General features: G+C 52.2%; 45 protein-coding genes (2 of these 45 cut by a window edge). 18 read left to right on the top strand and 27 right to left on the bottom strand.

What is annotated here, in order from left to right; translation table 11 throughout:
- Both IE073_RS04755 and IE073_RS04750 read left to right on the top strand, forming a co-directional pair.
- Positions 1 to 148, top strand: the 3' end of a protein-coding gene (locus tag IE073_RS04755; protein ID WP_189581962.1) for an NADH:ubiquinone oxidoreductase subunit NDUFA12. Its footprint begins 278 nt before the window's first position; 148 of the gene's 426 nt are visible here — the last part of the coding sequence; its start codon lies off the left edge, out of view; it ends in the stop codon at positions 146 to 148.
- Entirely contained in the window at positions 148 to 555 is a 408-nt protein-coding gene (locus tag IE073_RS04750; RefSeq protein WP_189581959.1) for a DUF2155 domain-containing protein, read from the top strand. The genes IE073_RS04755 and IE073_RS04750 overlap by 1 nt, the downstream gene beginning before the upstream one ends.
- 3 nt (positions 556 to 558) lie before the next feature.
- On the opposite strand, the gene IE073_RS04745 is transcribed toward IE073_RS04750, so the two are convergent.
- From IE073_RS04745 to IE073_RS04725, 5 genes are all read right to left on the bottom strand, one after another.
- Positions 559 to 1398: a purine-nucleoside phosphorylase gene (locus IE073_RS04745; RefSeq protein ID WP_189581956.1), complete on the bottom strand. Its 840-nt coding sequence runs from the start codon at positions 1396 to 1398 to the stop codon at positions 559 to 561.
- The gene (gene parE, locus IE073_RS04740) at positions 1398 to 3401 is read right to left on the bottom strand and encodes a DNA topoisomerase IV subunit B (protein WP_189581953.1); all 2004 of its coding nucleotides are present in this window, start codon (positions 3399 to 3401) and stop codon (positions 1398 to 1400) included. Before parE ends, IE073_RS04745 begins: the two co-directional genes overlap by 1 nt.
- Positions 3402 to 3579: 178 nt before the next feature.
- Entirely contained in the window at positions 3580 to 5574 is a 1995-nt protein-coding gene (locus IE073_RS04735; RefSeq protein ID WP_189581950.1) for an alpha/beta hydrolase family protein, read from the bottom strand.
- A gap of 87 nt (positions 5575 to 5661) precedes the next feature.
- A complete protein-coding gene (locus IE073_RS04730) occupies positions 5662 to 8217 on the bottom strand; it encodes a [protein-PII] uridylyltransferase family protein (protein WP_189581947.1) in 2556 nt (851 codons plus the stop codon).
- A gap of 7 nt (positions 8218 to 8224) precedes the next feature.
- A complete protein-coding gene (locus tag IE073_RS04725; RefSeq protein ID WP_189581944.1) occupies positions 8225 to 11593 on the bottom strand; it encodes an autotransporter family protein in 3369 nt (1122 codons plus the stop codon).
- A gap of 196 nt (positions 11594 to 11789) precedes the next feature.
- Between IE073_RS04725 and lspA the strand changes: the two genes are divergently transcribed.
- From lspA to mutL, 3 genes are all read left to right on the top strand, one after another.
- On the top strand, positions 11790 to 12371 hold the full coding sequence (gene lspA, locus IE073_RS04720; protein WP_189581941.1) for a signal peptidase II: 582 nt from the start codon (positions 11790 to 11792) through the stop codon (positions 12369 to 12371).
- A 119-nt stretch (positions 12372 to 12490) separates the two neighbouring features.
- Positions 12491 to 13030, top strand: coding sequence for a DUF3035 domain-containing protein (locus IE073_RS04715; protein ID WP_189581938.1), 540 nt, complete (start codon positions 12491 to 12493; stop codon positions 13028 to 13030).
- Positions 13031 to 13123: 93 nt separating this feature from the next.
- Positions 13124 to 15013 (top strand): DNA mismatch repair endonuclease MutL, encoded by a 1890-nt coding sequence (gene mutL, locus IE073_RS04710; protein WP_233349821.1) that lies wholly within the window; start codon positions 13124 to 13126, stop codon positions 15011 to 15013.
- 367 nt (positions 15014 to 15380) lie between these two features.
- Here the strand turns inward: mutL and rsmD are convergent, their stop codons facing one another.
- Positions 15381 to 15944, bottom strand: a complete 564-nt coding sequence (rsmD, locus tag IE073_RS04705) for a 16S rRNA (guanine(966)-N(2))-methyltransferase RsmD (protein ID WP_189581935.1) — start codon at positions 15942 to 15944, stop codon at positions 15381 to 15383.
- Positions 15941 to 16963 (bottom strand): pseudouridine synthase, encoded by a 1023-nt coding sequence (locus IE073_RS04700; protein ID WP_189581932.1) that lies wholly within the window; start codon positions 16961 to 16963, stop codon positions 15941 to 15943. The genes rsmD and IE073_RS04700 overlap by 4 nt, the downstream gene beginning before the upstream one ends.
- A gap of 49 nt (positions 16964 to 17012) precedes the next feature.
- Between IE073_RS04700 and tadA the strand changes: the two genes are divergently transcribed.
- Both tadA and IE073_RS04690 read left to right on the top strand, forming a co-directional pair.
- The gene (tadA, locus tag IE073_RS04695; protein WP_189581929.1) at positions 17013 to 17468 is read left to right on the top strand and encodes a tRNA adenosine(34) deaminase TadA; all 456 of its coding nucleotides are present in this window, start codon (positions 17013 to 17015) and stop codon (positions 17466 to 17468) included.
- Entirely contained in the window at positions 17465 to 18460 is a 996-nt protein-coding gene (locus IE073_RS04690; protein ID WP_189581926.1) for a DMT family transporter, read from the top strand. The genes tadA and IE073_RS04690 overlap by 4 nt, the downstream gene beginning before the upstream one ends.
- On the opposite strand, the gene IE073_RS04685 is transcribed toward IE073_RS04690, so the two are convergent.
- Positions 18421 to 19170: a TSUP family transporter gene (locus IE073_RS04685; RefSeq protein ID WP_189581923.1), complete on the bottom strand. Its 750-nt coding sequence runs from the start codon at positions 19168 to 19170 to the stop codon at positions 18421 to 18423. The two genes, IE073_RS04690 and IE073_RS04685, sit on opposite strands and share 40 nt — an antisense overlap.
- A gap of 94 nt (positions 19171 to 19264) precedes the next feature.
- Between IE073_RS04685 and IE073_RS04680 the strand changes: the two genes are divergently transcribed.
- Positions 19265 to 20419: a coiled-coil domain-containing protein gene (locus IE073_RS04680; RefSeq protein ID WP_189581920.1), complete on the top strand. Its 1155-nt coding sequence runs from the start codon at positions 19265 to 19267 to the stop codon at positions 20417 to 20419.
- A 77-nt stretch (positions 20420 to 20496) separates the two neighbouring features.
- Here IE073_RS04680 and IE073_RS04675 read toward each other — a convergent pair whose 3' ends face one another.
- Positions 20497 to 21060 (bottom strand): LysM peptidoglycan-binding domain-containing protein, encoded by a 564-nt coding sequence (locus IE073_RS04675; protein WP_233349820.1) that lies wholly within the window; start codon positions 21058 to 21060, stop codon positions 20497 to 20499.
- 127 nt (positions 21061 to 21187) lie between these two features.
- Here IE073_RS04675 and IE073_RS04670 point away from each other — a divergent pair, with 127 nt between their 5' ends.
- Positions 21188 to 21901, top strand: coding sequence for a PepSY domain-containing protein (locus tag IE073_RS04670; RefSeq protein ID WP_189581913.1), 714 nt, complete (start codon positions 21188 to 21190; stop codon positions 21899 to 21901).
- 9 nt (positions 21902 to 21910) lie between these two features.
- Here the strand turns inward: IE073_RS04670 and fsa are convergent, their stop codons facing one another.
- Complete coding sequence (fsa, locus tag IE073_RS04665) at positions 21911 to 22564, bottom strand: fructose-6-phosphate aldolase (RefSeq protein WP_189581910.1); 654 nt, start codon at positions 22562 to 22564, stop codon at positions 21911 to 21913.
- A gap of 59 nt (positions 22565 to 22623) precedes the next feature.
- Between fsa and IE073_RS04660 the strand changes: the two genes are divergently transcribed.
- The 9 genes from IE073_RS04660 to IE073_RS04620 all read left to right on the top strand — a co-directional run bounded on the left by IE073_RS04660 (position 22624) and on the right by IE073_RS04620 (position 35239).
- A complete protein-coding gene (locus tag IE073_RS04660; protein WP_189581907.1) occupies positions 22624 to 24780 on the top strand; it encodes a primosomal protein N' in 2157 nt (718 codons plus the stop codon).
- A 217-nt stretch (positions 24781 to 24997) separates the two neighbouring features.
- On the top strand, positions 24998 to 28021 hold the full coding sequence (locus IE073_RS04655) for a TonB-dependent receptor domain-containing protein (protein ID WP_189581904.1): 3024 nt from the start codon (positions 24998 to 25000) through the stop codon (positions 28019 to 28021).
- Positions 28022 to 28709: 688 nt separating this feature from the next.
- Positions 28710 to 29267 carry a F0F1 ATP synthase subunit delta gene (locus IE073_RS04650; RefSeq protein WP_189581901.1) on the top strand — a complete coding sequence of 186 codons (558 nt, stop codon included), beginning with the start codon at positions 28710 to 28712 and terminating at the stop codon, positions 29265 to 29267.
- A 15-nt stretch (positions 29268 to 29282) separates the two neighbouring features.
- Complete coding sequence (gene atpA / locus IE073_RS04645; protein ID WP_189581898.1) at positions 29283 to 30815, top strand: F0F1 ATP synthase subunit alpha; 1533 nt, start codon at positions 29283 to 29285, stop codon at positions 30813 to 30815.
- 11 nt (positions 30816 to 30826) lie between these two features.
- Complete coding sequence (locus IE073_RS04640) at positions 30827 to 31747, top strand: F0F1 ATP synthase subunit gamma (protein WP_189581896.1); 921 nt, start codon at positions 30827 to 30829, stop codon at positions 31745 to 31747.
- Between the two features lie 53 nt (positions 31748 to 31800).
- Positions 31801 to 33339 carry a F0F1 ATP synthase subunit beta gene (gene atpD / locus IE073_RS04635; protein ID WP_189581892.1) on the top strand — a complete coding sequence of 513 codons (1539 nt, stop codon included), beginning with the start codon at positions 31801 to 31803 and terminating at the stop codon, positions 33337 to 33339.
- 39 nt (positions 33340 to 33378) lie between these two features.
- Positions 33379 to 33768 carry an ATP synthase F1 subunit epsilon gene (locus tag IE073_RS04630; protein ID WP_189581889.1) on the top strand — a complete coding sequence of 130 codons (390 nt, stop codon included), beginning with the start codon at positions 33379 to 33381 and terminating at the stop codon, positions 33766 to 33768.
- A 92-nt stretch (positions 33769 to 33860) separates the two neighbouring features.
- Positions 33861 to 34403 carry an MOSC domain-containing protein gene (locus tag IE073_RS04625; protein ID WP_189581886.1) on the top strand — a complete coding sequence of 181 codons (543 nt, stop codon included), beginning with the start codon at positions 33861 to 33863 and terminating at the stop codon, positions 34401 to 34403.
- A 119-nt stretch (positions 34404 to 34522) separates the two neighbouring features.
- The gene (locus tag IE073_RS04620) at positions 34523 to 35239 is read left to right on the top strand and encodes a metallophosphoesterase (protein ID WP_189581883.1); all 717 of its coding nucleotides are present in this window, start codon (positions 34523 to 34525) and stop codon (positions 35237 to 35239) included.
- Here IE073_RS04620 and IE073_RS04615 read toward each other — a convergent pair.
- From IE073_RS04615 to IE073_RS04535, 17 genes are all read right to left on the bottom strand, one after another.
- Positions 35236 to 35814: a sulfotransferase family 2 domain-containing protein gene (locus IE073_RS04615; RefSeq protein WP_189581880.1), complete on the bottom strand. Its 579-nt coding sequence runs from the start codon at positions 35812 to 35814 to the stop codon at positions 35236 to 35238. The genes IE073_RS04620 and IE073_RS04615 overlap by 4 nt on opposite strands.
- On the bottom strand, positions 35811 to 37157 hold the full coding sequence (locus tag IE073_RS04610; protein WP_189581877.1) for a TCR/Tet family MFS transporter: 1347 nt from the start codon (positions 37155 to 37157) through the stop codon (positions 35811 to 35813). The genes IE073_RS04615 and IE073_RS04610 overlap by 4 nt, the downstream gene beginning before the upstream one ends.
- A gap of 14 nt (positions 37158 to 37171) precedes the next feature.
- Complete coding sequence (locus IE073_RS04605) at positions 37172 to 37666, bottom strand: RNA pyrophosphohydrolase (RefSeq protein WP_189581874.1); 495 nt, start codon at positions 37664 to 37666, stop codon at positions 37172 to 37174.
- Positions 37667 to 37670: 4 nt separating this feature from the next.
- Positions 37671 to 38831 carry a divergent polysaccharide deacetylase family protein gene (locus tag IE073_RS04600; protein ID WP_189581872.1) on the bottom strand — a complete coding sequence of 387 codons (1161 nt, stop codon included), beginning with the start codon at positions 38829 to 38831 and terminating at the stop codon, positions 37671 to 37673.
- Between the two features lie 86 nt (positions 38832 to 38917).
- Positions 38918 to 40225, bottom strand: coding sequence for a S41 family peptidase (locus IE073_RS04595; protein WP_189581870.1), 1308 nt, complete (start codon positions 40223 to 40225; stop codon positions 38918 to 38920).
- Between the two features lie 3 nt (positions 40226 to 40228).
- Positions 40229 to 41557: a S41 family peptidase gene (locus IE073_RS04590; protein ID WP_189581867.1), complete on the bottom strand. Its 1329-nt coding sequence runs from the start codon at positions 41555 to 41557 to the stop codon at positions 40229 to 40231.
- Between the two features lie 80 nt (positions 41558 to 41637).
- On the bottom strand, positions 41638 to 42786 hold the full coding sequence (locus IE073_RS04585) for a murein hydrolase activator EnvC family protein (RefSeq protein ID WP_189581864.1): 1149 nt from the start codon (positions 42784 to 42786) through the stop codon (positions 41638 to 41640).
- A 97-nt stretch (positions 42787 to 42883) separates the two neighbouring features.
- A complete protein-coding gene (locus tag IE073_RS04580; RefSeq protein ID WP_189581861.1) occupies positions 42884 to 43366 on the bottom strand; it encodes a 23S rRNA (pseudouridine(1915)-N(3))-methyltransferase RlmH in 483 nt (160 codons plus the stop codon).
- A gap of 9 nt (positions 43367 to 43375) precedes the next feature.
- On the bottom strand, positions 43376 to 43825 hold the full coding sequence (rsfS, locus tag IE073_RS04575) for a ribosome silencing factor (RefSeq protein WP_189581858.1): 450 nt from the start codon (positions 43823 to 43825) through the stop codon (positions 43376 to 43378).
- 52 nt (positions 43826 to 43877) lie between these two features.
- Positions 43878 to 44456, bottom strand: a complete 579-nt coding sequence (locus IE073_RS04570; RefSeq protein WP_189581855.1) for a nicotinate-nucleotide adenylyltransferase — start codon at positions 44454 to 44456, stop codon at positions 43878 to 43880.
- Positions 44453 to 45712: a glutamate-5-semialdehyde dehydrogenase gene (locus tag IE073_RS04565; RefSeq protein WP_233349816.1), complete on the bottom strand. Its 1260-nt coding sequence runs from the start codon at positions 45710 to 45712 to the stop codon at positions 44453 to 44455. Before IE073_RS04565 ends, IE073_RS04570 begins: the two co-directional genes overlap by 4 nt.
- Entirely contained in the window at positions 45709 to 46812 is a 1104-nt protein-coding gene (gene proB / locus IE073_RS04560) for a glutamate 5-kinase (protein ID WP_189581852.1), read from the bottom strand. Before proB ends, IE073_RS04565 begins: the two co-directional genes overlap by 4 nt.
- Before the next feature lie 3 nt (positions 46813 to 46815).
- Positions 46816 to 47898, bottom strand: coding sequence for a GTPase ObgE (gene obgE / locus IE073_RS04555; RefSeq protein ID WP_189581849.1), 1083 nt, complete (start codon positions 47896 to 47898; stop codon positions 46816 to 46818).
- A 74-nt stretch (positions 47899 to 47972) separates the two neighbouring features.
- Positions 47973 to 48506 carry a GNAT family N-acetyltransferase gene (locus IE073_RS04550; RefSeq protein ID WP_189581846.1) on the bottom strand — a complete coding sequence of 178 codons (534 nt, stop codon included), beginning with the start codon at positions 48504 to 48506 and terminating at the stop codon, positions 47973 to 47975.
- A gap of 129 nt (positions 48507 to 48635) precedes the next feature.
- A complete protein-coding gene (rpmA, locus tag IE073_RS04545) occupies positions 48636 to 48902 on the bottom strand; it encodes a 50S ribosomal protein L27 (protein WP_189581844.1) in 267 nt (88 codons plus the stop codon).
- A 55-nt stretch (positions 48903 to 48957) separates the two neighbouring features.
- Positions 48958 to 49269, bottom strand: coding sequence for a 50S ribosomal protein L21 (rplU, locus tag IE073_RS04540; protein ID WP_189581841.1), 312 nt, complete (start codon positions 49267 to 49269; stop codon positions 48958 to 48960).
- 287 nt (positions 49270 to 49556) lie between these two features.
- Positions 49557 to 57671: the 3' portion of a peptidoglycan-binding protein gene (locus IE073_RS04535; protein WP_189581838.1), read on the bottom strand. The gene runs 888 nt beyond the window's last position; the window shows 8115 of its 9003 coding nt (coding positions 889-9003); its start codon lies off the right edge, out of view; its stop codon occupies positions 49557 to 49559.

The raw sequence follows: 57671 nt of genomic DNA, 5'->3' as shown, positions 1-57671 counted from the left end.
CGACATTAAAGTCCACGGTTGGCAGGGAAGCCACGTACCAAACATGACGGGCACGCCTTTCGCTTATAAGCCGAAGGGTAGCTTGGATCGTGGTGGTGTCCGTGATGCCGTTGCATCAGATTACGAAGCGTGGTCACCGGGCGAATAATGCGAATTTTTGCTGCAACCGCTCTCGTCCTGCTTTCTGGGATGTCCGCTCATGCGGCCAATATTTCAGGATCAGCGGTTATTCTCCGCGCCTTGGATAAGGTGACGGCGACAACTCAGGATTATACCGTCGAAATTGGCGACATTTTACAATATGGCAGTCTCTCTATTGAAGCTGTTCATTGCGAAAAACGTCCGCCCGAAGAATTGCCAGAGACGTTCGCATTCTTGAAGATCAAAGATGCGAAGTTAGATGGCAAAGGCGGTCGTGCCGAAGAAGAGACTGTATTCTCAGGTTGGATGTTCGCGTCTCGCCCTGCGCTTTCGGCATTGGATCACGGCGTTTATGATATCTGGGTGATTGGTTGCCAAACCCCAGAACCTGTCCTGCCAGACTTCACACAATAGAGACTAGGCTACCGGCGCGTGCCGAATGACGTGATCGAGGACTGACGTCATCTTTCGTTGCGATGTCTCAACGGTCTTCCAAATCTCCGCTTCATCGACGGCTGGCTGATTTTCAGGATCCGTGATTACGGGATTGACGATTAAGCTCAGGCCTAGGACCTTCATGTCGAGATAACGCGCCATGATCGACTCATGTACGGTCGACATTCCGACCATGTCAGCCCCCAATAAGCGCAGCATTCGGCCTTCCGCGGGCGTTTCAAAATGCGGCCCCGCCAAGCAAGCATAGATGCCGCGCTGCAGGGTCCCAATCGTGCTTTGATCTGCAATCTGAAGCCAGTCGTGATCATAGGTTCGTGTTAAGTTCACGAAGGGAGATTTGTTCACATCCCGACGACCAACCAATGGGCTCTGACCCGACAGGCCGGGAAGATTGATATGATCAGAAATTCCGATGATATCACCATCCGCAAAGTTGGGGTTTAAGCTGCCGGACACGTTGGTTAAGACCGCAGCTTTTGCGCCTAAAGCGTGAGCGACCTCTATCGGAAACGCTGCATCCTGCGAGGTGTGCCCCTCATAGAGGTGCAAGCGACCCTGCATCGCGACGACGCGGCGGCCGTGCAGCGTGCCAATATGGAGGACGCCCTTGTGATTGGGCGCAGTCGAACACGGGAAACCGTCAATATCTCCATAGGGGATGCGTAGCCCCTCAATTTGATCTGCGTAATCACCGAGACCTGATCCAAGCACGATAGCGAGGTCTGCTGTCAGGTCAGTGTATGCGCGGATTGAGGTGAGGGCGCGGACTGCCCGACTTGAAGCATGCGGTACAGGCGTCATCAAATATCGACGTCTTCAACAAATTTCGCATGTTCTTGGATATATTCGTAACGCAGCTCGGATCGTTTCCCCATCAGGGTTTCAACGAGGCTTTCGGTCGTGGCCATCTCATCCGCGTCAAGCGTGATGCGGGCCAAGGTTCGCGTCTTTGGATCCATTGTCGTGACCTTCAATTGGGCCGGGTTCATCTCACCCAGGCCCTTGAAGCGCCCAATATCAATCTTACCTTTGCCCGAGAATTCTGTGCGTGTGAGCTCCTCGCGATGCTCATCATCCACAGCGTAAATTGTCTTATTGCCTTGGGTCATTTTGTAGAGCGGTGGCATCGCCATGTAGAGACGCCCCGCTTCAATCAGGCCAGGTGTGTAGCGATAGAAGAATGTGATCAGAAGGGCCGCGATATGCGCACCATCGACGTCCGCATCGGTCATGATGACCACGCGTTCGTAGCGTAGATCGTCGACGTCAAATTTTTTACCAAGCCCAACGCCGAGAGCGACGGAGAGGTCGTTAATTTCATTATTGCGCTGGATTTTTTCCATCGTCGCGCTCTCGACGTTGAGGATTTTACCCTTCAACGGCAGGATCGCTTGTGTTTCACGACTGCGCGCTTGCTTGGCGGAGCCTCCCGCGGAGTCCCCTTCGACGATGAAAATTTCAGTGTCGTCGCTGCCCTTGCGGGAACAGTCGGCGAGTTTTCCGGGGAGGCGTAATCGCTTGGTCGCCGACTTCCGTTTGACGTCGCGCGCTTTGCGCCGCTTGACCCGCTCATCGGCGCGTTCAATCGCCCACTCAAGCAGGAGGGTTGCATCCTTTGGGCTGCTAACAAGCCAATGATCGAATTGGTCCCGCATCGCAGTTTCAACCAAACGCGTGGCTTCTGAATTCGATAGTCTGTCTTTGGTTTGACCTTGAAATTCCGGGCTTTTGATAAAGACAGAAATCAGGGCGCCAGCGCCAAACATAACATCATCGGGTGTGACGTGACTGACCTTTTTGCCCATTCCCGTTAGGTCAGCATAGGCGCGTAAGCCTTTGGTGATTGCCGCGCGCAGGCCCGCTTCATGCGTGCCGCCACCGGGAGTGGGAACTGTGTTACAATATGAGCGCACGAAGCTGTCAGCTTCGCCAAAGCCCTCTGGTGACCAACTGACGGCCCATTCGACCCGTCCGTGACCCGTGTCTTTCTTGGACTTTCCGGCGAAAAGGGTTTCAGTAATTGTGGCTTTGGTCCCCAGCGTTTCGGCGAGATAATCCGCCAATCCACCGGGGAAATGGAAGACCGCTTGTTCAGGGACTTCGGGTGAGTTTTTGAGTCTTTCCGGCGCGCATTTCCAGCGAATTTCGACACCGGGCTGCAAGTAAGCTTTGGCGCGCGACATGTTGAAAAGTTTGATCGCGCGGAATTGTAGGGACTTGCCAAAAATCTCAGCGTCGGGGTGAAATCGAAATTTAGTGCCGCGACGATTGTTAATCGGGCCCATATTCCTGATTTTGCCAATCGGTTTGCCGCGTTCAAATCGCATGGCGTGCAAAGTTTTATTCCGCGCGACTTCGACTTCCAGTACGTCGGAGAGCGCGTTTACAACGGAGACGCCAACCCCATGAAGGCCGCCCGAAGTTTCATACGCTTTGTTTGAGAATTTACCGCCTGAATGAAGTTCTGTGAGAATGACTTCGAGCGCTGATTTCTCTGGGAACTTCGGGTGAGGACCGATTGGAATGCCGCGTCCATTATCCGTCACAGAGATGTAGCCCTCGGCATCCAATTCAATTTCGATCCGTGTCGCGTGGCCTGCGACCGCTTCGTCCATTGAGTTATCAATCACCTCTGCGAAGAGATGGTGCAGGGCGCGATCATCCGTGCCACCGATATACATACCTGGGCGCAGACGAACGGGCTCTAAGCCCTCCAGAACTTCGATGGAGCTAGCGTTATAATTGTCTTGGGCTTCATCGCCGCTTTTACCAGCGAAGAGGTCTTTTTTCTTGGCAGTGGCCATAAAGTTCGAGTTTCGTTCCTCTGAGATTGAAACCTAATATGAGGTGATTTGCGTGGCTCGCAAGGCGTTTTCCATAGCTAAACTTGGGTTTTACACATGAGTTATAGAATCCCAGGGCCGCGGGCATAAAAAAACCGGCCTTTCGGCCGGTTTGGATACTCATTTCTAGAGCACGCTCTTACTTCGCTGGCAAATGTTCATCGAAGAAAGCGAGGAGGGCGTCGAAGAACTCATTGCGAACTTCATCTTTTTCAGTTGGCCAAGAATGCCCGATGTCATTCATCTTAATGAACGTGACGTCCTTGCCGGCTTCTTCCATCGCTTCGACCATGATCTCACCTTGTTCGAAAGGCACGATAAAGTCTCTGTCGCCGTGATGAATTAACATCGGATCGTCAATATTGGCCGCAAGCTGAGCGGGTGAGACTTGGATGATGTCTTGGGCGTCATCCGTCATGTGACCGATGTGACGTGTCCAATAATTATAACCAAATTCGCCTTTGCTCTTTTCAGAGCGAAGCATTTGGAAAAGATCAGCAGGAGCGGCCCCTGCGACCACACATTGATACTGGTTAGGTGTCAGCGTCGCCGCGGCTAATGCCGCATAACCGCCGTAAGAGAAGCCCATGATACAAGCTTTATCTTTGTCAGCGATACCTTGGGCGACGAGATGAGCAAACCCATCATCGACGTCATTTTGCATCGCTTTACCCCACTGACGACGACCTTTGTCGGCGAACTCAAGTCCACGACCCGTTGACCCGCGGAAGTTTGGTTCAAAGACAGAATAGCCTTTCCAGTTCAGCATTTGGACAATGAAGCTGTACCTAAAATCGGATCTGGATTCAGGTCCACCATGCGGGAACATGATCAAGGGCGCTTTTTCGCCCGGTTTGAGGTTCTTCGGTTGGGAGAGGTAACCGTAAAGCTCCAAGCCATCGCGGGCTTTATACGTTACGATTTCCCCCACGCCGTAAGACTCAAGCTCTGGCATTTGTTTGCCGACTTCTCGGGCGTAAACCTCAGATTTGTCATAGACGTGATAGGTCGGCGCCTGACCGGGACCACTGGCCGAAAACAACATTTCGTTCTTATCCGTACTCACGCCGAGAATGCGCGGCACAACGCCGTCTCCGAAATATTGTTCGAGCGCTTTGATATGGGCTTGATCTCGTTTGCTCGCCATCTTGTAGCGGACGCGGCCTTTCTCAAGATATGTTGCGCCCTCGAATGTACCGGTTCTTTCGTCAATAAGAGCGGAAACGATATCGGAGTTTGGTGGTGTGAAGACTTCTTTGATAAATTTGTTCTGCTCGAAATCATACAAATGGACGCCGGCAAAGTTTGCATCACCAGGGCGCGCAATAACGTAATATTGCGTAGGGCTTGCAGCCGGGCCTACTGGGGCGAAATCTAAGTTTGTCGAGTTTGAGGTCGTATCGCGTCGCACAGTCTTCGCGAGTTGGAACTTGGCATTTTTGCCGTTCGTGCCTGGAATGCGTGAGTAATAGTTCAGGGTCGAACCATTGTCAGTCACTGTGATGTAGAAAGCCGCGTTGCCATTAATATCGGCAAGCCAGCCGCGGGTGCCAGATGACCCCTTGGCCGCGAGGCTCGACTTTCCTGTTTTGACGTTGACTTTTAGGACATCAAGATCGTCGCCAATTTGCACTGGGACCATCACATGGTCTGGGTCGTTAGGTATAAATGATACGGGAGATTGAATAACCTGAGAACGGCTGATTTGTTTGTTATTTTTAAAGAACAGAAGATTGTTTTTACCGTCTTTATCCATGCCGAACATCCGAATGATCGGGCGGCTGTTCAGCGTGCCTCTCCATGGTTTGAAAACCGAATAGAGAACGCGGTTGTCATTGGCCCAATCAACCCATTGGACTTCTAGCTCATCGCCCAAGTTAATACCTGTGGGTTGCGCATTCGGGTTTTTTAAGTCTTGGATAATGATGAAGTTATTATCGTCTTTGTCACGGCGCGCCATGGCAAGATGGGTTCCATCTGGCGAGAGAGACGCAGACCACATCATTGGCCGCTCAAAAAATTTGTCATACGGACGATCGTATTTTGAATCGTCCTTCTTTTTTGCGAATGCGGTGGTTGGTGTCAGAACCAAGGCAATTGCGGCTAAGCAAGATCCAAGAAACCTCGTTTTCATATCATACTCCAAAATAACTAGGAAAAGTGTTACGGCTGTTGAAGGGCGTGTCAATCATCTGGGGCAGATTAGCAGAAGGACATTTTGTCAAGGTTTCCGCCAAATCACGGGCCCGGGTGCTGGAGATTTAGACATTTTTTGATCGGCAAAGAACTTGGCAGTAAGTTCTTTAATCATCTTGTCCTGCTCTGCCCAAAGCTGGGGCAATGTTTCGATCGAAATTTTTTGCGCAAAACGGGCGGGCGTTTCTGAGACGGGTTTTCCCGTCAGTCCCAGCAGTCGTTCCCAGATAATAGATTCGTTCCAATTCTCCATGATTGGAGCCAATTCGGTCGGAGGTTTGACGGCCAAAACGTCGAAACATGCATGTATGTAGTCGGCTTCCATTAAGCCGCCACGGCGTAGCTTGGTTCGCCAGATGTCGGGCGGCGTTTCCTTAAGGCGTTCTTCGGCTAAGCGTTGAAACATAACGTAAGCGTCAGCTTTAAAGGCAGCCGTGTCTCTAGGGCGTGTCAAAATTTCTTTCTTGATGGCCATGACTTTCGACCCGAGAACTTCGTCGCCTCCAACAATACGCGCAGGGGCCAACGCGATGTGCTCCCAACTATGGGCGCGGTTCATGTGATGGTCATGAAAGGCAGAAAGTTTTACAGCCGGGGGGCCTGAGCGCCCAGACGGGCGAAGCCGCGTATCTAGCTCATATGCGATTCCTTCTCGCAATTTGGTGGTCAAGGTCGTGCGCATTCGGCGAACAGCTTTGGCGGCCAAATCAGGGTCACAGTCGTCGGCAAATAGGAAAATCAGGTCCAGGTCGCTTTTCGGCCCCATTGCGCGGGTGCCCATTTTCCCGAGTCCCAAAATGGTCATCGGGATGGACTCCACCTCTAAGTCATCAGCGACAATTCGGAGCGATAGCGTTAAAGTTTCTTCGGCGATGTCGGTTAGTTTTTGTTGCAGCCCTCTCGCCGTCGTTTTTCCGTCAAGAAAATGCGTGTAATTTAGAAAAAGTTGCTCGTTCACAAAACGACGCAACGCCTCCAATCGATGTTCGTAGTCGGGCGACGTCAACACAAATTCGGATTGCTCTCGCAATTCGGAGTCTTCGGGCGATAAGAAAATATCGATGATATGGGGAGATTGCGCCAAAATCTCGCTCATATGTGGACTGTGGAGGAGGGGGCTCACCAATTTGTCCAATAGGTCTGGATGTCGAGACAGCAACGCGAAATATTGCTCGGAACGACCCAGTTGTTTGAGGAAGCTGTCGATCCGTTCAAAAGCGTCAGGGCGATCTAAACGCTGGACACGAGCCACCAAATTGTGACCCAGCTCCTGATATTTATGCCGCGACGTCGCAGGGACGCCATGGTCCTGGAATCCGCGAGTCCAACTGCGCGCAATCAGTGTCGCGTGCTCGTCTAGAGTCGAGAGGTTGGTCGTTTTTTCCGTTTGGGCATTGTCTCTAAACAGTGTTGAGAACCGAGCGTGAACTTCTTGCCGCCGCGTCGAAATTTCTTTGTCGAAATTTTCGGGATCCCCGATTAACGCGCGCATTGCGACGTTTGCATCACCGTCTGGAATAATGTGTGTCTGCTCATTTCTAAACATTTGGACCGCATTTTCCACCTTGCGGAAATAGGCGTAGTGCGCCCGCAGTTCATCCGCATCCTGTTGTGTGATTAGTTCAGTTTGGGCCAAGTTTGACAGGGCCGCGCGAGTGTTCGTGACCCGCAAATCCGGGCGTTTACCGCCATGGATAAGCTGTTGTGCATTTGCGATAAATTCTATCTCGCGAATCCCACCGCGACCTAGTTTTAAATTGAAGCCCACTGCGGCGTCTGTAATCGGGTCGGGCGCCGCGCGTTCTGTTTCCAGACCGGGGTGCTCATTGTTGATCCGCGTCTTCAGCGCAGCAAGTTCATCCAAAGTCGTGAAATCCAAATTTCGACGCCAGATAAACGGTTCCAAACGATTTAAGAGCGCTTGACCCGCCTCCACATCTCCCGCGACGACCCGCGCCTTCATAAGCGCCAGACGATGCCAGGGCAGTGAGCGGAAAAAGTAGAAAGTCTCTGCTTTGGCAGAACTTATAGCTAAGCCTGTCCCTGAACTTTCGGGCCGTAACCTCCAGTCCACACGCCAAACAAAATCGGGCGCATTTCGCGGTTGGAGAATTTGCGTCAGGCGTTTGCAAACTTCCGATGCAATGTAAGCCTGCCCCTTATGCGCTGGTACGGGCAGGGTTTCGGCATCATAAAACGCAATCAGGTCAATGTCGGACGAGAAGTTGAGATCAAAGCCTCCGAGCTTCCCAAGTCCTAAAATAAATAATCCGGGCACACTCGTTTCGGGTAACACCAACTTGTGGCGTTTGCCCACGATTTGCCAAGCTAACTGCAACGCGCGATCAATAGTGGCATCGGCGAAAACCGTCCACGTTCGCCCCATATCGTCAAAATCTTGAAAGTGGGTGCGGGCAAATCCTAAAGAAAATTGCCCTTTGATCTGGGGCAGGTCCTCTGCCTCAGCGGTTGCTAAGCGGGAATGCAGGCCCTCTAAGGTTTCGGAATTAGGGAAGCGCTCTGCAAGGTCACTCAAATAGGGGTTTTGCCGCAGCGCTTCATTGGAAAAAGCTGCGGGCATTAATGTCCTAGAAGAGCAAACGAATGACGACACGGCCCGTATGTCGGATAAAGCCATCTCGGATGTCACTATCAAAGTCAAAGCCGATAGATGAGTATTGCGAGCCTGCGGCCATTGTAAAGCCGAGGATAATGCCTTGATCTGGCATTGCGAAAGCTCTCAAACGCGCCAATTCTGAGTCAAATAACTCTCCGTCAGCATTTTGCAGTCCCGTAAACCGGAAGGATGTCTCCGTCGGATCAGAGATAAATTCATTCCGATAGCCCACCCGAACAGAAGGTCGGAGCCAAGTACGTTTACCTTGGAACTTTGCGCCAACGTTCAGCATCGCTGTTGCAGCAGCCGTCTCGGTCCGGCGACCGTCAACACGAAGGCGAATGCCCTGTGTTCCGCTGTCGGTGTGACCATATTCATTCAAATAAAGGTAGTCTACGGACAGGCTTGGACGGGCCCAGAATTTTTCGCTTATGGGTAGCGTATATCCTGCGCGGACCGCGCCATTTGCGTGCAGCCCGCTCCAATCTGCATTCGCAACGCCGCCGAAGTCGCCGACGATGACACGACGGTTTTGCTCGAATTCATTGTGGCCGACGCCACCAAAGACATCGAAATTAAACCCGTTGCTTTCATATCCAGCATAGGCGCCAAGTTGGTAAGTTTTGACGTCCAATGGATCATCGATTCCGACCACATCTTCAACCTCTGTGCTCGCAAATCCTGCATTAACGCCGACGGCGTGGAACGGGCCGAACGATGTGTCGATCCCGCCTGCGAAGCCGAAACCCGTCCCGCGATATTGTTCTGAATTTCCAGCGCGTTCGCGGTCTGCAAAGTAGAAAAATTCTTGAATCCATGCCCCGCCTGGTTTGTCAGGGGATCGTCGTGTGGCGTCTAAGTGGTTACCAACTGCGCCGACGGCCCCGTCCACATTAGCGAGAACAAATTGATGCGCTGCGCCTGAGAATTCAGGCAAAATTTGATTATACGCCGCGTAAAAATCATTTGCATCCGTGATGTTCGAAAATGCGTTACCCAGCGTCGCAGTGCTGGCAAGGGCTTCCATTACAGCGCCGTTTTGGAATACGCCATCAACAACTTGACCAAAGGCCGCGGCTTGGACTTGATCCAAGCCCAATCCTCCGGCCTCAATAGACTCAGTCGGATTCCGCAGATCCAAGGTCACGACCAGTGTGTTGTCGTCTGCCAAACCTAAACTCGTTCGATAAAGGAACGGTGAGTCGCCTGCGCCCAACGATGTTAGGTCGCCAATCGTGAGATTGCCCGCATTCGCCAAGGTGTAGGATAAAGTATTTGTCCCGACGATCGAATTTAGGATCGGATTGATGGTCGATCCTGCTTCGAAAGTGATGTCGCCCGTAGATGTCAGTGTCGAGGCCGTGCCTGTCGCGCCATTGATCACCGGACGGAAAACGGAGGTGCTATCGATAAGGGCGCTGCTGACTTGTATCTCATCTGCACTTCCCAGCGCTAGCGTCGATCCGCCTGTGACGGATAATGCGAGACTATCCGTGTTTTGAATAGCACCTGTAAATACCGTGCCACCAGACAGTGTTAGCGTATCAGCACCACCACCAAAATCGACGTCGCCTGTTATGGAGCCCGCGCTCGCGATCAAGCTATCGTCGCCCGATCCGAAACGCAGGTCGCCGCGAATAAGAGGGGCCGATGTCACATCGGGGTTTTGGGATTGTGTGAGAGTTGCACCAACGGTAGCTGCACTCAGGTCGATAGCAATGAGATCAAAACTTGTTTCTTCTACACCCAAGGTGTCAGATGATGTTCCAAGAGCTGCGATCGCACCTGTATTGGACAGCGTACGAAGTGTCCCAGACGCATCTCGAATAGCGACGGCTGTACCGTCGCGGCCCGTGATAAGCGCTGTGATCGCGCCCGTGTTAATGAGGTCTGTGACAGACGCGCCTTCGCCAATATCAATGCCAATGGCCAAAAGCGATTGAGGGGCGACAATATTGGCTCTGTCAAAATAGATTTCGTCTATCGCTTCTGATGCACTCGCGATCATCACGCCGGCATTATTGATCCGATCTGCGATTGCCTGATCACCAAGAACCAAAACGCGCGCAACACCATCGCCATCTGTCAAATCAGTCGCATTCGGTGCGCGGAATGTCGTCGCTGATAAATTGCCCGAGTTTCGGATGCCGCCCTCAAAGGTGACGTTGGCAACGGAAATGGCGGTCGCGTCAAAATCATCATAGATGCCAGAGGCACTGACTGACCCTTGATTGATAAAGCCATATTGCAGGTTTTCGTCAAAGTCAGCGTCATTGGGGTCGGTAATCTCAGCTACGATTCCCACAGCAATGGGGTCGCCATTCCCATTTATCAGAACAGCAGGGGCCGATCCGAATTGCGAAATTGTGCTTGTGCTAGCCAGTGTGAAGAGCTGCTCGCCCTCATCATTTGTGACCAGGTTACCATCAGCATCTACGGTTTCGACAAAACGTTGGCTGAGCAGAATCCCGCCTGACACATCGCCCGAAATCGAGAGGGCTGATCCAGCATTGCCGAGATCTTCTGCGGTCAAATCATCTCGACCGAAGGAATTATCGCTACCGCTGAAATTAGGGCGTTGAGCAAATCTGAACCCTGATGAGCTGAGCGTGCCGCTCGTTGCAAACCCGCCTTGGATATCACCGCTGACGGCGTAAGCTTGGGAGTCTGTACCGCGGGCTGTAATGCTGCCGTTGTTTGTGACGTCACCAATGACGTTAGACGCCAAATTCGCACCAATGGACCGATCGCCCACCACGCTGATTTGACCTTCAGTTAGGAGATTGCCGGTCAGCCCTTCAGTCATCATGGGTGTGTTTGCCAAATTGATACCGAAGCTATCATTGCCTTCAACGGTGATTGAAGAGGTGCTGGCGAGCTCAACATTCCCACGAAACGGGGAGGCCCCTGAGATCAAAATACCTGTGCGGCCTTCACCTTCCGCGAAACCGCCGTCGGTGAAGGGATCATCGTCAGTATCTGTTGGTTCGAAATCTTCGATGAGCCTAATCGACCCGGTTTGGGTATATGAACGGTTGTCACCGCCTTGCAGCTCCACACCCGTCGATCCGTTCACACCATCTGATGTGACGATGCCGTCTAGAATTAGCGCATTGTCGGAATCGACAACAACACCTGCGCGACTACTATCGACTGTGACGGTGGCGCTCGCGTCAACGGTGACGTCAGACGGTGCGCCATTCGCACCTGCGGTCGAGGTTAGAATCTGCTCGGACGTATCGTCAGTGACGGAGACTTGAGCCGCAGCGCTAAAGGAAAGCGCGCCAAGCAGGGCGGCGGTTGCCGTACTGCGGAGAGCGAGGGTCTTAAAATGGCGCATTGTTATCTATTCCCGGCGACTATCTTGTGACGCAAAGCGCATTGCGAGCGTCTGTCATATTGTGGGTTTAGCGAAAAGGCAGGTGAGGGCCAATGAAAACATGGTTATTTTACAGTCAGGGTAGGGTTCATCATATCTGATAGTATATTGGCGCCAAGAATTGCTTTCACGAGTCTCCTCTGGCATGGGCGCAAATATGACAAACCTTGCAGAAAATCCTCAATCGACCGCAACCGATAAACCACTTGGGTGGGCGGGATTTGCTCTCTTGGGAGGAGCGATTCCTGCCGTTTTGGTGGCCTTGGATCAGCTCTCAAAATGGGCGACAACCCGCTTCTTTGATCTTCCGATGAGCATTTGTTCAACAGCGGATCCACGGCTCACGCATGAAGTTTCGCCGATCGCGGACCTTTCATTGCTCTGCAATCGCGGAATTAGCTGGGGGCTTTTGCAGGGCGATTCGTCAGTAAAACGCTGGGCTTTGACGGTCTTTGCGTTCCTGATGACCCTTGCCTTGCTTTATGTCCTGCGGAAAACAAAAGATCGATTAGGACAATTTTCGCTTTGTCTTGTGATCGCGGGCGCTGTTGGAAACGCGATTGATCGCCTTTTCTTTGGAGCGGTGACCGATATGATCGACTTTTCCGATATCGGGTTCAAATTTGTTTTCAATGTGGCTGACAGCTACATCACTATTGGGGTGATCGGGCTATTCGTCTCCTCATTCATCAACGATAGGCGCGAGAAAGCCGCGAACTCGCCGAAATCCGAAGACTAGTTGTCATGTTTAGAATGCGCCAGTTCTAGGGGCATCGCTGTAGAATAAAATTTTGGTCACTTGGCGCGGGGCACGACCCGCGCTAAGCCGTGACCAGTTCAATTCAGAGGTTTTGCCACATGCGCACCACACTTCTTCTTTCCGCTCTTGCTTCAGCTGCGCTGGTTGCAACGGGCTGCACGTCGACATCTCGGGCCTTAGGTCTGGAAAAATCAGCGCCAAATGAGTTCAATATTCTCACAAAAGCGCCATTGATCATTCCGCCGGAGTATAACTTACGTCCTCCAGCTCTTGGTGCGTCTTCCGCTGACAATAATTACACACAGCGTACTGCCCGCGAAGCGCTTCTTGGTGATATTGATGACGCAGAGCCGAGCCGCGGCGAACTTGCGTTGATGGCAAAAGCTGGCGTGAACCGTGCCAACCCTGAAATTCGTCTCGAAATAGACGGCGCCAATTCAGTCGAGCGAAAATCTGCAGGCTTCACGAGCCGGGTCTTGTTCTGGAAAAATGGTCAAGTGGTTGATGCTCAAGGTAATCCTGCGCCGATTGACCCCGATGTAGAAGCCCGTCGCGTCGAATCCGTGAATTCCGCCACGGGTGGTGGGGATGTAGAAATTTCCAAACGTCCGGGTGGCCCAAAGCTTCCAGGTCTTTAAATTTTCGGCCACAGCATGGCCCAAACGCCTTAATGCGTAAATCAGCCCGTCCACCCTATTAATCGGGGAGGCGGGCTTTTACGTTTAGGACGTATGACCGACACTTCTCACATGATTCGCCGCCTGCCGGCGCAAACCGTCAATCGTATTGCGGCGGGTGAAGTCATTGAGCGCCCCGCAAGCGTGATTAAAGAGATTGTCGAAAACGCCCTCGATGCGGGCGCAACACAGATTGATATTCGCTACGAAGATGGCGGCCGAACGGTCATCACAGTCACCGACGATGGAAGCGGTATGGACCAGGCCAATTTGTTTTTGGCGGTCGAACGTCACGCGACCTCCAAGCTCCCCGATGATTCGGACTTGCTGAATATCGAGACGATGGGCTTTCGAGGCGAAGCCTTGCCTTCAATCGGCTCTGTTGCGCGTTTGTCGCTGACATCTCAAACTGAAACAGATGACAGCGCATGGGAGTTGCGCGTCGATGGCGGCGCGAAACAAGAGCTGCGTCCTGCGCCACGTTTTGGATTACATGGCACGCGGGTCGATGTGCGCGACTTATTCTTCGCGACGCCCGCGCGTTTGAAATTCCTCAAATCCGAGCGATCTGAATCTATGGCGATCAGCGATGTCGTCAAACGCCTCGCGATGGCCAACCCACATGTCGGATTTACGCTGACGAATGGCGCGCGAACCTCGCTGCGCATGAAGGGGATACCGCTTTCAGAAGACGGGCGTTTGGTTCGTCTGTCGAAGATTTTGGGCGATGATTTCGGAGCAAATGCCGTGGCCGTGGATGCTGACCGCGATGGCATCGTGCTGACCGGTTTCGCGGGACTGCCGACGTTTTCACGCGGTAACAGCGCCCATCAATATCTTTTCGTGAATGGGCGGCCTGTTCGCGACAAGCTTTTGCACGGCGCTGTGCGCGGGGCCTATCAAGACTTTCTCGCGCGGGATCGTCATCCTGTTGTCGCTTTGTATGTCGATCTCCCGCATGAGCATGTTGACGTAAATGTGCATCCCGCCAAAACCGAAGTCCGCTTTCGCAATCCGGGCCTTGTACGCGGCTTGATCGTGAGTGCGTTGCGTCATGCGCTGGCTGATGCAGGGCATCGCGCCAGCACAACGGTTAGCGATTATGCGTTGGGGCGCATTCAAACCGAACAACCGAATTATGCGCTTCAAGGACGCTACTACAGTCAAGAACGTGGCGGTCCGCCGCCCGGATTTGCGCCCTATCGCAACGACCCTGCGATGCAGCCGCTCATTGACGGTATGTCTGGCATGTCCGCGCGGGTTGAGGAGACGCCTGAAGGGTACGACACGGGAGCTTACGCGCCGCATCCATTCTCGCCGTCCAATATTCCGCCGGTGCCGACACCAGACTTTCCACTCGGGACAGCCCGTGCCCAATTGCATGAAACCTACATCGTTGCGCAGACGCGGGATGGTATTGTTATCGTCGATCAACACGCCGCGCATGAACGGCTGGTCTATGAGCAGATGAAGGCCAAAATGGCGCGCGCCAAAGAAGGGGGGCAGGGCGTGGCCCGTCAAACGCTGCTGATCCCTGATATTGTTGATTTGGGCGAAACTGATGCGGCTCGCGTGTTATCGCGTGCGGAAGAGCTGGCCGAAATGGGACTAATCCTTGAGCCATTTGGCGTCGGCGCGATCTGTGTACGCGAAACGCCAGCGTTGCTTGGCGAAATGGATGTGCAGGGTTTGCTACGCGATTTGGCTGATGATTTGGCGGAATATGACGAAGCGCTCAGCCTGAAAGAACGATTTGAACATGTCTGCGGGACGATGGCCTGTCACGGTTCGGTCCGCGCAGGACGCCGTCTCAATGCTGACGAAATGAATGCAATTTTGAGGCAGATGGAAGACACGCCGCACAGCGGCCAATGTAATCACGGACGCCCGACATATGTGGAATTGAAACTGGCGGATATTGAGCGGTTATTTGGACGGCGGTGATGCCTTGCTTCTGGCTACGGTCCATGCAGCGAAGCGATACATAAGATAGATTGATATCGACCCAAGCAAAAATGTGAAAGCGGAAGATAAAAAACCCATTGAATTGGGAAGAAGTTCTCCAACGCCTTCGCCAATAATTCCGAAAGGGGCGCTGATCAAAAACGTACCCCACCAGATAAGGCCTTCGTTTCTGCCTGCATCATATTGTAAATTGAAATATGAGACCGAAAAAATTCCAGAAATTGCTAAGAACCACCAGCTAAAAAATAGTGTCCGAAGGATGTTTTTCATACCGTCATTTTGATGGTTGCGAGGTGAGGGGTCAACATTGGTCAAAAATGAGGTATTTGTCTGAAGCTTAGATTTTTCAAGCACTCGGTTTCAAAAACAAAACCCTAGCCGCGCCCCACGTCTTATCCGCCAATACCTCAAACCCGCGGGGTTCGACTTCGGCTTCGATACTTTCTTCTAAAATGATGACGCCGTTTTCCGCCAAAAGGTTCTGGTCAACAAGACGTCTCAGGACAGGTTTCCAGAGGTCTTTATTGTAGGGTGGGTCCATGAAAATATGGGTGAAGGGGCCGCGTAAGTTTCCCGGTGCAATTTTCAATTTACGCGCATCATAGCGGTGGAGGCGCGCGACATCATTTAGCCCCATCTTGTTGATATTGTTGCGAATTGAAGCGCGCGCTTTGGGTTCCATTTCCGCGAAAAGGCAGAACGCCGCGCCGCGTGAAATGCCTTCAAGTCCGAGTGCGCCCGAGCCCGCGAAAATATCCGCAATGATCGCGCCTTCTAGGGGCGGAGACCATGTAGCGTGAGAGAGAATATTGAAAATAGACTCACGCGTTTGGTCACTGGTCGGGCGGGTCGTTTTGCCCGTTGGCGTGTCAATATTTCGACCGCGAAGAGAGCCTGAGACAATTCTCATTTTTTACCGCGTCCTTGACCTTTAGGGGCGAATTTTCCTTGGAATTTACCGCCCGGCTTACCTGTCGATTTGACGCCAGACTTGCGGTTCGGCTTTTTCGCGAATTTTCCTCGCCCTTTTGGTTCGGCCTTTTTCTCTTCAGCCGTTTTCGACTCGGCAGGTTTGTTTTGGAAGCGCTTGGCGCTGGCGAAACTACCGCGTTTGGGTCCGCGTGTTTTCGGGACGGGCAGGTCCGGGAAGTCCATCAAATGACCCAGCTGCGTTTGAATGACGGAGTATTTTACTTCTTCCGTCAGGCCTTTGCGCAGATCGCCCAGCATGAACGGACCATAGCTGACACGGATCAATCGGTTCACTTTGAGGTCCAAATGTTCCATCGCGCGGCGGACTTCACGGTTTTTCCCTTCGCGCAACGTCACAGTGATCCAAGAGTTGTCCCCATTCGTGCTGTCTAAGACCGCTTCGATCGGTGAGGTCATAATGCCGTCGATCTTGATACCGTTTTTGAGCGTGTCGAGTTCTGTCTGCGTGATGTGGCCATAACAGCGCGCACGGTAGCGGCGGGATAGACCTGTCGACGGATGCTCGAGGTGCCGCGCCAGTTCCCCGTCATTCGTCAGCAAAAGCAAGCCTTCGGAGGTAATATCCAAGCGTCCAACAGAAATCACGCGACCCAAATCTTTGGGTAAAAGATCAAAGACAGTCGTCCGTCCTTTTTCATCCTTATGCGACGTCACAAAGCCATCGGGCTTATGATAACGCCACAGACGAGTGTGGACTTTTTTGCCAACAATGGCGTCATCATATTCGACTTTGTCTTTGGGTCCGACTTTAGTAGCGGGTGTGTCGATGACCTTGCCATTGACCTTAATTCGGCCCTCGGCAACCAGCTTTTCCGAATCTCGGCGTGACGCGATGCCAGCGCGCGCTAAGAATTTCGCGATGCGCTCTAGATTGGGTGCGTCAGGCTTTTTATCGTCTTTTGCGGACGGTTTAGCCGATTTTTTTGAGTCGCTCATATCAGGCTTTTCTTGACGGTTGAGGCACAACAGGTGAAAGCCCGCGACCATGGATGATAACCACTATATGCGGCTAGCGTTAGCAGAAGCCAAGGCCGCAGCCGCGCGCGGCGAAGTGCCCGTGGGCGCAGTGCTTGTCAACGCTGCAGGTGAGGTGGTTGCTCGAACGGGAAATGCGCCGATTTCCATTTGTGACCCAACGGCGCACGCCGAAATGCTCGCATTGCGTGATGGCGCCTATAAGTCTGGCAACTACCGATTAGGCGGCATGAGCCTGTATGTGACGCTGGAGCCTTGCACCATGTGCGCGGGGGCGATCTCTAATGCTCGAATTGCGCGGGTTATTTACGGGGCAACTGACCACAAAGGCGGCGCTGTCGAAAGTGGCGTCCAGTTCTTTGACCAAGCTAGCTGTCATCACCGCCCACGCGTCACAGGGGGTGTATTGGCCGATCAGTCGTCTGAAATGCTCAAGGCCTTCTTCCGCGCGAGACGAAAGAAATGAAGTCGAACCTACGTGAAACCCTAGCCGCGCCCGCTTTGTCCGAAGATGGCGCCGTTCACGGCGCGGCATGGGTCGGAATAATTTTGGGCGTAATCGCTGCAGTTTTATATTCGCTGAAGGCAGTCTTCGTGAAATTGGCATATCTCCCAACTGAGGGCGTAACTGAACAGGTTCCGCCGATCACGCTGATGATGCTGCGTCTGGGGTTCTCCTTTCCCATCTATCTCGTCATTCTGTTTTGGGTTTGGCGGCGCACAACGGTGAAACCAAAGGCCAAACACATCGGGTTGGCAATGCTGGCGGGGATCTTGGCTTACTATGTCTGCACGCTCTTGGACTTCACGGGACTGCAATACATCACGGCGCAGTTGGAACGGCTATTGCTGTTTACCTACCCTGCCTTTGTGATTTTGTTTGGAGCCATGTTTTTTGGTGGACGGCTCACTGCATGGGGTATTGCAGCTGTTGCGTTGGCCTATGCAGGGCTCGCGATCGTCTTTCTGGGTGGAGATATCACCGAAAGTGAGAACCTCTGGCTTGGTAGTGGCTTAGTATTGGGGTGCGCGATGTTATTCGCTCTGTTCCAATTGATCGCAAAAGAATTTATTGACCGCATGGGCCCACCGCTTTTCACCTGTTTGGCCATGTTAGGGGCGGCGACAGCAATTTTCCTACATTTTGTTGTCAGCGCACTTGCGACAGATGGACTAGTTGATGCCTTTGACCTGCCAGCACGCGTCTATTGGATCGGTCTAATTATTGCTGTGTTTTCGACCCTCTTGCCGAGCTTCTTTATGAATATTGCGATGGGTCATATTGGTGCCCAACGGGTGGCGATATTGGGGATGTTTGGTCCTTTGGCGACGATTATTGCAGCCATCGTGGTGCTTGGCGAACCTTTCGGACTATGGGACGCCGTTGGAACGCTGGTGACCTTTGTCGGTATCGCGCTCTATATGAAATCGAGTAGGACCAAGCCGCGCCAGACATAAATAGCGCCGATAATCGTCACGAGTATTCGCGTATACTTCCGAAAGCCGATATCAGAGAACCGCTCCAGAAGCAGGGTTCCTAGTTTCGTGCCTAAAACGACCACAGGCATTGCGATTATCAAAACCCAGATTGGGGGCAGGTCGTTGACGCCCGATAGTTTCAAAAGCGGGATCCCGAAATATGCGATCTTCACCAGGTGACTGGCAAACATTGTTACTGCTTTGGTCGCTACAATGGCTTTGCGCGTGAGCGTCGTTTTTACATAGAAGAAATCCAGCGCAGGCCCCGCCACACCCGCGCTTAAGTTTAGTCCCATGACCATTGCGCCGCATAGAACCGCGTGGGCAGGTTTTTCAGCGTCGCCCGCTAACAATTTGCGGGGCAACCAGAGTAAAAGGGGAATGAGGCCAAGCGCGAGAAATAGCTGCGCCTTATCTGGCGTAAAAGCGGCCCAAATCATTAGGGCGATTGCCGGCAAGGCGCCCAATAGCTGCCATCCCAAGATATCCCACCGAATATACTCCCGAAGGATAGTTGACCTTGACCCGTTGGAAACGGACTGCACGACCCCATGAACGACCATAGCTGCGCTGACGGACATCAAACTTGCGATGATGCCCATGAAGACAAGTCCGCCCGCCATACCGAAGAGCCCAGAGATGACGGCACAAAGACCTGCGGCCAAAATGATTAACAATCCTGTCTGCATTTAAGACATGGTTAACCACGACATGGTTACCAAAACATTATGTGGAGTCGTTCGGGATGGGCGATTCGGGAGATTGTAAAATAGGGTGGGTACAATGCGTTTGTTCAAAAAGGATGCGCCGCAATTTGATGCGGATGATGTAAAGGCAACGCAGGATGTCGTTGAAGCCATAACGGCGGCTCTGAAGACAGGAGCGGAACAGCAAGATATTGCGGCAAAACGCCTAAATTCATTGACGAAGGCGATGGGTAAGATGGACGCCAATGTGCGTCAGGCGACACGCTTGCAAGCTGAGACTGAACGCTTAGAAGCTGACGTGAAAACTCTCCGCGGGGATCTGGATAAAAAACGCGCTTGGGCGGAAGAACAATCGGCCAAGTTGGCGAACGTCCAAAAGGAACGCGACAAGTTGCGTAATGAATTGGAAAGCGCCAAATCAGAAATTTCTGCGCGAACTGAACGTGAAACTGGTTTGCGTGAAACTGAAATAAAACTGCGTCGGGACTCAGAAGTTCTGACGCGTGAACTCGGTCAGAGAACAGACCGTTTGGAAGACTTGGCTCTTACACAGCAGCGTTTGCAAGAAGAACTCGCACAAGCCAAAGGCGCAGTTTCCTCTTACGCTCACAAAGCGCGTGAACTTGAAAATGCTGTCGAAGAGTTGACGGCGCGTTTGGATGAGAAAACGAAAGCCGCTGACGCCTCCCTTTCGGCTCTGCGCGATTTGCGCCTGGATCATCATGCTGTAAAAGAGCAATTCGTCGCGACAAGCACGCGTCTGCAATCTACGGAATATGAGCAATCGAGCCAAAAAACACTGTTTGAAGATACACTAAAGCGACGTGCCGACGAAATTCTAGCTTTGAAAACACAGATCGAGCAGCTGACGACGCAGCTCCGTATTAAAGATACCATGGGCAGCCATTTTGACGAAGAGACAGCTGGGCTTCGCCAGGCGCTCGAGACCGAACGCGAACGCAATGCGGTCAATGAGCAAAGATTGCGTAATCAAGCGGAAGCTGAGGCCCGCCAATCACGGGCGCTAGGGCAAGCGAAGTCAGAGTTCGAAAGCCTCCACGCGAAATTTGTCGACGCGATGAAAGACTTAGACACGCTTCGTCAGGTCAATCGCGTGCAATCGCAAAAACTCGAAAATTATGCGCAACTCAATTCCGCGCCAGCGCCAAAGCGTGATTATGCACCCGTTGCCAGAAATGAAGATGCTGGACTTCTCAAGGTCGTGAAATAGCCATTCTCAAAACCAAAGTTCCAAAGAAAAACCCGGCTTAATCGCCGGGTTTTTTGTTTTTGAGCTTTCGGGTAACTCTAGTCGCAATCTGCATCGGGCAATTTCAATCTTTGTCCCACATCGATGACATTCGCGCGTCCTAAGCCATTTAGCCGAGATATATCTTTTACGGTGGTGCAGTGTTCGCGCGCAATATCCCAGACGGTGTCGCCGCGCTGAACGATATAAGTGTAACGGCTATCTCTTTTCACCGATCGTGTTGGCGCGGGCGTATCTTCGCGTCTGACGCGCGGGGACGCTGTACGAACAACCTTCGGGGTCGACGGGGTGAGGGATTTGCGAAGGTAATAGTCTCTACAATCAACTTCTACCTCTGATAATACACGAGTTTCATTATCGCCGTCTTGAACGACCATGACGCGGACCTCATCATTGGTGGAATCTTGATCAATGACGTTGGCGCGCATGTCGTCCGTTTCACAGATCATGGCGGCTTCGTTAGGCGCCGAATTCACCATGTAACTCGCGTTTTGTACATTTGATTTCGATTGCCGTTTCTCGATTTTTACCGTCGGAATGCTCTCGGAAACAGAGGAGCAGCCCGTCAGAAGAATGGCGGCGGTTAGGAAGTGTAATTTCATTTTCATATCTGTCAGCCCGGACAAGAATAGGTTTGGCCCTCAAAATGGCACGATTAGGGTTAGGAAAGCTTTAAACTGTTCAGCCTTGTCGTCTTGACCGTTAATTTTCATGGGCTAATTCATCGATATGTCACGTGTCTTGAACAAATATCTCACTCGCATTCATAAATGGGCTGGATTGGTCCTCTCGCTTCAAATTATTTTTTGGTTCGGATCTGGGTTTTTCATGACCCTTTTTCCGATTGATCAAGTCCGTGGGCAGCATTTGGTTGAAAAGCAGGTCTTTTCGTTAACAGACACCGACCTCATTCCGATTGAAATTGCGATGACGGCCTATGATGGGGCGTTAACAGGCGCACGATTGGCCAATATTGCTGGACGGCCCGCTTATATTTTATTGGGCGATAACGGCACGATTATGTTGGACGCGCGAACGGGACTCAACTGGGATGGTGTGGGCCATTCGGATGTTCGACAGGTGGCTTTAAGTACCTATAGAGGTGAGGGCAAATTACTGGACATTCGACAGCTCGATATTGCGCCAAAAGACTATCGTGGCCCATTACCTGTTTGGCAGGCCAAATTTGATGATGCGGCCAAAACTCGCCTGTATTTGGATCCAGATACCGCCGAAGTTCGCAGCGTAAGGACGCGTCTCTGGCGGGTCTTCGATCTGGCTTGGAAATTTCACATAATGGATGTGACGGGGGACGACAATTTCAACAGTTGGTGGCTGCGCCTTGCGAGTGGCGCCGCCTTACTGTTCGCCTTGAGCGGCGTAGGGTTGCTTTGGTTCCGGATTGTGGCGCGGCCGCGCAGACGGCGACCGCGTTTAGTATAGAAAAGCCGTTTACAGAATCGATTGGCCTGTCGCGTTCCAGTCTTTCATGAAACCTTCCAAGCCTTTATCTGTCAGGATGTGGTTCGCTAAGGATTTTACAACAGCAGGTGGGGCCGTAATCACATCCGCGCCGACTAAAGCGCAGTCTTTCACGTGGTTTACATTGCGAATCGATGCGGCGAGAATTTCAGTCTCGAAGCCATAATTATCATAAATTGTACGGATGTCTTCGATCAGCTCAAGACCGTCCAAAGTGATGTCGTCCAAGCGCCCGATAAAGGGCGAAATATAAGTCGCCCCAACTTTGGCGGCCAACAGCGCTTGATTTGGAGAGAAGCAAAGCGTGACATTCGTCGGAATTTCTTCTTTCGTCATTTGGTTGCAGGCTTTGAGGCCTTCCATGGTGAGTGGTAGCTTCACGCAGACATTGTCAGCAATTTTCCTCAACTCACGGCCCTCGGCCAACATGTCTTCAGCTTTTGTTGCGATAACTTCTGCAGACACATGACCTGGTGTGAGTTTACAGATTTCGGCGATGACTTCTTTGAAGTCGCGGCCTGATTTTGCGATAATTGACGGATTAGTGGTGACGCCGTCGACAAGGCCGATGTCTGCAAGTTCGGCAATGGCGTCGAGGTCTGCGCTATCGATAAAGAATTTCATGAGAATATGTCCTGAAGGTCTGTTCGTTGAGTTCAATCGCCTGCTATCACGCAACCAACGTGAATCAAACTGCCCAAATTCTCTTTCCCGTGAATGTACCCACGGCTTTTGACTATGCTGTTCCAGCAGGGTTGGACCTCGCGCGTGGGGATTTCGTCTTCGCGCCTATCGGTAAGCAAATGAAGCTAGGTGTCGTTTGGGGCTTTGGGACGGCTGAGCCCGGTCGAGAGCTTAAATCCATTGTCGATCGTAAGGCGACGCGTCCCCTGTCTCCCGATATGTTAGACTTCATTGATTGGACTGCACGTTACAATGGCGCATCGCTTGGAAATGTCCTGCGGATGGTCATACGAAATTATAAAGCGCTGGACCCGTCAGCGATCGTGACGCTGTATCGCCCGAGTGGAAATTCGCCGAAAAATCTTACCCCGTCACGTGCGGCTGTGTTGCGCGAAGGTGGGCCGTGGCCGGCTAGAGCTTCTGAGGCGGCGGCGCGGGCTGGGGTTTCAACAGGGGTTGTTAAAGGTTTGGTGAAGGCGGGAGGGCTAGTCGCCGAGAGCGGGCCTGTTGATCCACCTTTCCCTGAACCGGACGCGGACCTTTTGGGTCGGGAGCTGACAATCGGGCAAAAAGAAGCGGGGGAGGATTTAGCTGCACAGATCCGAACAGGTCGCTTCAATGTGTCACTTCTAGATGGAGTGACTGGGTCTGGCAAAACAGAAGTCTATTTCGAAGCTGTGGCAGAAGCTCTCCGACGTGGGAAACAATGCCTCATCCTTGTACCAGAAATTGCGTTGACCCAAGCAGGGTTACGTCGGTTTGCTGAACGGTTCGGCGCTGAACCCGCGAGTTGGCATTCCCAAATGGGCGAAGCCGCTCGTCGCCGCGTTTGGCGTGAGGTCGCCCAAGGGCGATGCAAATTGGTCGTAGGGGCTCGGTCTGCCTTATACCTTCCGTTTCCTAAACTAGGCCTGATCGTCGTCGATGAAGAGCATGACACGTCCTACAAACAAGAAGAGGGTGTTATATATAATGCCCGAGATATGGCCGTTGTGCGCGCCCATCTCAGCGGACATAGCGTCATCTTGGCATCCGCCACGCCAAGTCTGGAGTCACTGCATAATGCGCGAAACGGTAAATTCGCCCATATCATATTACCAGAAAGACCAGGCGCCGCGGTGCTGCCGGAAATTGGTCTGGTGGATCTCAAAGAACATGTCCCTGAGAAGGGTAAGTTCCTCTCGCAGCCTTTGCTCGACGCAATAGATGTTGTGACGGCCCGCGGGGAGCAAGCATTATTGTACCTTAACCGCAGAGGGTACGCGCCGCTTATTATTTGCCGGTCCTGCGGGGAAAAGTTGAAAAGTCCTGATACGGATAGTTGGCTTGTTCAGCACAAACGCACGGGGCGCGCGATGTGCCATCTCACAGGGTTCTCTATGCCCATGCCGCGCGAATGCCCCAAGTGTCACACAGAGGATAGCCTGACATCGGTCGGGCCAGGTGTCGAACGGGTGGCTGAGGAGGCGCAAGAGGCGTTTCCTAATGCGCGTGTGGAAATACTGTCTTCTGATACCGCTGGGAATCCAGCTGAACTTGCAGAGCGCATGCGTCGTATGGAGCAGGGCGAAATCGACATTCTGGTTGGGACCCAGATGGTGGTGAAAGGGCATAACTTTCCGAAACTTACATTTGTCGGTGTCGTAGATGGGGATTTGGGTCTGGCGGGCGGAGATCCAAGGGCTGGTGAACGCACTTATCAAACCCTGGTCCAAGTCGCAGGCCGCGCAGGGCGAGCGGACAAGCCGGGGCATGCGCTCATTCAGACCCATCAACCCGAACACGAGGCGCTCGTTGCATTGGCGGCGGGGGATCGTGAAATGTTTATCGGTGTAGAACTGGCTATGCGAGAAATGTTGGGGTTGCCGCCTTATGGCAAGTTGGCCGCAGTTATCTTCTGGGGGCCAGAAGCGGCCAAAGTTGATGCATTGGCGAAGAAATTTTTAGCCGCGGCCCCACGCGCCGATGGTATTGAAATATTGGGGCCAAGTGAGGCGCCCATTGGGCGATTGCGCGGAATGTTCAGGCGCAGACTATTTGTTCAGGCTGAGGCAAGCGTAAACTTATCCAAATATATGGCGACTTGGCGTTCAAAGATTCGCACAGCGTCGAAATATAAAATTCAAATTGATATCGACCCTCAAAGTTTCATGTAGCTTTCGCGGAAAAGTCCATATTTGTGACATTTTCGATGTTGGTGGTGCAGATTTGACACAGTCGATGAAAAAAATCCGCAATTCCGTAATTTGAATGCGGTTTCAAATTGAAGACATTAAGTTTCTGTCATAGCGACACCCCCAACTGCGTCGTGGGAGAGGCTCGCGCCGCTAACACCTGGGTTTTCCAGGAAACACAAAGGGAAGTTTTGCACACATGAAAATGTCAACAAAATCCAAACTGTTATTATCAGCTGTTTCATTCAGCTTGATGATGGCAACAGCCGCGCCAACATACGCACAAGATAGTGATGAAGATGTTGTCGTAACAACAGGTACACGTTTGAACGTGAACCCAAACTTGACAGCGGCTCAGCCTGTTCTGTCAATTGATGCTGGTGAAATCAGCGCTCGCGGTATCGTGAACATTGAAGACCTTACAAACTCTTTGCCGCAGATTTCTGCTGCTCAGACATCCGAGCAGTCAAACGGCGCTTCGGGTACAGCACAACTTGACCTTCGCGGTTTGGGCGCACAGCGTACGTTGACATTGATCGACGGTCGCCGTCTTCCATACGGTGATTCCTCTTCTATCGCGGTTAACTTGGACCTCGTTCCAACAAACCTTGTAGAGCGTATCGACGTTCTTACCGGTGGTGCATCGGCTGTTTACGGTTCTGACGCGGTTTCTGGTGTTGTTAACTTCATCCTTAAAGACGATTTCGAGGGCGTTGAGCTCGACGTTCAGTACGGTTTTGCTCAAAGCAGCAACAGCGGTCAGTCAATCTTTAAAGATGTTCTAAGAGCAGCTGAAGTGCCTGTTCCTGGTAGCGTCACAGATGGCGAAGAAATTACAGGCTCTGTAACTTTCGGTACAAATGTTGACGGCGGACGCGGTAACATTGTTGGTTTCGCTTCCTATCAAAACCGTAACGACATCATCGGTGCTGACCGCGTAGGTTCAGCATGTACATTGGGTAGTGGCTCAGTGAACGGTTTTGGTTGTGTCGGTTCGTCAAACTTCCGTCGTTTCAACAACATCTCTGATTTTGGCGGTACAGACTTCTTCCAGCAGGAAGACGGAACATTCACACCGTTTGCTGGTGGACCAGCTGAAACATATAACTTTGGTGCGTCAAACTACTTCCAACGCCCTTCCGAACGTTTCCAGCTTTACACAAAAGCAAACTACGAAATCGTCGATGGTCATGAACTCTTCTTGGACATGGGCTTCACTGAGTCGACATCTGACGCACAAATCGCGCCATCTGCTTCATTCGGTTTCTTCCAGCGCAGCATCAACTGTGACAACCCGCTTCTCGGAACGCCAGTTACTGAAGATGGTCGTACAGCAGCAGAAGCTGTCCTACTTTGTACACCTGATCAAATCGCAACTGGTTTGAACCCAGATGGTTCACGTGCATTGATCGGCGGAATTACCGCAACTCACCGTAACGTAGAAGGTGGTTCACGTAATTCCCGCCTTGAAAACCAAGCCATGCGTTTGGTTGGTGGTGCACGCGGTTCGTTCGCTGAATTCTGGGACTACGAAGTCTTTGGTCAGTATTCCAAAACAAAAGACCAGGATACATCCACGAATGACTTCTTGATCGACAACTTGGCTCAAGCCATCGACGTTGTGACAGATGCAAACGGCAACGCTGTTTGTTTCGATCAATCTAACGGTTGTGTACCTTACAACATCTTCCAGCGTGGCCCGAATGGTGAAAGCCTTGTTTCGCAAGACGCGCTTAACTTCATCCAAGGCGTCGGCATTACAACTGGTCAAACAGATCAGCTTGTCTTTGGTGCAAACGCTCAGGCTGACTTGTCTAACTACGGTTTTGTATCTCCGTATGCGGAAGGTACAGGCGTTGGTTTCTTGATCGGTGCAGAGTATCGTAACGACGGTCTAGAAGCACGTCCTGACCAAATCAGCCAGCGCGCTGATGGTGGTTTCACAGGCGTTGGTGGCCCGACACTTCCAGTGGCTGGTGAACTTGACGTTCTCGAAATCTTTGGCGAGATCGAAATTCCACTCGTCACAGGAATGCCATTCGTCGAAGAGCTCGTATTTAACGGTCAATATCGTTATTCCGACTACGACGTGAGCGGCAACGGCGTTTCCAACAGCTTCAGCACAGACACATATGGTCTACAGCTCACATGGGCTCCTACCAATGATTTGTCATTCCGTGGTCAGTTCCAGCGCGCTGTTCGTGCACCAAACGTTGTTGAGCTGTTTACAGGTCAGTCAACTGGTCTTCCTGAGCTTTCCGAAGCTGGTACAGATTCAGCTGGCAACACAGTGTTTGACCCGTGCTCCAGCACGTCGACAACAACTCCGCTTGCTTCGGCTGCAGCTTGTGCAAACACAGGCGTATCTTTGGCTCAGTACAATGCAGGTATTCCTGATATTGCCGCTGGTCAGACACAGGGCCTCTTCGGTGGTAACCCAAATCTGACACCAGAAACGTCCGACACATTCACAATCGGTGGTGTCTTCACACCTGGTTTCCTTCCTGGTTTCTCCGCTTCTGTTGATTATTTCGACATCACAATTGATGACGCAATCGTCTCCGGTATCGGTTCGCAGAACATTCTTGATGGATGTTTGGAAACTGGCGAGGCTGTCTTCTGTGACCTGATCCAACGTGATGGTGCTGGTTCTTTGAACGCATCTGGCCCAGGAATTGGCTTCCAGTTGACAAACTTGAATGCTGCGTCAATCGCAACAAACGGTTTCGATCTACAAGCTAACTATGCATTCGACGTTGATGGTCTTGGTGACTTTGGTCTTCAGTATGCTTCAACAATCCTGACAGCATCAGACTTCACACCATTCCTTGGTGCGGAAACTGATCAGTGTGAAGGTAAGTTTGTTGGTAACTGTGGTCAGCCAACAGCTGATTATCGTCACCGTGCAGTTGCAACTTGGAACACACCCGTTGAAGGCCTTGGCGTAAACGTCAGCTGGCGTCATTTCGGTAGTGTTACTAACGAAGGTAACCCTGACTCACCAAACGAAGGCAAACTCGATGCAGCAAACTACATCGACGTGTCCGGTTCTTGGGAATTCCTCGACGGAATCACAGCCCGCGCGGGTGTGAACAACGTCTTTGAAGATGCGTTCCCAATTTCTGTGTCTTCTGGCCCAGCGATCAACGGCAACAACAACACGTACCCAGGTGTCTATGACACAGGTCGTTTCTTGTTCGTCGGCTTGAACGTTAAGTTGTAAGTCAACTAAACTTTAGAATACGAAAGCGGCCTCTCGGGGCCGCTTTTTTTTATGCCTAGATTTTGATAAACCTGAGTGTCGGGAACTGGGAGTCTCTAAGGTTTTGGCGGCGTCGATAGTTTCTAGGTCTTTAGGTTCTTCAACTGGGACTTCGCGAGCGAGCTTACTCTGTCCAAGCCTAGATTTATGCCACGCCAGAGTCTTAGAATGAGGTAGCTCAGCCCTAAAGGAATAACCGACGGAAACCAAAAGGCCCAGTGGCCTGCGAGTCCCAACCAAAGGAGGAGAGCAGCAAGCAGTATTGACGCTAGGAGCGCAACACACATCCAAAATTTTGCCAAAGTGATAGGCCAGCCAAACCGCCCAATAGCGCCATCGACTATTATGTCAGCTGCGACCGCCTTCGCGAGGGTGGAATCATTTCTAGCTCTAAAAAGAGCAATCGATTGCTTAAACATGCGTTGATTGGCAAGATTGAGTGAAATATGTCAAGCCAAGCGTCTTCGCAGAGGGGTAGATGTGGCAAACTCGACACGGACTGCATGCTGTCGAGATTCATACCTTGGCATTCGGTTTTTTCCCTGCTAAGGCCCGCCCGATTGAGGGAAAGGTCCTACTTCCGACCCCTTGAACTCCAGTATTCAACGGCACGTTTTGTGCGTCCGCCATAGCTCAGGATTGACCCGTCTTGTCCGATACCGACGTCATCACAGGTGAAGCACCACGACGCTACGCCCTCGCACTTCTTGAACTTGCGGAAGAGGCCAAAGCGCTCCCGCGTGTCGAGAAAGACATTAAATCGTTTAAGTCGATGTATGACTCAAGTGGCGATCTTCAGGCGCTTGCTGAAAGCCCAGTGTTTTCCACTGAAGACAAGGTTGCTGCGATCTCTGCTGTCACTAAGAAGGCAAAATTCTCGCCATTGACCCAACAGTTCATCGGTACTGTTGTCGGTAACCGCAGAGCGGCTGATCTTCCCGGTATTATTGCGGCCTTTAATGAAATGGTCGCGCGTCGTCGCGGTACCCAAGTCGCCAAAGTGACATCCGCCGCCAAATTGACGGCGGCCCAAATTACTGCGATTAAATCGCAGCTCAAGAAGACACTCGGCCGTCCGGTCGATGTTGAAACATCGGTTGATCCCGATCTGATCGGCGGATTCGTCGTTCGTATCGGCTCTCGACTTTATGACAGTTCCCTCAAGACAAAACTTGAGGATCTCCGTCTCGCCCTCAAAGAAGCATAAGAGGACCTGTAAGTTATGGACATTCGCGCCGCAGAGATCTCCACGATCCTCAAAAAACAGATTAAGGGCTTTGGTAAAGAAGCCAAAGTCTCCGACGTCGGGCAAGTGCTCTCCGTCGGTGATGGTATTGCTCGTATTTACGGGTTGGACAATGTCCGCGCTGGTGAAATGGTTGAATTCCCAGGTGGAATCAAGGGTATGGCTCTGAACCTTGAAACTGACAACGTTGGCGTTGTTATTTTCGGCGATGACCGCGGCATTAAAGAAGGCGACACAGTTAAGCGTCTCGGCGAAATCGTGGATGTACCTGTCGGAAAAGGCCTACTTGGACGCGTCGTAAACCCACTTGGCGAGCCAATTGATGGTAAGGGCCCGATCGAGGCGACAGAGCGCCGCCGAGTTGACGTCAAAGCGCCAGGCATCATGCCGCGCAAGGGTGTTCATGAGCCTGTGCAAACTGGTATCAAAGCGATTGACGCGCTTATCCCGGTTGGGCGTGGTCAGCGCGAACTTATCATTGGTGACCGCCAAACTGGTAAAACTGCTGTAGCGGTTGATGCGATCATCAACCAGAAAGCGGCCTTCGACGAAGACCGTGATAATGATAAGCTATATTGTATCTATGTCGTTATCGGCCAGAAGCGCTCAACAGTTGCGTCTCTGGTAAAGACTCTCGAAGAGAATGGCGCAATGGATTACTCCATCATCGTTGTTGCTTCAGCTTCTGAACCTGCCCCTCTGCAGTATCTCGCGCCATTCGCGGGTTGTGCGATGGGTGAATATTTCCGTGACAATGGCATGCATGGCTTAATCATTTATGATGATCTTTCCAAGCAAGCGGTCGCATATCGTCAAATGTCCCTTCTGCTGCGTCGTCCTCCGGGCCGCGAAGCTTATCCGGGTGACGTTTTCTATCTTCACTCCCGTCTTCTTGAGCGTGCAGCGAAGCTGAATGAAGCAAATGGCGGCGGTTCTTTGACTGCGTTGCCGATTATTGAAACTCAAGGTAACGACGTCTCGGCGTTTATTCCGACAAACGTGATTTCGATTACAGATGGTCAGATTTTCTTGGAAACTGATTTGTTCTTCCAAGGTATTCGTCCTGCTCTTAACGTCGGTTTATCCGTGTCCCGTGTTGGCTCCTCAGCGCAGATTAAAGCGATGAAACAGGTCGCGGGTCCCATTAAAGGCGAGCTCGCTCAGTACCGTGAAATGGCCGCCTTTGCGCAGTTTGGTTCCGATCTTGATGCGTCTACACAGGCACTCTTGGCGCGGGGTGAACGTTTGACAGAACTCTTAAAGCAGCCTCAGTTCTCACCGCTTCAGGTGGAAGAGCAAGTTGTCGTGCTTTATGCGGGTACGCGTGGATATATTGATGGTATCGCTGTTGGTGATGTCCAGAAATATGAAGCCAAATTACTCGCGCATTTGCGTGGCGAGCAGAAATCTCTGCTTTCTGACATCGCAACAGGTAAGAAGCTCACGGATGAGATCGAGCAAAAGATCAAAGACGTGCTCAAATCCTTCACGGAAAACTTTGCCGGTTAAAGGTCGCTTCGATGGCATCTCTTAAAGAGCTAAAAAACCGGATTGGAAGCGTAAAGAATACGCAGAAGATCACGAAGGCCATGCAAATGGTTGCCGCAGCAAAGCTGCGGAAAGCGCAAGAGGCTGCTGAGGCTTCTCGTCCTTATTCGGATCGGTTGAATTCAATTATTATCAATCTCGCTGGATCTATGGCGGATGCTACAGATGGTCCTGAATTGCTTGTTGGCAATGGTAAGTCTGATAATGTCTTACTCGTCGTCGCGACCGCGGACCGTGGTCTTTGTGGCGGTTTTAACACGAACATCGTGCGTAAAGCGCGCGAAGAGATCGTCGCTCTTGAGCGGGCTGGTAAAACTGTAAAGCTCTACCTGATTGGCAAAAAGGGGTATGACCAACTCAACCGGCTGTATGCTGATCAGATCGTTGAATTTGTGTCATTGAAAGAAGAGCGTAAACTGCACGCAGGCATCGCGCAAAACATTGGTGAGAAAATCACATCGATGTTTGAGGCCGGCGAATTCGACGTCTGCAAGTTGATATACTCCAAATTTAAGAATGTGATGGAGCAAGATGCGGTTTCAACGACCATGATTCCTGCAATCGCCGCAATCGGGTCCAAGGACGACGCGTCTGGTGAACATGCTGCGGATGAGGTTTTTGCCCCAGATCTTGACGGTGCTATTTACACATATGAGCCAGATGAAACTGGCATCCTTCGTGTTCTATTGCCCCGTAATATTAACACCCAAATATTCTCAGCTCTCCTGGAAAACCAGGCAGGCGAGATGGGCTCAAAAATGACAGCCATGGATAACGCTACGCGTAATGCGGGCGACATGATTGAGAACTTAACAATGCAGTTTAACCGGACGCGTCAGGCACGTATTACGTCCGAGCTGATCGAGATTATTTCAGGCGCTGAAGCGCTGTAAGATTACACCTGCGCGAAAGCGCTACGGATTTAAGAGGCTAGAGGAACGTACTCATGGCAAAAGCACCTACGAAGAAGCCGGCGGCTAAAAAGCCTGCTGCAAAGAAACCCGCCGCAAAGCGTAAACCTGCTGCGAAAAAGGTCGTGAATATGTCCGTAGCGGCAAACACGAACAAGCTTGGTACTGGTCGCATCAGCCAGGTCATCGGCGCGGTCGTCGACGTGGAATTTGAGGGTGGAAATCTACCTTCCATTTTGAACGCGCTCGAAACCGATAACAACGGCAACCGCCTTGTTCTCGAGGTCGCTCAGCATCTTGGTCAAAACACCGTTCGTACGATTGCTATGGATGCCACTGAAGGGCTTGTCCGTGGACAGGCCGTGACAGATATCGGCGAGCCCATCACTGTTCCTGTTGGACCAGAAACACTCGGACGTATCATGAATGTAATTGGCGACCCGATTGATGAGCGCGGCCCGATTAAATCTAAAATGAAGGCGTCAATTCATAAGCAAGCCCCTGCGTTTGTCGACCAAGCGACAGATACAGAAGTGCTTGTGACGGGTATCAAAGTTATCGACCTGCTTTGTCCTTATTCTAAAGGCGGTAAAATCGGTCTCTTTGGCGGTGCCGGCGTTGGTAAAACTGTTTTGATCATGGAATTGATCAACAATATCGCGAAACTCTTCGGTGGTTACTCTGTTTTCGCCGGTGTCGGCGAACGAACACGTGAAGGTAACGACCTTTATCACGAAATGATCGAATCTAACGTGATCAACCTCGACGGTGAAAGCCGTGCAACATTGGTCTATGGCCAAATGAACGAGCCTCCAGGAGCGCGTGCACGTGTTGCTTTGACAGGTCTGTCACAGGCTGAATATTTCCGTGATGAAGAAGGTAAAGATGTTCTATTCTTCGTCGATAACATCTTCCGCTTCACACAAGCTGGTTCCGAAGTGTCCGCGCTTCTTGGCCGTATTCCTTCCGCTGTGGGCTATCAGCCTACTTTGGCGACCGAAATGGGCCAAATGCAGGAACGCATTACATCAACAAACAAAGGTTCGATTACTTCTGTTCAGGCTATTTACGTGCCAGCCGATGACTTGACCGATCCAGCGCCAGCGACATCATTCGCCCATTTGGACGCAACGACAGTTCTGAACCGTGCGATTTCCGAGAAGGGTATCTACCCAGCTGTTGATCCGCTCGATTCGACATCGCGTATCCTAGAACCTCGTACAGTTGGCGAAGATCATTATCTTGTTGCTCGTCGCGTGCAGGAAATCCTTCAGCGTTATAAAGCTCTGCAAGATATTATTGCGATTTTGGGCATGGACGAACTATCCGAAGAAGACAAAATGGTCGTGTCTCGTGCCCGTAAGGTTGAGAAGTTCCTGTCGCAGCCTTTCGACGTCGCGGAAATCTTCACAGGTTCCCCTGGTATTCAGGTTCCGCTCGCAGATACAATCAAGTCCTTCAAAGGTCTTGTTGAAGGTGAGTATGATCACTTACCAGAGCAGGCTTTCTATATGGTCGGCGGCATTGATGATGTGTTGGAAAAAGCGGCCAAAATGGCAGCGGCAGCGGCATAACGCCTTAATCTCTCTCTACGGGGAGAGTGGAGACTTCTTATGGCTGATAAAATCAACTTCTCACTCGTCTCACCAGAGCGTGAACTTTACGCTGGCGATGTCGACCAAGTCGATATTCCTGGAACAGAGGGCGATTTGGGTATTTTGCCAAATCATAGCCCGCTCATGGCGGCTATTCGGACGGGCACGATTAAAGTTTATGAAGATGGCTCAGAAACTGAATTCTTCGTTCAGGGCGGATTTGCAGATGTTACCCCAACAGGCCTAACCGTTTTGGCGGAACGGGCCGTTAGGCTTGAAGACGTTGATCGCTCGTCAATTGAGGCGCAGATTACTACTGTTGAGGCGAGCCTTGAAAATCTGACGGGTGAGGCCGCACTGGCTGCGCGTCAAAATTTGGACGGTTTGAGAGCAGTTCTCGCCGTTTAATTTTCACTAGATATTTTATTTAGCGGCCTCCCACTTTCAAGTGGGGGGCCGCTTTCGTTTTGACGTTTGACCGTTGCGCGTTAGTAAAGCGTATGACCCAGCCCAAAGTTGTCGCTGTCGCTTGCGACTCTACCCATAATATTATCAAGGCCGTACAAGCCGAAATTACCTTGATTGCTGGCTGGGGCGTTGAAGGCGACGCCCATGCTGGAGAAACCATTCAGCATCGGTATGACAAGCGCCGAAATCCCACTGCGCCGAATTTGCGTCAGATCCATCTTATACATGCTGAATTATTCGACCAAATGGCGGATCAGGGAATGACCGTCCGTCCCGGGCAAATGGGGGAGAACATTACAACGCGGAATATTGATATCTTGGGTCTACCTCAGGGTACCCGTTTGAAAATAGGCAGCGCCGTTATCAAGGTAACAGGTCTGCGCAACCCTTGTAAATATTTGAACACGATAGCGCCGGGATTGATGAAGGCGTGTTTGGCCAAGCATGAGGACGGCACACCGTTTCCGCAAAGCGGTGTCATGGGCGTGATAATAGCGGGTGGTGTAGTGAAAGCCGGCGACGCCATAGATATCATTCTTCCTCCAAAGCCGCACCAGAGATTGTCACCAGTTTGAGCCATGTCTTGAGACGAATTTTCCGCGAAAGTTTATGGGCTTCGGGCATCGCTGTTCTATGCTTAGTTTATGGCTTTCTCATTGAGCCCCACAGATTAGTCATTCGAGAAATCAGCCATGTGTCGCAGTCCTATAAAGGCCCCTCGCTTCGCATTGCATTAATAACGGATATTCACATCAACAGTCCGTCGGTTCCCCCAAAGCGCGTGGAGCGTCTTGTAGAGCAGGTGAATGCGCTGGGTCCCGATCTTGTGGTGATGCCGGGAGATTTCATTGCAGGACATATCGCGCGGGGAGCGCATGGGGCAGATTTCAACACGGGTATTGAAACAGGTTTGGGACATTTATCGCGGATAGCTGCGCCAGCATTTGCAACGATTGGCAATCATGACGCTTATTACGACGCGACTGCAGTTGCTCGAATGTTGGAGGATGCAGGTGTATCTGTCTTGGAGAACACGTCTGTGACGTTCGGAGACTTGTGTCTCGTGGGATTAGCTGATGCGCTGACGGCCAGCCCTGATGTGTCAGCTTACGCGAATTGTGAGACTGGCAAGTCCCCTTTGGTCATTACCCATTCGCCGGATGCGTGGCGCGCTTTTAGGCGTGATACGGTTCTCGTGCTTTCTGGGCATACACATGGTGGACAAATCAACTTGCCGATAATTGGTCGGCGCGTGAATAGCATTAGTCTCGGCGTAGAACATAGCTACGGGTTTTCGCGTATTGCTGGCGTCGACATGTTTGTGAGTGCAGGCGTCGGAACCTCTATCCTACCTGCAAGATTTCGCGCGACCCCTGAAATTGTTCTCATCACGCTGCAGCCCCAGCCTTAAAACTGATATCCAAACTGGGCGATGTCCCCTCGGCAGGCTTCTGAAATAGTTTTCTGAGCAACATCGGTGTAATAGTCCTGATACCGCTTTTCCGAGGTTACGTTCAGCTTTGGAATCCTGTGGATGTCATGCCCTAAAGTTTCAAAAATATCTATGACATCAGTCTCAAATGACTCGAAACGCCCAATTTTATCGAAATGCGGTTTGCCGTTTTTATCTGTGAAGTAATCCAGTTGGTTCATGTGAAAGGCGTCATCGTGGTCGTTCTTTGCTAAATCGATCAGAAAGGCTTCAAAATCTCGTCGAGTTTCCTCAATCCCAATTTTCGTATCTGCAGGTTCATAAAGGCGGCTATACCAAGAGAGTAGTCTGTCCCAAGGATTGCGAACAAAGCCGAAGGTGAAATAATTAGGGTGCGCCTCAAGCAAAGCCGACTCTTCGGTCTTCGCATTGCCATGCTGGCTAATGGTTTCAACTTTATTGCCCATTTCCTCAATCAGCAGATTTCCGATCGTCGTCCCGCCTGTCCGATGTACATGGATAAAAATGGTTTTGTATTTGTGAGATATGATCATGGTAAATCTTCACTCTCGATTTGATTTGTCGGGGCATAACGCGCGTCGCGATCTGCCTTCTTTGTCACGAGTAGGAAAGTCGTGAGAGCCAAGAGCGACAATCCTGCGGCCAGAAGAAAGGGTGACCCTGGAATGTAAGGGATTGCCATATCCCCCAGCATATAGCGCGATAGCCCAATAATATTCTCTGGGAATGCCTGCATCTGTCGTGCGGCTTTGTTCGCTGTGTCTCCAAAAGCCGCGAAAATGCCTGTCATGGCTAATGGGCCCGCCATCAGGGCCAAACCCTGAGCTGCGCCAATTGCGCCTTGCAGCTCGCCTTGCTCGCTCTCAGAGACGCGACTACTCATCATATTCGTCAGTGCCGGTCCATATAGGCCAGCCAGCGCGGCAAACGGTCCAGCAGCATAAATGACCCACCCCGCATCCGCACTACCCATCATTGTATATGCGAGGACCGCAGAAAGCATTCCAATGAAGCCCGCCCAAAATAACCCGATCTTGGGGATAATGATGCGGATCAGGCCGCCTTGAACGACCATAGAGGCAACGGCAAAAGCGCCCAGAGAAAAACCTACATTCCCAGAGGTCCAGCCCAAGCCTTCCATCGTCGAAAACGTATATGTCGTCGGGTAAACAGTGTGTGCCGTTGCGAGGATAAATAAGACGAATATGAGACCTTTGACGCCTTTGATCCGGCCGAGGGAGAGTAGAGATCCAACTGGGTTAGACCTTAGAATTGAAAAAGGGCGTCGCTTTGTCTTCGCGAGCGTTTCGGGTAGGAAAATGAGCCCGTAAATTACGTTGATCAGTGATATCACGCCCGCCGCAAAAAATGGGACACGCGTTCCATATTCCCCGAGAAGGCCTCCGATTACGGGGCCAAGTAAAAACCCAACGCCGAAACTTGCCCCAATCAAGCCAAAGTTCTGCGCCCGTTTTTCTGGTGGGCTGACGTCGGCGACATAGGCATTTGCCGTCGAGAAGGTCGCGCCAAATATGCCAGAGAATGCCCGCGCGAAATAAAGCCAAATGATAGTAGGGGCGAGGGCGATCAGGAAGTAATCAAAAGCCAGTCCCCCAAGAGAAAACAACATGATCGGGCGTCGCCCAAATCGATCTGAAAGTCCGCCAACAATTGGCATGCAAATGAATTGTAAGAAGGCAAAAGTCAGTGTCAGAAAACCACTGTGCCAGACGGCTTGACTGTTTTCTAACCCCGTCAATTCTTTGATCAGATTCGGGAGGACCGGAATCATGATGCCAAAGCCTATCGAATTGATCATGACAGTGATCAAAACAAATATTAGCGCATTCTTAGAAGTTTCAGCCGTCTCCGTCATGCGAAGGCCCTAAGCTATTCCGCTGGCTTTGCGAAGTCTGCAAATTCGATGATGAGCCGTTCATAGACAGGGCGCTTAAACGGAATAATTGTTTCCGTAATCGTCTCTAAATCCGCCCAGCGCCAATCCGAAAACTCCTGCGGGCCATGTGCTTTCAAATCTACATCAGAGCCGTCACCGTGATAGCGGAAGGCATACCATTTTTGACGTTGTCCCAAACTGGAGAAACGTCTCCGCTTCTTCGCGAGAAGCTCTGGTGGAAAATCATAATATAGCCACCCTTTGATGCGGCCTAAGTATTCCATTTTATTCGCGCGGAGTCCTGTCTCTTCAAAAAGCTCTCGACGCGCTGCTGCCTTTGGCTTTTCTCCACGATCAATGCCACCTTGCGGGCATTGCCAGCAATAGGGACCGTCTTCACCAAACCGCTTGCCCAGCCATACTTGACCTTTTGCATTGAAAACGGCCACGCCGACGTTGCGACGATAATCTTTTTTATTGCGTTTCATGACTTTACTTTAGGGATGCCGTCGCAGGTGCCAGCTGAAGTCCCTCCGACTCGAGTGTTGCAATCCATTTTGTAACCTCGGACAGTGTTTCTTGGTAATAGAAACCAACACCAAGGGGGTGTGGTTCAGTGCTTGCAACCTTGGTTAAGTCCGCCAAACGCGCGGAAATCACCTGAGGAATGGGGTCAGGGTCGATTAAACCGTTTCCAGTTTTGAAAGGTTGGCCGACCGACCTCGAAAGCGCGGAAAGGGAGGGGGTCTGGAACGAGCCATCCGTGATAAAACCCAAGCCCGTTTTGGAAAGATGGTCGATGAAAGGTGCAGCTACGTCTGTGCGACGTAAAAACAGATCGCCATTGAAATTGATGACGCCTGCATATCCCTGGGCTCTCGATAAAATCCAGTCCAAATTGCGTTTCATTTCGCGTTCTGATGTGGACACACGTAAAGCTCTGTCAGCGCCGGGTTCCGATGGATCAAAACCCTCAGACTCCATTGGAATTTCTATCAAAACTTCATGACCGTCGGCACGGGCCATATCGATCCAGTCTTGCAGTCCGACACTGTGAGCCGCGAACGAAAGCGTTACATCGGCAGGTAGGGCTTGAATGGCGTCCTGAGTGAGCCGTCGATGCACGCCGAGACCGCCAATAATCAGGGATACAGGCCGTTTTCCAGTTTTTTGGGTATAGGGTCGTTTATAAGCGGCCAAAGCATTGCTAGCGCCCTTATTGGGGACGGGGCCGAAACTACTTTGACGGGTCAAGCCTGGTATCGGCGCTGATCTCAAGGCGCGCCTTTGGTCGATAGGAATCGTAATCGTTTTAGGTTCGTTCGACTTAGAAACGGAATCGCCGACTGCGTCCATATCAGAGTTTGAAGAGACAAGGGCATCGGTTGGGTTGACACCTTCTGGCACATCACCCGCTAATAAATCAGGTGTAGCCAATGTTTCATCTTCCAGAGGGGAAAGAGTAGCCAAGGTCGGTAGTTTCGCGACAAGGACACTTCCCTCTGCGCGGGCATCCGTCGGGTTCCCAAAGAGAGACACTGTGGCGACGGGAAGCAGAAGGCCGCCCATCAGGACTAACGTCGCCAGAGCGACGTGTTTACGACGCGACGGCAGATTTAAAGCAGATCGACGAGTCGGGTGTTTAGCGGACATGCACTGTTACTAAGTTGATTTTGAAAGAACGACAATGCGTGTCTTTCATCCGAGTAGGGCCCGCGAAGTAAGTGGACGAAACACGGTCAAAAGCGATTTTCTTGGGCTTCCAGCAGGCGTTCATATTGCGACGTTTTCAGGACCTCGACCGCTTTACGAAGTTGAAAGTCCTCGTCATCTGGAAAGATCTCGTCGGGAAAGAGAATATCTTCATACTTCTCTTCATAGTCGGAATCGTCTGGGTTGCTAAGAAAGTTCCTGAGGGAGTCTTCGCGGAAACGTTTCCGAATTTCGCCTTTATCTTCCAACCCTGATACAAGTAGGTCTGGCATGATGCCGCGACCCTGAATGGATTGCCCCGATGGCGTATAATAGCGCTGCGTGGTTAGGCGAAGCGCGCCTTCTTCCGGGCCCAATGGGATTACAGATTGGACAGAGCCTTTGCCGAAACTTCGTCGACCTAGGACGACGCCGCGGCCGCGATCTTGCAGAGCCCCAGCAACGATTTCTGCTGCAGAAGCGGAACCTGGACTCATGAGAATGACTATTTTCGCGTCGGGATATAATTCCCCCGCTTCAGCGTTATAGCGTTCATTGTCGCTGGCATCACGCCCACGCGCGGAGAGAACTTCGCCGCCATCCAGGAATAAGCCGGAAATACTGACCGATTCGGTCAGCAAGCCCCCACGGTTACCGCGAAGGTCGATTATCAATTTGTCGAGTTTACCCAGTTGTTTTTCAAGGTCCGCGAGTGCGCGGGTTGTGTCATCCGTCAACCGATCATTGTTAAACGTTTCGATTTGGATGTAGCCAACACCTTGTTCAACACGATGACGAATGGCACGGCCGCGGACAGTGTCTCGAACAACGACAACATCGCGAGACGTTTTGCCAGGCGAAAGTACGGTGACGGTTACCGGCTCCCCCTTCAAACCACGCATTCCACTTACCGCATCGTCGAGGGTTTTCCCGCGTATGTCGATACCGTCAACGGCCGTAATCAAATCGCCACCGCGTATGCCAGCTGCGTAGGCAGGGCCTTCTTCAATGGCATGATTAACGCGAACTAATCCGCCTTCTGATTGAATCTCGATTCCCAAACCACCGTATTCGCGACGGACGGCTTCGCGTTGTTCGGTGAATTGCACAGGCGCCACATAAGACGAATGCGGGTCGAGTGACCCCAAAGCGCCATTGAGTGCATTTTCGATCAAACTCGCCGAGTCGACTTCTTCGACATATTGATTTTGAACGATTGCGAGAACGTCGGAAAAAATCTGCAACTCGTCGTAAATGGCTTGCGGGTTTTTCTCATCGGCGATTGCAGCGAGCGGCAAAGTCGCAGCAACCGCGAGGGCCGCCCATTTTGTTCCTGACCAGAGTTTATTCCGCACGTTTTAGCCTCGAGCTGCCGCTAACTTTTCGGCATATGTGCCCGATTTCAGGAGCGCGATCGCTTGCTGCAGTTGATAGTCGTCTGAGATCTCAAATCCTTCTGGTGGATAATCAATCTTCAAGTCAACAACATCTACTTCATCTGCCATCTCTTCCGCAGTGTCCTCATTCTCGATAGCATTTGGAAGACTGGCTTCAGAAAAACGTTTGTGTTCCTCTCCGTCGTCAGGGATCGCGGAAATCGTCAAGTCTGGCACAATGCCGCTAGATTGGATACTACGACCATTCGGTGTGTAATACCGCTGCGTTGTGATTTTCAACGCGCCGTCCCGACCGCCTCGCAATGGGATCACGTCTTGCACAGATCCTTTACCAAAGGTCGTCATGCCCAAAATCAGACCGCGGCCTTTATCTTGTACCGCGCCGGCCACGATTTCCGAAGCAGAGGCGGATGCACCGTCAACCAGCACAATAAGTGGGACATCTTTGGCCATTTGGCCTTTTTCTGCATTATACACGTTCACATCGTCGGACCGACGACCCCGCGTTGAAACGACTTCGCCGCCGTTCAGAAATACGGATGAGACTTCGACAGATTGCGTCAGCAATCCGCCTGGGTTTCCGCGTAGGTCAAGAACTAACCCAGGTAGACGCCCACCGCTTTCTTTTTGTAAGGCGGCGATGGAGTCTTTTAGGCCATCTGCGGCTTTCTCGTTAAATTGTGCGATACGAATATAGCCGATGCCGTCTTTCATTTCATGTTTAACGGTCTGCCGTTTGATCACTTCACGAACAATATCAATGTAGAGCGGGTCTTCACCTTCGCGGATAACCGTAATGTTGATCGGTTCGCCAGGTTTCCCTCGCATCTGACCAACAGCTTCGCTTAGGGTTGCGCCAATAAGGGATTTGCCTTCGATTTCGGTGATGTAATCGCCAGCTTTAATGCCAGCGCGTTTGGCAGGTGTGTCATCGATGGGAGAAATGACTTTCACAAATCCATCTTCCATCGTGACTTCCATCCCCAGGCCACCATATTCACCTTTGGTATTCATCCGCATTTCGCGGAAAGCCTCGGGATTAATGTAAGAGGAATGAGGGTCGAGGGATTGGAGCATGCCGTTCATGGCATCTTCAATCAGTTCACTGTCATCGACTTCGACAACATATTGACTGCGAACACGGGCAAGAACATCTGCAAAAAGCTCAAGTTGTTCGAACGTCTCATCATATGCTGGACGTTCGACGGCGACGGCGGATTGATACGTCGTCGAGAAGGCAAAGAGGGCGATAGCAGCAACGCTTCCGAGCGCAGGCAGTACAATTTTCACGTGGCGTCTCCAATGTAGGTCTAACACTTAGACAGCCCATTCAGGCTTTGCCAGTCAAATTGCTGCGAATAATTGCCGTGTTACCCCGATTTAACATCGGCACTGGCCATCCAAGGCCCTGGGTCAACAGGCGAGCCGTCACGCCGCAGCTCTATGTAAAGTTCTACACCCGTGCGGTTGGGTAAAGCCCCAACGGGTTCACCGCGTTGGACTGTGTCTCCCGCGCCGATGTAAAGTTCGTTAAGCCCCGTAAGCAAGACAAAGTACCCATCGCCAACGTTTAAGATAACCACTTGGTCGTAATTTTTGAACGGGCCTGAAAACTCAACACGTCCAGCGTAAGGTGCAATGACTTTGCCGCTGGGACGTCCCGTGTAGGTCAGCCCTTTTTCGCCGCGCCCGAACTTTTTGCGCAACTGCCCCGCGACAGGTGTAAGCATGCCGCCCTTGGCCTCCGCGAAACGCTTTGTGCCTTTGGGAAGAACGACTGCGGGACTGGCTTTTCGCCCGGGTTTTTGCCGGGGGACGACTTTGGCCGCTTCCGACTCAAGCTTGGCGATCAACTCCAATAAACTCTTGGACTCAGCGGCTAGTCTGTCGGCTTCTGCAGCAGCGGCTTTGCGTTCGTCAGAAAGTTTCGCTTCCAATTTCGACTTTTCCCCTAGCCCCGCCGTGATTTGAGAGGTCTCACGATCTAACTTTTGTCGCGTTTGGCTGAGTTCCTCACGCTTCAAAATAATTTGAGATTTAGTGACATCTAAGGCTGTCAAATTAAGGGACAATGCTTCTGCGCGTTGCTTTAGGCTATCCGACAGCGTTGCCATTAACAGGCCTGCGTCGGCTGCGCGTTTCGCATTTTCCGGTGACAATGCGAGCGTGGGTGGAGGACTGGATTCAAGGCGCTGAAGGGCAGCCAAGAGTTCGACATATCGTGATCTGTCTTCCGAAATTTGGGTTTTCAAACCTTCTTCCCGTCGCGTGAGACTTTCCGCTTCTCGTTCTAAACGGCTGAGCTCAGACTCAACATTTTGGGCTTCGCGCGCAGTTTTCGCGAGTTTTTTCTTCAAATTTGAAACATCGTTGCGGACAGATTTACGTTCTGACTCCAACGCCTCGGATTTTTCCCGAGCGACTTGTTCTTTTTTTGTCAGCGCTTCCACGTCTTGGGGGCTCTGAGCGAGCGCGGGGAAAGCGATACAACAGAAGATAAAAGTGAGGACAGCACGCATAGAAAGGATATGAAACACAACGGATTTACCGCCCGTTAATTATAAATCATAATTTCAGTGCGGCGTCGTTAGAAGGGCAACGTTTTTCCGACCACCATTAATCACGATGATAGGGTGTACCCGCCAGAATGCTGAGGGAACGATAGATTTGTTCAGCCGCCATGACACGCACCATTTTGTGTGGCCAAGTTTGGGCGCCGAAACTCCATTTCGTAATGCGACCCGGTCGCATTTCTTTCACCATGGAAGGTTCAAATCCATCTGCACCACCGATTAGGATATAGCAGGCACCGACGCTATCATCCCGCAGTCTGGCAAAATGCTTTGCGATCTCGCGAGAGCTGGGGCTTTTTCCCCGTTCATCAAGTAAGATCAGTTCGTCAGAGGTCCCGATACCTGAGAGCAATTTGGCGGTCTCGGCGGATCGATCATTTTGACCTTTTAGCTCAATACCTTGTTCTTCCACAGATAGAAAACCTGTGCCGCGGGCAAGACCTTTGGCGCGGGCAATATAGTCGTCAATCAGGATTTTTTCCGGGCCGTTGCGTAAAACATTGCCCGCCCGGAGTATGATTTTCATGGTAGTTGTCTAGCGTTCCGTCATGGGTGTGTCGTCAGGCGCTTGCTCGGGAATATTCTGCAAACCTTCTGGCAACGGAACGGACCATATTTTCTCAAGGTTGTAAAAAACACGAACTTCTGGGCGGAAAACATGCAGGATCACGTCACCCGCATCGATAAGAACCCAGTCAGACGCTGTCTGCCCCTCGATAACAAGTTCTTTCATGCCGCGTTCTTTCAACGCGCGTTGGACATAGTCGGCTAGCGCACTGACGTGACGGTTCGATCGCCCAGAGGCGACAATCAGGTAATCTGCGATTGAGGATTTTCCGCGAATATCAATTTCAATGACGTCCTGCGCTGAGTTTTCCTCAAGCACGTCTTGGATAAAGTCTGATAACGCTTTGGCTTCTGGGCCGTTCTCAACGGAAACAGAAGCGGGGGATTCGTAAGGTGCGGCGGACAGAAGTCTCTCCATATGGGCTGTAATATAAACGCCTTATCACACTCAAAAGCGTTCTGCTACCGCTCTAACCAGACCGTTTTGCGCGAATGGCAGATGAACTTTGCGGATCAAGGGGCAGGGTGAGATATGACCAAGCCGGTGCGGGGCGAGTTTTCAGCGTATGCGCATGACTTTCACCTATGCGATGGTCGCTGTACTGGCGGGCGGCTTGGCCCAAACGCGCCCTAATTGGGGAGCCTGGCCTTGCGATCACCGCGATCGGAACCGTTTCGACGATCTTCTGCCAGTTTTTCCATTTGGGTAACTGAAGAAGATTATCCGCCCCCATCATAAACACAAAATCCATATTCTGATGTCGCTGGGTTAGGCGGATCAGTAAATCGGCTGTGTATTGCGTTTGATAACGCAGCTCTATGTCAGAGACGCGCATTTTCGGTGGGAGGGGAAGGTTACGAATAGTTTGCGCGCGTGATTCCCATGAGGGCTGCGATGGTTTGAGGGGGTTTTGCGGGCTGACCAACCACCATATTTCGTCCAATTGGAGCTGGCGCAAGCCAGCTCTAGCGACGTGAAGGTGACCGCCATGGGCCGGATTGAATGACCCGCCAAATAATCCGATTGATCTGCGGTTGGCTGTCTTCAAGGTCGGATATGTCCAGTGCCGCGCACTTGGTATTTATAGGTCGTCAGATGTTGAGCCCCGACTGGTCCGCGCGCGTGTAGGCGGCCTGTCGCAATTCCGATCTCCGCCCCGAAACCAAATTCGCCGCCATCTGCATATTGCGTAGAGGCATTGTGCAAGACGATCGCGCTGTCGACGCTGTCGAGGAAAATTTTCGCCGCATTCTCGTTCTCCGTCAGGATCGCATCGGTATGTCCGCTACCATATTTTTCAATATGCGCGAGAGCGCTTTGCATGCCGTCGACGATGGCAACATTCAAGATCGGCGCGAGATGTTCGGTGGCGAAATCGGTTTCGGTTGCGGCCGAAATTTTGGTTAACACGAGACGCGCTCGCCCATCCCCACGCAATTCACAGCGAGAGCCAATTTGGGCTTCAAGTGCTGGCAGAAATTTTTCTGCGATAGCGTCGTCAATTAAAATTGTTTCCGTTGAGCCGCAAACACCTGTTCGCCGAAGTTTCGCATTTTCAATAACTTGGACCGCTTTGCTTAAGTCAGCGTCAGCGTGAACATAGCTGTGATTTAAACCTTCCAAATGCGCCAAAACAGGCACGCGAGCATCCTCCTGCACACGGGCGACAAGGCCTTTCCCGCCCCGCGGAATGATAATATCAATAGTGCCGTCCAATCCGCGTAACATGTCGCCGACCGCGGCGCGGTCTGTCGTTTTGACAAGGGAGATTGAAGCGTCTGGGAGACCTGCCTCTTTGAGCCCTGCTTGCAGAGCTGCATGAATAGCTTGATTGGATCGTAGGCTCTCGGAGCCGCCGCGCAACACACAAGCGTTCCCTGATTTCACGCAAAGTCCACCGGCATCAGCCGTCACGTTTGGACGGCTTTCATAGATCATCCCGATCACGCCGATGGGGACGCGCACTTGTGAAAAATTTAGGCCATTCGGTTGTGTCCATTCGCGTTCGACCGCTCCAACTGGATCGGGTAGAGCAGCAATGGCATCAAGTCCGTCGGCGATACCCGCAACCCGTGCGGAGTCCAATTTTAGGCGATCTAACATTGCGGCTGAGAGGCCTTTGTCGGCAGCAGCGGTCATGTCGGTCGCATTTGCCTCGAGTATGGTAGCTTCGCTTTGTCTGATTTGCTTCGCCATAGCGCGCAGAGCTGCGTTGCGTTTTTCACCGCTGGCCAAGCGTAAGGTGGCCGATGCGGCTTTGGCTGCATGTCCGAGCGCATTCATATCAGTTTCAAGGGTCGTCATAGCATTACCAGATTATCGCGGTGGATCAGTGCTGCGCCATTATCATAACCAAGCACATCTGCAATTGCGCCAGATTGGAGACCTTTGATTTGGTCGGCTTCATGACCGTCATAAGAGACGAGACCGCGCGCAATTTCTGCTCCGTTGACTTTAATAGAGACCGCATCGCCTTTGCCAAACTTACCGCTTATGGAGATGACACCAGCCGGGAGAAGACTGCTACCGCCTTTCAGAGCTTTCAACGCGCCAGAATCAATAGTTAGAACGCCACGCGGTTTCAAGGCGCCCCCAATCCATTGGGCGCGCGCTTTGCGTGGATTGCTTGTCGCTTCAAAGCGCGTGTGTTTTGCACCATTGCAAAGCGCCGCAATTGCCCCTGACTCTCGGCCGTCGCATATAATCATGTCACAACCCGCATTGGTCGCGATTTGGGCGGCTGCCAGTTTGGTCGCCATGCCGCCCGTGCCAACGCCCGCTCCGAGGTTAGATCCCCCGCCCATGGCGAGGATATCGTCAGTCACCCTTGGGACGACTGGAATGTGTTGAGCCGATGAGTTTGTTCGCGGGTCGGCAGTGTAGAGGCCGTCAATATCGGATAAGAGGATCAGAAGATCCGCGCCGATCATTTGAGCCGTCCTTGCGGCCAGACGGTCGTTATCACCATAGCGAATTTCGTCCGTGGCGACTGTATCATTCTCGTTGATAATAGGTATCGCGCCCAATCCAAGAAGCGTTTCCAATGTAGACCGGGCGTTCAACCACCGGCGTCTGTTTTCAGTATCATTGAGGGTCAGCAGCGCTTGCGCCGTGACAATGCCTCTCTTTTCGAGCGCGTCTTCATAGGCACGCGTCAAGCTAGATTGTCCGGCCGCAGCGCAGGCTTGTTTCTGCGCAAGCGAAAGGGACGGATTCGATAAGCCTAATCTTTCGCGGCCGAGCGCAATGGCGCCAGAACTGACCAAGACAATGCGCTTATCCGTGAAACCAGCTAAATCATGCGCCAAGGCGTCGAGCCAACCAGCACGCAATGCATGGGTTTGGCCGTCGACGAGGATCGCCGAGCCGATTTTGATGACGATTGTTTTGGCGTCATCAAACATAGTTTAGGGCGACCAACCTTTGACGTCTTCAATTGCACCGACCGCAATTTTTTCCTGACGCCTTTTTTCTTCTCGCTCGGCTTCTTCACCCGCACGACGACGCTCTACGTGTTGATAGAGGGCAGACAGTACAGGTTTTAAGCCTTGCTGCGCCACGGAACTGATCGGGAAGGGTCTTTGACCACAAACCGATTCTAGCGCGTCTTGAAGCTCTTCAATACGCTCAGGGGTCAGGGCGTCACATTTTGAAATAGCAACGATTTCGGGCTTATCCTCAAAGCTCTCGTGGTAATCCTCAAGCTCCTTACGGATTGTCAGATATTCGGAGACAGGGTCTTCAGAGGTGCCCGGCACGAGATGTAGGATGGCCGCACAACGTTCGGCATGACCCAAGAAACGATGACCTAGCCCAGCTCCTTCGGCCGCGCCTTCAATCAGACCCGGTAGGTCGGCAATGATGAAACGATCAGCAATACTCATACTCACCACCCCAAGATGGGGGTGAAGCGTGGTAAACGGATAATCTGCAGTTTTTGGTTTCGCCGCGGTGACGGTTGAAAGGAATGTAGATTTTCCGGCGTTTGGCAACCCGATTAAACCTGCATCAGCAATGAGTTTTAGGCGGAGCCAAAGCCAACGTTCCTCGCCGTCTTCGCCAGGGTTTGCCTTGCGCGGCGCTTGGTTTGTGGCACTTTTGAAACGTGCATTGCCCCAACCGCCATTTCCGCCTTGGGCGACAAGAACGCGTTCGCCATCTTCCGTCATGTCGGCGAGCACTTCATCAGTTTCGGCGTCAATAACTTGTGTCCCAACAGGCACCTTTAAGGTGATATCGTCGCCAGCGGCGCCGTGACGATCCAATCCCATGCCGTGCATGCCTGTTTTAGCTTTGAAATGCTGTTGGTAGCGATAGTCGATCAATGTGTTGAGACTGCGCGTAGCCTCAAGGTAGATATTACCGCCACGTCCGCCATCACCGCCATTGGGGCCACCAAATGCAATGTTCTTCTCCCGACGGAAGGAGACGCTTCCGCCACCGCCCGCGCCTGAGCTCACATAGATTTTCGCTTGGTCTAGAAATTTCATGAGCTGTCCTTACGCCGCGTGGTGCGCCTTGGCTAGCGCCGCCTGCGTCAGATTTGAGAGTGTCGCGCAACAGATCACGAATCGGCTCTCAAAACGAAATTTATTCCGTCGGCTTTGCATAAACGGGCCATTGAAAAATGCGTGTCTGGACCGCCATGGACTTCGAATCCTAGTTTTTTCAAAACGTGAATGCTGCCAGGGTTATCTTTGAAAACGCCAGCAACGCGGTCTTGTTTCCCCAAACTTGCGTCAGCTTCAGACAGAAGGGCTTTGCAAGCTTCCGTGACATAGCCCATTCCCCAGAAGGGGCGAGCTACCCAATATCCGATCTCCCACAAACTGTCCTTATCCCGCTTGAACAGATCCGCCACGCCGATGAAGGTGTCGTCCTCGGGGAGGGTGATGGCATAGGGGTGCGCTAAACCGCGCCGCTTCAGCGCGCGAAGATGAAGCACTTTGAATTCGGCAGAGAGCAGGGGAAAGGGGTGCGGGAAGCTGCCTGTCATACGCGCAATATCAAAATCCGAGCCATATTTTGAGAATGGCACAGCATCACGGTCCTCTAATTGGCGTAGGACGAGCCGTTCAGTTTCGATTTGATCACGCATGACAATCTCCTTGATCGTCAGCAGGGCCCCGTTTCGAGGCAATAAAAAAGGGAGACCGGGCGGACCCGATCTCCCTGCTATTTCGATACGGGTCGCCTTGTGGCGGTTGACCCGAAAAAGCTCAGGTCTCTATTCAGCGGCCTCTGGGAGGTCGACAGAAACATACATGCGCTCGTTGCGTTTGCGTTGGAAAGATACGCGACCTTCGGTCAATGCGAAGAGTGTGTGATCTTTACCCATGCCAACATTGGCACCAGGATAGTACTTCGTACCGCGTTGGCGAATAATGATGTTACCTGGAATGACAGCTTGGCCACCCGCTTTTTTTACGCCGAGGCGACGGCCAGCACTATCGCGACCGTTATTGGATGAACCACCAGCTTTTTTATGTGCCATGACGCACTCCTGAAATTAGTAGAGGGGCGAGACCCCAAAATTGAAGGTTTGAGCCTTAGCCCTTAATGCCTGTGATGCGGACCACTGTCTCAAACTGACGGTGGCCTTGCTTACGACGATAGTTTTGACGACGCTTCTTCTTGAAAACGATAACTTTATCGCCTTTGCGTTGTTCCAGGACTTCGCCTGTTACGCTTGCGCCTTTGACGAGCGGAGCACCGACTTTTACGTCGCCCTCTGCGCCGTGCATGAGAACATCACCGAAAGTGACGTTTCCGCCCGTTTCGCCGTCGAGTTTCTCGACGATGATGATGTCGTCTTTAGCGACTTTGTACTGCTTACCACCGGTCTGGATGACTGCGAACATGGTCTTGTCCTATAAGTCTTGGTGGGACGAACCCTACCATCAAAATACATAAAAGCCGCGCTGGGCGAATCCCACGGCGGCCAATTCGACGCCCTTATAAGCCCTCGTGTCGGCCTGTCAATCCGCTTGGGCCAAACTTGTCAGAAGACAGGGAGGGCATCCAAAACCAAATCGATAGGTCTACGACAGGATCAAAAGCAAGATACTGGCACCAAAAAACCCCGCTGACGGTGAACGCCAGCGAGGTCTGAAAGTCTTAATCTAACGCCGAAGCGTTAGAAGAAAGCCTAGTTACGTGGGCGAACCCGACCAATGACTTGGCCATTGGCGATGATTTCGCCGTTCGCATTGACGCGACCGATAACAGCACCGGATGTGTTCACAACCGTACCGTCAGCGCGGACTGTGAAGTCACCCGCAGACATGGCGCCCGACGTTGTTGTCGTGGCTGTACCATTGTTAAGGACCGTGCCGCCGGAGCGTCCAACGTTTGAACGTGTGTTCAAGCCGCCAGTTGTCATAGAGCCACCGGACATAGAGCCCGTTGTCACCGCGCCGCCCGTTGCGGATAGACCGCGAAGGATGACTTGACCTGCACTGTTCACAACGTCGCCATTCGCACGAAGTGTGCCAATCATGACGCCGCTTGCGTTGCGGACCGAGTTATCGGAGCCGATTGTGTACCCTGCTGCGCCACCGCTTGCACCGCCAGTCGTTGTTGTGACTGTGGTGCCTGTAGTGAAGCCACCAGTTGTACCCGTTGCGACGCCACCTGAAGTGAAGCCACCCGAGCTAAGCTGGTTGCCAGAGACCATTGAGCGCCAGTTAACACCCAAAGCGTCGACCGTACGGAGCGTCAGGCCACCCGTGGACAGTCCACGAGCCTCTTGGAAGCGCTCGACTGCGGCGTAGGTCGCGCGACCTAGCTGTCCGTCAAGTGCGCCAGAGTAGAAGCCTTCTGTCTGTAGAGCGCGCTGGATGGCGCGAATGACAGTTGGGCTTGCGTTGGCTTCACAAAGAACCTGGCGCCATTCGGCTTTTTCCGGGCTTGTTTGTGTACGACGTTCGATCGTTCCGAACTGCGCCGGGATAACAACAGTTTCTGTCCGTGCGGGCTGAACCACGCGCTGAACTTGGACTGTGTCATAACGGGCAGGGATGACGCGGCGCTCGATACGTGGGGCACCATCAACCACACGACGTGTGATCTGCTTGGTGACCGCTGGGATCGTGCGCTCTGTCGTCCGCGCTGGTGTCTTAACAACACGACGTGTGACCTGCTTCGTAACAGCCGGGATACGACGCTCTTGCGTCGATGCCGGTGTCTTGATGCGACGGCGAGTTTCCGTCTTTGTCACGGCTGGGATCGTACGCTCAACAGTTGACGCTGGTGTCTTCATGACACGACGCGCGACCTGTTTCGTCACAGCTGGGATCGTCCGCTCTGTTACTTGAGCCGGTGTCTTGACGACGCGGCGAGTAACTTGCTTGGTCACAGCTGGGATTGTGCGTTCAACCGTACGAGCCGGTGTCTTGACGACGCGGCGCGTAACAGCCTGCATTGTTGCCGGAATAGTCCGCTCAACAGTGCGTGCAGGTGTTTTGACGACCTGACGGCTGACCTGCTTGGTTACAGCTGGGATCGTACGTTCCTGAGTTGACGCTGGCGTACGCATCACACGGCGTTCAACCTGACGCGTTACCGCTGGGATCGACCGCTCAGTCACACGCGCTGGTGTCTTAACAACACGGCGGGAGACTTGCTTGGTGACCGCTGGGATAGCGCGTTCGATTGTGGACGCTGGTGTTTTGACCACACGACGTGTTTCCGTCTTCGTAACAGCCGGGATCGTACGCTCTTGCGTGCTGGCCGGTGTCTTGACGACGCGACGTGTTTCCACCTTCGTGACCGCAGGGATACGACGCTCAGTCACGCGGGCCGGTGTCTTCACGACGCGGCGTGTGACAGGCTTGCTGATGGCTGGAACCGTACGCTCTGTGACGCTTGCCGGTGTCTTGACGACGCGGCGTGTGACAGCCTTCGTAACGGCCGGTGTTGCACGTTCGACTGTGCGAGCCGGTGTCTTGATGCGACGACGTGTTTCCGTCTTCGTGATCGCTGGGACACGACGCTCTTGTGTAGAGGCCGGTGTCTTAACAACACGACGAGAGACTTGTTTCGTCACAGCTGGGACAGTGCGCTCTACAGTGCGAGCTGGCGTCTTAACGACACGACGTGTTTCCACTTTCGTGACCGCTGGGATCGTCCGCTCTTGCGTAGACGCTGGTGTTTTCACGACGCGGCGAGATACCTGCTTCGTGACCGCTGGTACAGTCCGTTCGATAGTTGACGCTGGTGTCTTAACGACGCGGCGTGTTTCCATCTTTGTGACAGCTGGGATGGCACGTTCAGTTGTCCGCGCTGGCGTTTTCACGACACGACGGGAGACCTGCTTCGTAACGGCCGGTGTTGCACGTTCGACTGTGCGCGCCGGTGTCTTGATGCGACGACGTGTTTCCGTCTTCGTGATGGCTGGGACGCGACGCTCTTGTGTAGAGGCCGGTGTCTTAACAACACGACGAGAAACAACTTTTGTGACCGCCGGTACTGTCCGCTCGATAGTTGACGCTGGTGTCTTAACGACACGGCGTGTTTCCATCTTTGTGACAGCTGGGATGGCACGTTCAGTTGTCCGCGCTGGCGTTTTCACGACACGACGGGAGACCTGCTTGGTCACAGCTGGTGTTGCACGTTCGATAGTTGACGCTGGTGTCTTAACGACGCGGCGTGTTTCCATCTTTGTAACAGCTGGGATTGAACGCTCTTGTGTCCGTGCCGGTGTCTTAACAACACGACGGGACACTTGCTTGGTCACAGCTGGGATTGCACGTTCGATAGTTGACGCTGGTGTCTTGATGACACGACGCGCTTCCATCTTGGTGACGGCTGGAACAACACGCTCAACAGTCGACGCTGGCGTTTTCACGACGCGGCGGCTGATTTGCTTGGTCACAGCTGGGACACGACGCTCAACAGTGGCTGCTGGCGTGGCGACACGACGGCGAGCTTCTGTCTTCGTGATAGCTGGGACGGCACGTTGGATTGTGCTGGCTGGCGTTTTCACGACACGACGGGAGACCTGCTTGGTCACAGCCGGTGTTGCACGTTCGATGGTTGACGCTGGTGTCTTAACGACGCGGCGTGTTTCCATCTTTGTGACAGCTGGGATTGAACGCTCTTGTGTCCGTGCCGGTGTCTTAACGACACGACGGGACACTTGCTTGGTCACAGCTGGGATTGCACGTTCAATGGTTGCCGCTGGTGTCTTAACGACGCGGCGTGTTTCCATCTTTGTGACAGCTGGGATTGAACGCTCTTGTGTCCGCGCTGGTGTCTTAACAACACGACGGGAAACCTGCTTCGTTACAGCCGGTGTTGCACGTTCGATTGTGCGAGCCGGTGTCTTAACGACGCGACGTGTTTCCTGCTTGGTCACAGCTGGGATCGTACGTTCAGCAACAGAGGCTGGCGTTTTCACCACACGACGTGTGACCTGCTTGGTTACAGCTGGGATACTACGCTCGACAGTACGCGCTGGTGTCTTAACGACGCGGCGTGTTTCCATCTTCGTAACAGCTGGGATTGAGCGCTCTTGTGTCCGTGCTGGTGTCTTAACAACACGACGGGACACTTGCTTGGTCACAGCTGGAACTGAACGTTCGACAGTCGCAGCCGGTGTCTTAACGACGCGGCGTGTTTCCATCTTCGTGACAGCTGGGATGACACGTTCCTGAGTAGACGCAGGGCGGTCAACAACGCGGCGCGTAACAGTTTGTGTTACGGCTGGGATTGTCCGCTCTTGTGTCGACGCTGGTGTCTTAACGACGCGACGTGTCCGGGTTTTCGTAACCGCTGGAACCGCACGCTCAACCGTGGAGGCTGGTGTTTTCACAACACGACGAGAAACCTGCTTCGTGACCGCTGGAACGCGACGCTCAACAGTTGCTGCCGGTGTCTTCACACGACGACGGGTCTCAACTTTAGTCACAGCTGGGATTGTCCGCTCTTGTGTCGACGCAGGCGTCTTCACGACGCGACGTGTGACAGTCGATGTTTTCGCAGGGATTGTCCGCTCTTGCGTGCGGGCCGGTGTCTTAACGACGCGGCGTGTCTCAACCTTAGTCACGGCTGGGATCATACGTTCCTGTGTGGACGCTGGACGGTCAACAACACGACGGGACACAGTTTTTGTGACGGCTGGGATAGCGCGTTCAACTGTGCGAGCCGGCGTCTTGATGCGACGACGTGTTTCCGTTTTTGTGACGGCTGGGATCGAGCGCTCAACCGTAGCGGCTGGGCGGTCAACAACACGGCGTGTCACTGTGGACGTCACGGCTGGGACAGTACGCTCAACTGTGCGGGCTGGAGTTTTCACAACGCGCTTGCTGAGTGTTTTCGTTACAGCTGGGACGCGGCGCTCAACAACTTTTGCTGCTTCTGCAACAACACGTGTTGAAACGGAGCCCATCTTCTGACCGAACTGACCGCCGGAGTTGCTTGCGCCGACAAGACGCTCACCACCGGCTGTACGATCCGCGTTCAGCGCATCGCGTTCACCCAAACCATCACGGTCATCACGACCGTCGCGGTTTGCATCAACGAAGCCACGGATACGTGTTCCGCCAGCGAAGGAAGCGCCAGATGCGTCAACGACGCGAGCTGGTGTCTTAACAACGCGACGTGTCAATGTGTCTGTGACGGCTGGAACAGCAACTTCGCGTGTCGACGCTTCGCGATCAACAACACGTTTGCTGATTGTACGTGTGACAGCTGGAATACGACGCTCAACGGCACGAGCCGGGGAGACAACAACCTGTTTTGTGATTGTTTTGTATTTCGCAGGGATCAAGACGCGGCAAAGGATTTCACCCGTCTGGTTCACGATAGTCTCTGTGGATTCGACGACCTGGTTAGATACGCCGTTAAAGACAGTGAATTGACCGCGTGTTGCAGTGTTCACACGTCCGCCAGAGAAAACGCCGGAGTTGATGGCTTGTGAGCCTGGCTTCCACTCTTCGCGAGCTGGTTCAATCAAAACGCGCTCTGAACGTGTTTCGTATTTCGCCGGGATCACGTCGATTTCGGTGCGCTCTGGGGTGACAACAATCGTCTCAGTGACGGTTTTGTATGTCGCTGGAACGACCTCAATACGTGTGGAGGCTTCTTGCGTCACAATCGTTTCCGTCACTGTCTCATAGACAGCTGGGATGATTGTCAGCGTGTTAGCCGCTTCCTGTTGGACATATTGCTGGTTCTCAGTGCGGAACTGCGCTGGAACGGACACATACTCAACAGTTTCAGGCTGAACGACGACTGTTTCTGTAACAGTCTCGTATTCGGCCGGAATAGAGACGAGCTCTGTGCTGGCTTCCTGAACAACAATTGTTTCTGTGACATCGCGATATGTTGCAGGCGTGACGACGAGTTCAGTCGACGCTTCCTGAACAACGAGTGTCTCATTGTATGTTTCGTATACAGCAGGGACAGTCTCATAAGTGACAGATGCAGGCTGCACGACAACAGTTTCAGTAACATTTTTGAATGTCGCTGGGACCGTGATCAGCTCGGCTGTCGCTTCCTTAACAACAACAGTTTGAGACACGGTCTCATAAGTTGCTGGGATGACGACAAGTTCTGTTGCAGCTTCCTGAACCACGACTGTTTCAGTCACGTTCTCATAAGTCGCTGGGATAGAAACGAGCTCTGTGCTGGCTTCCTGAACAACAACGGTTTCAGAGAAAGTCTCATATTGCGCTGGAACAGAGACATATTCGACTGTTTCAGGCTGAACGACGACTGTTTCAGTCACTGTTTCAAACGTAGCGGGCACAGTGACGAGCTCTGTTGTGGCTTCCTGAACGACGACTGTTTCAGTCACGTTCTCGTAAGTTGCCGGAATAGAGACGAGCTCTGTGCTGGCATCTTGAACAACCACTGTTTCAGTGACGTCACGGAAGGTTGCTGGAACAACAACGAGTTCAGTTGATGCTTCTTGAACAACAATCGCTTCTGAAACTGTCTCATAGACAGCTGGGACAGACGCGTAAGTGACGGACGCTGGCTGAACGACAACGGTCTCAGTGACAGTTTCGAATGTCGCTGGGATTGTGACGAGTTCAGTCGATGCTTCTTGAACGACGATGGCTTCGGACACAGTTTCGAAGACAGCCGGGACTGTTTCATATGTGACGGACGCCGGTTGAACGACAACTGTTTCTGTCACTGTCTCAAAGACAGGCGGGACAGTTACGAGTGTTGTGGACGCTTCCTGGACAACGATAGTCTCAGAGACGGTTTCAAAAACAGCTGGAACGGACACATATTCGACGCCAGCAGGCTGAACGACGATAGTCTCAGTTACAGTTTCGAATGTCGCTGGGATTGTGACGAGTTCGGTCGATGCTTCTTGAACGACAACTGGCTCTGACACTGTCTCATAGACAGCTGGGACAGAGACGTACTCGACGGATGCTGGCTGAACGACAACAGTTTCAGTCACAGTTTCGAATGTCGCTGGGATTGTAACGAGTTCAGTCGACGCTTCTTGAACGACGATGGCTTCGGACACAGTCTCAAAGACAGCTGGAACCGTTACATATTCGACGCCAGCAGGCTGGACGACAACGGTTTCAGTGACTGTTTCATAGACAGCTGGGACAGAGACGAGCTCTGTGGACGCTTCCTGAACAACGATCGTTTCGTTGTAGGTTTCGTACTTGGCTGGGACAGCTGCATATTCAACCGTAGCAGGCTGAACGACGACGGTTTCAGTCACAGTCTCATAAGTCGCAGGGACAGTTACGAGTGTCGTGGACGCTTCTTGAACAACGACTGGCTCTTGAATTGTCTCATAAACAGCAGGGACCGAGACATACTCGACGGACGCTGGCTGAACGACGATTGTTTCGTTCACTGTTTCGAATGTCGCTGGGATTGTGACGAGTTCAGTTGACGCTTCTTGAACGACAACAGCTTCGGATACAGTCTCAAAGACAGCTGGAACCGTTACATATTCGACGCCAGCAGGCTGGACGACGACGGTTTCAGTCACAGTTTCGAAGGACGCTGGAATAGTAACCATCTCGGAAGAGGCTTCTTGAACAACGACGGCCTCTGACACGGTCTCATAGACCGCAGGGACAGAGACATATTCAACTGTTGCAGGCTGAACAACAACAGTCTCGGAGACAGTTTCGAATGTCGCAGGGATCGTAACCAGTTCGGTTGACGCTTCCTGAACGACCAAAGTCTCCGTGTAGTTTTCATACTCAGCAGGGACAGACACATATTCGACGCCAGCAGGCTGAACGACGATTGTTTCAGTGACCGTTTCGAATGTCGCTGGGATTGTAACGAGTTCAGTTGAAGCTTCTTGAACGATAACTGGCTCGGAGACTGTCTCATAAACGGCTGGAACAGTTACATATTCAACCGTAGCAGGCTGAACAACAACTGTTTCGCTGACTGTTTCGAATGTCGCTGGAATAGAGACAAGCTCTGTAGAGGCCTCTTGAACAACCATTGTTTCCGACACTGTTTCATAAACAGGTGGGACAACTTGATACTCAACAGTTGCTGGCTGAACGACGACTGTTTCAGTGACAGTCTCGAAGGATGCAGGGATTGTGACCAGCTCAGTGCTAGCTTCCTGAACAACGATCGTTTCTGCATAGTCTTCGTACTCAGCAGGTAGAACTGAATACTCTACACCAGCTGGCTGAACGACAACGGTTTCAGTAACGTTTTCGAACGTCGCTGGAATTGTGACCAACTGCGTGCTTGCTGCTTGGACGAGGACGCTTTCAGTGACAGTTTCGAACACAGCTGGAACTGTGACAAGCTCTGTTGACGCTTCCTGAACAACAACTGTTTCGCTGACTGTTTCAAATGTCGCTGGGATTGTGACGAGCTCTGTCGAGGCGTCTTGAACAACGATTGTTTCTGAAACTGTCTCGAAGACGGCTGGAACAGTTACATATTCGACGCCAGCTGGCTGAACGACAACTGTTTCAGTGACGGTTTCGAAGACCGCTGGGATTGTCACAAGCTCAGTAGACGCTTCTTGTGCGACAACTGTTTCGCTGACTGTTTCAAAAACGGGCGGTACAGTGACGAGCTGAGTTGAAGCTTCTTGGACAACCACAGTCTCTGTGACTGTTTCGTAGGTCGCTGGTACAGTGACGAGCTCTGTTGCCGCTTCTTGTGCAACAACTTGCTCAGTTACAGTTTCAAACTCCGCAGGGATGACTGTGTACTCAACAGACGCAGGCTGAACGACAACTGTCTCGGAAACTGTTTCATAAGTTGCAGGAATTGTGACGAGCTGAGTTGCAGATTCCTG

This window comes from Litorimonas cladophorae (assembly GCF_014652455.1).
Taxonomy (GTDB): domain Bacteria; phylum Pseudomonadota; class Alphaproteobacteria; order Caulobacterales; family Maricaulaceae; genus Litorimonas; species Litorimonas cladophorae.
Note: the sequence above shows the minus strand (reverse complement) of the source record. Positions and strands in the feature narration are given on the sequence as shown.

What these genes read in the sequence shown, in the direction of transcription:
- IE073_RS04750 (WP_189581959.1), top strand. Translation starts at nt 148, where the DNA reads ATGCGAATTTTTGCTGCAACCGCTCTCGTCCTGCTTTCTGGGATGTCC.
- IE073_RS04745 (WP_189581956.1), bottom strand. Translation starts at nt 1,398, where the DNA reads ATGACGCCTGTACCGCATGCTTCAAGTCGGGCAGTCCGCGCCCTCACC.
- parE (WP_189581953.1), bottom strand. Translation starts at nt 3,401, where the DNA reads ATGGCCACTGCCAAGAAAAAAGACCTCTTCGCTGGTAAAAGCGGCGAT.
- IE073_RS04735 (WP_189581950.1), bottom strand. Translation starts at nt 5,574, where the DNA reads ATGAAAACGAGGTTTCTTGGATCTTGCTTAGCCGCAATTGCCTTGGTT.
- IE073_RS04730 (WP_189581947.1), bottom strand. Translation starts at nt 8,217, where the DNA reads ATGCCCGCAGCTTTTTCCAATGAAGCGCTGCGGCAAAACCCCTATTTG.
- IE073_RS04725 (WP_189581944.1), bottom strand. Translation starts at nt 11,593, where the DNA reads ATGCGCCATTTTAAGACCCTCGCTCTCCGCAGTACGGCAACCGCCGCC.
- lspA (WP_189581941.1), top strand. Translation starts at nt 11,790, where the DNA reads ATGACAAACCTTGCAGAAAATCCTCAATCGACCGCAACCGATAAACCA.
- IE073_RS04715 (WP_189581938.1), top strand. Translation starts at nt 12,491, where the DNA reads ATGCGCACCACACTTCTTCTTTCCGCTCTTGCTTCAGCTGCGCTGGTT.
- mutL (WP_233349821.1), top strand. Translation starts at nt 13,124, where the DNA reads ATGACCGACACTTCTCACATGATTCGCCGCCTGCCGGCGCAAACCGTC.
- rsmD (WP_189581935.1), bottom strand. Translation starts at nt 15,944, where the DNA reads ATGAGAATTGTCTCAGGCTCTCTTCGCGGTCGAAATATTGACACGCCA.
- IE073_RS04700 (WP_189581932.1), bottom strand. Translation starts at nt 16,963, where the DNA reads ATGAGCGACTCAAAAAAATCGGCTAAACCGTCCGCAAAAGACGATAAA.
- tadA (WP_189581929.1), top strand. Translation starts at nt 17,013, where the DNA reads ATGGATGATAACCACTATATGCGGCTAGCGTTAGCAGAAGCCAAGGCC.
- IE073_RS04690 (WP_189581926.1), top strand. Translation starts at nt 17,465, where the DNA reads ATGAAGTCGAACCTACGTGAAACCCTAGCCGCGCCCGCTTTGTCCGAA.
- IE073_RS04685 (WP_189581923.1), bottom strand. Translation starts at nt 19,170, where the DNA reads ATGCAGACAGGATTGTTAATCATTTTGGCCGCAGGTCTTTGTGCCGTC.
- IE073_RS04680 (WP_189581920.1), top strand. Translation starts at nt 19,265, where the DNA reads ATGCGTTTGTTCAAAAAGGATGCGCCGCAATTTGATGCGGATGATGTA.
- IE073_RS04675 (WP_233349820.1), bottom strand. Translation starts at nt 21,060, where the DNA reads ATGAAATTACACTTCCTAACCGCCGCCATTCTTCTGACGGGCTGCTCC.
- IE073_RS04670 (WP_189581913.1), top strand. Translation starts at nt 21,188, where the DNA reads ATGTCACGTGTCTTGAACAAATATCTCACTCGCATTCATAAATGGGCT.
- fsa (WP_189581910.1), bottom strand. Translation starts at nt 22,564, where the DNA reads ATGAAATTCTTTATCGATAGCGCAGACCTCGACGCCATTGCCGAACTT.
- IE073_RS04655 (WP_189581904.1), top strand. Translation starts at nt 24,998, where the DNA reads ATGAAAATGTCAACAAAATCCAAACTGTTATTATCAGCTGTTTCATTC.
- atpA (WP_189581898.1), top strand. Translation starts at nt 29,283, where the DNA reads ATGGACATTCGCGCCGCAGAGATCTCCACGATCCTCAAAAAACAGATT.
- IE073_RS04640 (WP_189581896.1), top strand. Translation starts at nt 30,827, where the DNA reads ATGGCATCTCTTAAAGAGCTAAAAAACCGGATTGGAAGCGTAAAGAAT.
- atpD (WP_189581892.1), top strand. Translation starts at nt 31,801, where the DNA reads ATGGCAAAAGCACCTACGAAGAAGCCGGCGGCTAAAAAGCCTGCTGCA.
- IE073_RS04630 (WP_189581889.1), top strand. Translation starts at nt 33,379, where the DNA reads ATGGCTGATAAAATCAACTTCTCACTCGTCTCACCAGAGCGTGAACTT.
- IE073_RS04625 (WP_189581886.1), top strand. Translation starts at nt 33,861, where the DNA reads ATGACCCAGCCCAAAGTTGTCGCTGTCGCTTGCGACTCTACCCATAAT.
- IE073_RS04615 (WP_189581880.1), bottom strand. Translation starts at nt 35,814, where the DNA reads ATGATCATATCTCACAAATACAAAACCATTTTTATCCATGTACATCGG.
- IE073_RS04610 (WP_189581877.1), bottom strand. Translation starts at nt 37,157, where the DNA reads ATGACGGAGACGGCTGAAACTTCTAAGAATGCGCTAATATTTGTTTTG.
- IE073_RS04605 (WP_189581874.1), bottom strand. Translation starts at nt 37,666, where the DNA reads ATGAAACGCAATAAAAAAGATTATCGTCGCAACGTCGGCGTGGCCGTT.
- IE073_RS04600 (WP_189581872.1), bottom strand. Translation starts at nt 38,831, where the DNA reads ATGTCCGCTAAACACCCGACTCGTCGATCTGCTTTAAATCTGCCGTCG.
- IE073_RS04585 (WP_189581864.1), bottom strand. Translation starts at nt 42,786, where the DNA reads ATGCGTGCTGTCCTCACTTTTATCTTCTGTTGTATCGCTTTCCCCGCG.
- IE073_RS04580 (WP_189581861.1), bottom strand. Translation starts at nt 43,366, where the DNA reads ATGAAAATCATACTCCGGGCGGGCAATGTTTTACGCAACGGCCCGGAA.
- rsfS (WP_189581858.1), bottom strand. Translation starts at nt 43,825, where the DNA reads ATGGAGAGACTTCTGTCCGCCGCACCTTACGAATCCCCCGCTTCTGTT.
- IE073_RS04565 (WP_233349816.1), bottom strand. Translation starts at nt 45,712, where the DNA reads ATGACGACCCTTGAAACTGATATGAATGCGCTCGGACATGCAGCCAAA.
- proB (WP_189581852.1), bottom strand. Translation starts at nt 46,812, where the DNA reads ATGTTTGATGACGCCAAAACAATCGTCATCAAAATCGGCTCGGCGATC.
- obgE (WP_189581849.1), bottom strand. Translation starts at nt 47,898, where the DNA reads ATGAAATTTCTAGACCAAGCGAAAATCTATGTGAGCTCAGGCGCGGGC.
- IE073_RS04550 (WP_189581846.1), bottom strand. Translation starts at nt 48,506, where the DNA reads ATGCGTGATCAAATCGAAACTGAACGGCTCGTCCTACGCCAATTAGAG.
- rpmA (WP_189581844.1), bottom strand. Translation starts at nt 48,902, where the DNA reads ATGGCACATAAAAAAGCTGGTGGTTCATCCAATAACGGTCGCGATAGT.
- rplU (WP_189581841.1), bottom strand. Translation starts at nt 49,269, where the DNA reads ATGTTCGCAGTCATCCAGACCGGTGGTAAGCAGTACAAAGTCGCTAAA.